The organism is Flavobacterium ajazii (genome assembly GCF_010614725.1).
GTDB classification, from domain to species: domain Bacteria; phylum Bacteroidota; class Bacteroidia; order Flavobacteriales; family Flavobacteriaceae; genus Flavobacterium; species Flavobacterium ajazii.
In genome coordinates this window covers 57,672-110,666 of record NZ_JAAEHL010000016.1, presented here as the reverse complement: position 1 = coordinate 110,666, position 52,995 = coordinate 57,672, and the positions used below count along the sequence as shown (strand labels likewise).

Annotated in this window: 46 protein-coding genes (1 of these 46 cut by a window edge); 21 read left to right on the top strand and 25 right to left on the bottom strand. The window is 34.2% G+C overall.

Annotated features, from left to right (window positions below; all coding sequences use genetic code 11):
• The 3 genes from GWR14_RS22490 to GWR14_RS22480 all read left to right on the top strand — a co-directional run.
• A partial coding sequence (locus GWR14_RS22490) for a T9SS type B sorting domain-containing protein (protein ID WP_163411387.1) occupies window positions 1-2,340 on the top strand: 2,340 nt, incomplete at its 5' end.
• Window positions 2,341-2,399: 59 nt separating this feature from the next.
• Window positions 2,400-3,308: a PorP/SprF family type IX secretion system membrane protein gene (locus tag GWR14_RS22485; RefSeq protein WP_163411386.1), complete on the top strand. Its 909-nt coding sequence runs from the start codon at window positions 2,400-2,402 to the stop codon at window positions 3,306-3,308.
• A 2-nt stretch (window positions 3,309-3,310) separates the two neighbouring features.
• Window positions 3,311-5,251: an OmpA family protein gene (locus tag GWR14_RS22480; protein WP_163411385.1), complete on the top strand. Its 1,941-nt coding sequence runs from the start codon at window positions 3,311-3,313 to the stop codon at window positions 5,249-5,251.
• A gap of 526 nt (window positions 5,252-5,777) precedes the next feature.
• Here GWR14_RS22480 and GWR14_RS22475 read toward each other — a convergent pair.
• From GWR14_RS22475 to GWR14_RS22445, 7 genes are all read right to left on the bottom strand, one after another.
• Entirely contained in the window at window positions 5,778-6,881 is a 1,104-nt protein-coding gene (locus GWR14_RS22475; RefSeq protein WP_163411384.1) for a Fic family protein, read from the bottom strand.
• A gap of 151 nt (window positions 6,882-7,032) precedes the next feature.
• Complete coding sequence (locus tag GWR14_RS22470) at window positions 7,033-7,611, bottom strand: DUF4833 domain-containing protein (protein ID WP_163411383.1); 579 nt, start codon at window positions 7,609-7,611, stop codon at window positions 7,033-7,035.
• A gap of 241 nt (window positions 7,612-7,852) precedes the next feature.
• The gene (locus tag GWR14_RS22465) at window positions 7,853-8,284 is read right to left on the bottom strand and encodes a GtrA family protein (protein ID WP_163411382.1); all 432 of its coding nucleotides are present in this window, start codon (window positions 8,282-8,284) and stop codon (window positions 7,853-7,855) included.
• Between the two features lies 1 nt (window position 8,285).
• Window positions 8,286-8,972 carry a CDP-alcohol phosphatidyltransferase family protein gene (locus GWR14_RS22460; RefSeq protein ID WP_163411381.1) on the bottom strand — a complete coding sequence of 229 codons (687 nt, stop codon included), beginning with the start codon at window positions 8,970-8,972 and terminating at the stop codon, window positions 8,286-8,288.
• Window positions 8,973-9,126: 154 nt separating this feature from the next.
• Window positions 9,127-9,933, bottom strand: coding sequence for a phytanoyl-CoA dioxygenase family protein (locus GWR14_RS22455; RefSeq protein ID WP_163411380.1), 807 nt, complete (start codon window positions 9,931-9,933; stop codon window positions 9,127-9,129).
• A gap of 224 nt (window positions 9,934-10,157) precedes the next feature.
• A complete protein-coding gene (locus tag GWR14_RS22450; RefSeq protein WP_163411379.1) occupies window positions 10,158-10,946 on the bottom strand; it encodes an SDR family NAD(P)-dependent oxidoreductase in 789 nt (262 codons plus the stop codon).
• 138 nt (window positions 10,947-11,084) lie between these two features.
• Entirely contained in the window at window positions 11,085-11,831 is a 747-nt protein-coding gene (locus GWR14_RS22445) for a carbonic anhydrase family protein (RefSeq protein WP_163411378.1), read from the bottom strand.
• Between the two features lie 311 nt (window positions 11,832-12,142).
• Here GWR14_RS22445 and GWR14_RS22440 point away from each other — a divergent pair, with 311 nt between their 5' ends.
• Complete coding sequence (locus GWR14_RS22440) at window positions 12,143-14,083, top strand: metallophosphoesterase family protein (protein ID WP_163411377.1); 1,941 nt, start codon at window positions 12,143-12,145, stop codon at window positions 14,081-14,083.
• A gap of 81 nt (window positions 14,084-14,164) precedes the next feature.
• Here the strand turns inward: GWR14_RS22440 and GWR14_RS22435 are convergent, their stop codons facing one another.
• Window positions 14,165-15,220: a phosphatidylinositol-specific phospholipase C1-like protein gene (locus GWR14_RS22435; RefSeq protein ID WP_163411376.1), complete on the bottom strand. Its 1,056-nt coding sequence runs from the start codon at window positions 15,218-15,220 to the stop codon at window positions 14,165-14,167.
• A gap of 517 nt (window positions 15,221-15,737) precedes the next feature.
• On the opposite strand from GWR14_RS22435, the gene GWR14_RS22430 reads away from it, so the two are divergent.
• The 4 genes from GWR14_RS22430 to GWR14_RS22415 all read left to right on the top strand — a co-directional run bounded on the left by GWR14_RS22430 (window position 15,738) and on the right by GWR14_RS22415 (window position 22,393).
• Window positions 15,738-16,268: an RNA polymerase sigma-70 factor gene (locus GWR14_RS22430; protein WP_163411375.1), complete on the top strand. Its 531-nt coding sequence runs from the start codon at window positions 15,738-15,740 to the stop codon at window positions 16,266-16,268.
• Window positions 16,269-16,346: 78 nt separating this feature from the next.
• Entirely contained in the window at window positions 16,347-17,270 is a 924-nt protein-coding gene (locus tag GWR14_RS22425; RefSeq protein ID WP_163411374.1) for a FecR family protein, read from the top strand.
• A gap of 72 nt (window positions 17,271-17,342) precedes the next feature.
• Window positions 17,343-20,624: a SusC/RagA family TonB-linked outer membrane protein gene (locus GWR14_RS22420; RefSeq protein WP_163411373.1), complete on the top strand. Its 3,282-nt coding sequence runs from the start codon at window positions 17,343-17,345 to the stop codon at window positions 20,622-20,624.
• 5 nt (window positions 20,625-20,629) lie between these two features.
• Window positions 20,630-22,393 carry a RagB/SusD family nutrient uptake outer membrane protein gene (locus GWR14_RS22415; protein WP_163411372.1) on the top strand — a complete coding sequence of 588 codons (1,764 nt, stop codon included), beginning with the start codon at window positions 20,630-20,632 and terminating at the stop codon, window positions 22,391-22,393.
• A gap of 26 nt (window positions 22,394-22,419) precedes the next feature.
• Here the strand turns inward: GWR14_RS22415 and GWR14_RS22410 are convergent, their stop codons facing one another.
• Window positions 22,420-22,584, bottom strand: a complete 165-nt coding sequence (locus tag GWR14_RS22410; protein ID WP_163411371.1) for a hypothetical protein — start codon at window positions 22,582-22,584, stop codon at window positions 22,420-22,422.
• A 144-nt stretch (window positions 22,585-22,728) separates the two neighbouring features.
• On the opposite strand from GWR14_RS22410, the gene GWR14_RS22405 reads away from it, so the two are divergent.
• Window positions 22,729-24,066: a tetratricopeptide repeat protein gene (locus tag GWR14_RS22405; protein WP_163411370.1), complete on the top strand. Its 1,338-nt coding sequence runs from the start codon at window positions 22,729-22,731 to the stop codon at window positions 24,064-24,066.
• 422 nt (window positions 24,067-24,488) lie between these two features.
• The gene (locus GWR14_RS22400) at window positions 24,489-25,346 is read left to right on the top strand and encodes a phospholipase D-like domain-containing protein (protein WP_163411369.1); all 858 of its coding nucleotides are present in this window, start codon (window positions 24,489-24,491) and stop codon (window positions 25,344-25,346) included.
• 296 nt (window positions 25,347-25,642) lie between these two features.
• On the opposite strand, the gene GWR14_RS22395 is transcribed toward GWR14_RS22400, so the two are convergent.
• Window positions 25,643-26,101 (bottom strand): RNA methyltransferase, encoded by a 459-nt coding sequence (locus GWR14_RS22395; RefSeq protein WP_163411368.1) that lies wholly within the window; start codon window positions 26,099-26,101, stop codon window positions 25,643-25,645.
• A gap of 138 nt (window positions 26,102-26,239) precedes the next feature.
• Between GWR14_RS22395 and GWR14_RS22390 the strand changes: the two genes are divergently transcribed.
• From GWR14_RS22390 to GWR14_RS22380, 3 genes are all read left to right on the top strand, one after another.
• The gene (locus GWR14_RS22390; protein WP_163411367.1) at window positions 26,240-27,892 is read left to right on the top strand and encodes a sensor histidine kinase; all 1,653 of its coding nucleotides are present in this window, start codon (window positions 26,240-26,242) and stop codon (window positions 27,890-27,892) included.
• On the top strand, window positions 27,889-28,521 hold the full coding sequence (locus GWR14_RS22385) for a response regulator (RefSeq protein WP_163411366.1): 633 nt from the start codon (window positions 27,889-27,891) through the stop codon (window positions 28,519-28,521). Before GWR14_RS22390 ends, GWR14_RS22385 begins: the two co-directional genes overlap by 4 nt.
• A gap of 116 nt (window positions 28,522-28,637) precedes the next feature.
• Entirely contained in the window at window positions 28,638-28,961 is a 324-nt protein-coding gene (locus GWR14_RS22380) for a hypothetical protein (protein WP_163411365.1), read from the top strand.
• Between the two features lie 160 nt (window positions 28,962-29,121).
• Here GWR14_RS22380 and GWR14_RS22375 read toward each other — a convergent pair whose 3' ends face one another.
• Complete coding sequence (locus tag GWR14_RS22375) at window positions 29,122-29,607, bottom strand: MarR family winged helix-turn-helix transcriptional regulator (RefSeq protein ID WP_163411364.1); 486 nt, start codon at window positions 29,605-29,607, stop codon at window positions 29,122-29,124.
• A gap of 2 nt (window positions 29,608-29,609) precedes the next feature.
• Window positions 29,610-30,101 (bottom strand): GNAT family N-acetyltransferase, encoded by a 492-nt coding sequence (locus GWR14_RS22370; protein ID WP_163411363.1) that lies wholly within the window; start codon window positions 30,099-30,101, stop codon window positions 29,610-29,612.
• Window positions 30,102-30,453: 352 nt separating this feature from the next.
• Here GWR14_RS22370 and GWR14_RS22365 point away from each other — a divergent pair, with 352 nt between their 5' ends.
• Entirely contained in the window at window positions 30,454-31,041 is a 588-nt protein-coding gene (locus tag GWR14_RS22365; RefSeq protein ID WP_163411362.1) for a TetR/AcrR family transcriptional regulator, read from the top strand.
• Window positions 31,042-31,122: 81 nt separating this feature from the next.
• Window positions 31,123-31,935, top strand: a complete 813-nt coding sequence (locus GWR14_RS22360; protein WP_163411361.1) for an SDR family NAD(P)-dependent oxidoreductase — start codon at window positions 31,123-31,125, stop codon at window positions 31,933-31,935.
• A 106-nt stretch (window positions 31,936-32,041) separates the two neighbouring features.
• Here the strand turns inward: GWR14_RS22360 and GWR14_RS22355 are convergent, their stop codons facing one another.
• Window positions 32,042-33,523, bottom strand: coding sequence for a DUF1254 domain-containing protein (locus GWR14_RS22355; RefSeq protein WP_163411360.1), 1,482 nt, complete (start codon window positions 33,521-33,523; stop codon window positions 32,042-32,044).
• Between the two features lie 244 nt (window positions 33,524-33,767).
• Between GWR14_RS22355 and GWR14_RS22350 the strand changes: the two genes are divergently transcribed.
• On the top strand, window positions 33,768-34,577 hold the full coding sequence (locus GWR14_RS22350) for a hypothetical protein (protein WP_163411359.1): 810 nt from the start codon (window positions 33,768-33,770) through the stop codon (window positions 34,575-34,577).
• A 127-nt stretch (window positions 34,578-34,704) separates the two neighbouring features.
• Here GWR14_RS22350 and GWR14_RS22345 read toward each other — a convergent pair whose 3' ends face one another.
• The 3 genes from GWR14_RS22345 to GWR14_RS22335 form a co-directional block, all read right to left on the bottom strand.
• Window positions 34,705-34,875 carry a hypothetical protein gene (locus tag GWR14_RS22345; protein ID WP_163411358.1) on the bottom strand — a complete coding sequence of 57 codons (171 nt, stop codon included), beginning with the start codon at window positions 34,873-34,875 and terminating at the stop codon, window positions 34,705-34,707.
• A 54-nt stretch (window positions 34,876-34,929) separates the two neighbouring features.
• Window positions 34,930-35,472 carry a DUF6934 family protein gene (locus tag GWR14_RS22340; protein ID WP_246236371.1) on the bottom strand — a complete coding sequence of 181 codons (543 nt, stop codon included), beginning with the start codon at window positions 35,470-35,472 and terminating at the stop codon, window positions 34,930-34,932.
• Between the two features lie 99 nt (window positions 35,473-35,571).
• Window positions 35,572-35,937 carry a helix-turn-helix transcriptional regulator gene (locus tag GWR14_RS22335; RefSeq protein ID WP_163411357.1) on the bottom strand — a complete coding sequence of 122 codons (366 nt, stop codon included), beginning with the start codon at window positions 35,935-35,937 and terminating at the stop codon, window positions 35,572-35,574.
• 154 nt (window positions 35,938-36,091) lie between these two features.
• Between GWR14_RS22335 and GWR14_RS22330 the strand changes: the two genes are divergently transcribed.
• The 5 genes from GWR14_RS22330 to GWR14_RS22310 all read left to right on the top strand — a co-directional run bounded on the left by GWR14_RS22330 (window position 36,092) and on the right by GWR14_RS22310 (window position 39,599).
• On the top strand, window positions 36,092-36,331 hold the full coding sequence (locus GWR14_RS22330) for a hypothetical protein (protein WP_163411356.1): 240 nt from the start codon (window positions 36,092-36,094) through the stop codon (window positions 36,329-36,331).
• A 103-nt stretch (window positions 36,332-36,434) separates the two neighbouring features.
• Complete coding sequence (locus GWR14_RS22325; protein WP_163411355.1) at window positions 36,435-36,773, top strand: hypothetical protein; 339 nt, start codon at window positions 36,435-36,437, stop codon at window positions 36,771-36,773.
• A 400-nt stretch (window positions 36,774-37,173) separates the two neighbouring features.
• Complete coding sequence (locus GWR14_RS22320; protein ID WP_163411354.1) at window positions 37,174-37,824, top strand: outer membrane beta-barrel protein; 651 nt, start codon at window positions 37,174-37,176, stop codon at window positions 37,822-37,824.
• Between the two features lie 24 nt (window positions 37,825-37,848).
• On the top strand, window positions 37,849-38,352 hold the full coding sequence (locus GWR14_RS22315) for a hypothetical protein (RefSeq protein WP_163411353.1): 504 nt from the start codon (window positions 37,849-37,851) through the stop codon (window positions 38,350-38,352).
• Between the two features lie 221 nt (window positions 38,353-38,573).
• On the top strand, window positions 38,574-39,599 hold the full coding sequence (locus tag GWR14_RS22310) for a PAS domain S-box protein (protein WP_163411352.1): 1,026 nt from the start codon (window positions 38,574-38,576) through the stop codon (window positions 39,597-39,599).
• Window positions 39,600-39,669: 70 nt separating this feature from the next.
• Here GWR14_RS22310 and GWR14_RS22305 read toward each other — a convergent pair whose 3' ends face one another.
• From GWR14_RS22305 to GWR14_RS22265, 9 genes are all read right to left on the bottom strand, one after another.
• Window positions 39,670-41,712 (bottom strand): protein-disulfide reductase DsbD family protein, encoded by a 2,043-nt coding sequence (locus GWR14_RS22305; RefSeq protein ID WP_163411351.1) that lies wholly within the window; start codon window positions 41,710-41,712, stop codon window positions 39,670-39,672.
• A gap of 133 nt (window positions 41,713-41,845) precedes the next feature.
• Entirely contained in the window at window positions 41,846-44,665 is a 2,820-nt protein-coding gene (locus GWR14_RS22300) for a M16 family metallopeptidase (RefSeq protein ID WP_163411350.1), read from the bottom strand.
• Window positions 44,666-44,856: 191 nt separating this feature from the next.
• Entirely contained in the window at window positions 44,857-46,239 is a 1,383-nt protein-coding gene (locus GWR14_RS23955; protein WP_163411349.1) for a TlpA family protein disulfide reductase, read from the bottom strand.
• A 27-nt stretch (window positions 46,240-46,266) separates the two neighbouring features.
• Window positions 46,267-47,739, bottom strand: coding sequence for a retropepsin-like aspartic protease (locus tag GWR14_RS22290; RefSeq protein ID WP_163411348.1), 1,473 nt, complete (start codon window positions 47,737-47,739; stop codon window positions 46,267-46,269).
• Between the two features lie 6 nt (window positions 47,740-47,745).
• Window positions 47,746-48,621: a thioredoxin family protein gene (locus GWR14_RS22285; protein WP_163411347.1), complete on the bottom strand. Its 876-nt coding sequence runs from the start codon at window positions 48,619-48,621 to the stop codon at window positions 47,746-47,748.
• A gap of 74 nt (window positions 48,622-48,695) precedes the next feature.
• Window positions 48,696-50,186, bottom strand: a complete 1,491-nt coding sequence (locus GWR14_RS22280) for a PKD-like family lipoprotein (protein WP_163411346.1) — start codon at window positions 50,184-50,186, stop codon at window positions 48,696-48,698.
• Between the two features lie 31 nt (window positions 50,187-50,217).
• Window positions 50,218-50,985 carry a DUF4843 domain-containing protein gene (locus GWR14_RS22275; protein WP_163411345.1) on the bottom strand — a complete coding sequence of 256 codons (768 nt, stop codon included), beginning with the start codon at window positions 50,983-50,985 and terminating at the stop codon, window positions 50,218-50,220.
• Window positions 50,986-50,995: 10 nt separating this feature from the next.
• The gene (locus tag GWR14_RS22270; protein WP_163411344.1) at window positions 50,996-52,444 is read right to left on the bottom strand and encodes a RagB/SusD family nutrient uptake outer membrane protein; all 1,449 of its coding nucleotides are present in this window, start codon (window positions 52,442-52,444) and stop codon (window positions 50,996-50,998) included.
• A 10-nt stretch (window positions 52,445-52,454) separates the two neighbouring features.
• Window positions 52,455-52,995, bottom strand: partial view of a SusC/RagA family TonB-linked outer membrane protein gene (locus GWR14_RS22265; RefSeq protein ID WP_163411343.1) — the 3' end only. 2,789 nt of this gene lie beyond the right edge of the window; the window shows 541 of its 3,330 coding nt (coding positions 2,790-3,330); its start codon lies off the right edge, out of view; it ends in the stop codon at window positions 52,455-52,457.

Here is a 52,995-nt window from a genome sequence, read left to right as displayed (position 1 = left end):
GACGGAACCGCTACAGCTACAGCCAACGAACTGATTACCGTTACGGCAGTCAATGATGCTCCGGTTGCAGTAAACGATACTAATGATATTATCCCATCAACAGCTGGAGCAACGAAAATCAATGCTTTAACAGGAACAGACGTTGATGGAACAATTGCCAGTTATACAGTTTTAACGTTACCATCTCAAGGAGTTTTAGCTTTATCAGGATTTGCTGTAACAGTAAATCAGATTTTAACACCAGCTGAAGCAGCAATGCTTACTTATGATCCAAGTGGAACATTTACAGGTAGTGACAGCTTTAGATTTACAGTAACTGATGATCTCGGAGCTGTAGCTTTATCAGATGCAGTTATAATAATTCCAGTTGCGAATAATGCGCCGATAGCTAATGATTATACTAATACAAGTATTCCTTCAAGAGCAGGAGCAACACCAATTAATTCTTTAATTGCAACAGATACTGACGGAACAATTGTGAGTTATACTATTTTAAGTTTACCAGTTAATGGAATCTTAGCATTATCAGGAATACCAATAGTTGTAAATCAGGTATTGACTCCTTTAGAAGCAGGCATGCTTACATATGATCCTAGTGGAGCATTTTCAGGTGAGGATGTATTTACTTTTACAGCTACAGATAACAATGCTGCAATTGATACTACACCTGCAACAATAAAAATGGTAATAGAGAAAACGCAAATAAATGCAGTTGCAGATCCAATAAACGATGTTGTTGGGATTGATAAGGTTGTAAAAGTCCTAAATGTACTCGATAATGATACTTTAAATAATAGTACGACATTGATAACAGATGTTAATTTAAAAGTAGTGACACCAGATCCAAGCGGAGTATTAACATTAAAATCGGATGGTTTGATAGAATTGATTCCAGATGCACCGGCAGGAACATATTATTTGACATACGAAATTTGTGAAAAAGCAAATCCTGTAAATTGTAGCTCTGCTATTGTTTCGGTTACAGTCGTTGCACCAACTATGACAATAACAGCCAATAGTTATTGCAATAATAATGCACCTTATGTCTCTTATAATGTGACAGCAGATAATTTTACCCCAACAGGATTATTAACAATTAACTGGATAGACAGTGCTAATAATGTTGTAGCAACTCAAAACAATATGCCATTAAGCGGTAATGTATTATGGCCAGGAGCAATTGTTGATAGTAATGATAAGCCAACAGACTGGCCAGGATGGATTTTAATTAATGATCAATGGATAGAAGGGAACGATGGTTTTGAATTAACAAGACCGGCAGTTACAATGCAATTTACATTAAACCCTACTAAATCTTTAGTTGTTAACTACCCTGCAGCAACATCTGTATGTAGCGCTAAACCAACATTTGGGATTCAGGCAGAGAATGAGGATGATATAACACTCGCGGACGGACTTAATGGGGGATTAGAAGTAATCAATGTTCTGGATAATGATAAATTAAATGGAGTTCCTGTTAAGGCTTCGGATGTTATTGTAACAGGGTTAAATCTTCCAGCAGGTATTACGCTGAATGCTGATGGAACGATTGATGTAGCGCCAGGTACAAAAGGAGGGAATCATATTTTAACGTATCAAATATGTGAAAAAGCTAATTCAACTAATTGTAGTACAGCAACAGTTAAGATTTTTGTTGAAGTCCCTGCAATTGCTATTGTGAAAACAGTTGTACTAAATGATACAAATAAAAATGGGTATGCTGAGGCAGGAGAGACTTTAACGTATAGTTTTTCGATAACAAATAGCGGTAATGTAGATCTTGAAAACATACTGGTTTCTGATCCCTTACCAGGAATTGTTATGAGTGGAAATCCAATTAGTTTGGGAGTTGGTCAAAATGATAGTTATTCAATTACCGGAACTTATACTTTAACTCAAACAGATGTAAATGCCGGAAGTATAAGTAATCAGGCTACAGTAACAGGGATAACCAAAAGCGGAATCATTGTTTTAGACAAATCAGATTATAGTGATCTTGATGGAGAGAAACCAACTGTATTGGAATTAAGTGGTTGTGTAATAGAAATCTTTAATGCCGTTTCTGTAAATGGGGATAACAAGAATGAGAGATTCTATGTACAAGGCATAGAATGTTATCCGGATAATACCGTACAGATTTACAATCGTTGGGGAGTTTTAGTTTACGAGAGACAGCATTACAATAATAATGACATCGCTTTTAGAGGTGTTTCAGAGGGACGTGTTACTATTAAAGACTCAAACGGACTACCTGAAGGTACTTATTATTATATCATTAAGTATAAAGACATGCAGTCTAATCCACATCAGAAAGCAGGGTATTTATATCTAACCAAATAATATTTTGTACAATTTAAATGGCTTAGTTAAGGCTAAGCCATTATTTAAAAATGAAATAAATGAAAAAAATATTTTTAGTTTTATTGTTTTGTTCGGTTGCAGGTTATGCTCAGCAGGATGCACAGTTTACACAATACATGTATAATACCATTAATATAAATCCAGCGTATGCCGGATCAAGGGGGAGCTTGAGTGTTTTTGGATTGTACCGTACGCAATGGGTTGGTTTAGATGGAGCACCAGAAACCAGTAGCTTTTCAGTAAATACTCCATTGGGTAATAATGTAGGGCTAGGAGTTTCGTTAGTAAATGATAAAATAGGTCCAACAAATGAGAATAACATATCAGCAGATTTTTCATACTCTATACCTACATCGGCAACTACGAGACTCTCTTTTGGTATAAAAGGATCTGCAAATTTATTCAACCTTGATCCTAGTAAACTGAAGCCTGAAAATCAGGGAGATTCACAGTTTCAGAACTTCAAAAATAAATTTTCGCCAAATATTGGAGCTGGCATTTATTGGCATACAGATAAAGCTTATATAGGTTTATCAGTACCTAATTTCATTCAGACCAATCGTTATGACGACAACGAAGTTGCAATCTTCAAAGATCAGATAAACTATTACCTGATTGCGGGTTATGTATTTGATTTAGACCATTATGAAACCATAAAATTCAAACCTGCTTTGTTAACTAAAATGGTTGAGGGCTCACCATTGCAGGTTGATGCCTCTGCAAATTTTATGTTTAACGACAAATTCGTAATTGGTGTTGCTTACAGATGGAGCGCCTCTGTAAGTGCATTGGCTGGATTTCAGATTACTGACAGTTTGTATTTAGGTTATGCTTACGATCGTGAAACAACAAAATTGGTCAATTATAATTCAGGATCACACGAGATATTTTTGCGCTTTGAATTCTTAAACAAATATGGACGAATAACTTCACCAAGATTCTTTTAATTATGAAAATTAAAAAAATAATTTACACTGTATTTTTACCTTTTATCTGTTTTAACGGAATGGCTCAAAAAACAGTTTTGAACAGAGCAGAGAAAAACTACAATCAATATGCCTATGTAGATGCAATTTCTATCTATGAGAAAGTAGCCGAAAGCGGGTATAAGGATGAAAAAATGTTTCAAAGATTAGGAAATGCTTATTATTTTAATGCAGAACTTACAAAAGCAGTAAAGTGGTATGATGCATTGTTTTCTTTAAACAATGAACAGGAATCAGAATATTATTATAGATATGCACAGTCTCTCAAGTCGATTGGAGATTATGCTAAATCAGACCGAATGCTTGACGTTTTTAATCAAAAAACGAAGACAGATACAAGGGGAGTTTTGTTTGAAAACAATAAAAACTATTTAGAGCAAATAAAATTAAACTCTGGAAGATTCGAAATATCAGATATAGGCATTAATTCTAAACAATCAGATTATGGCAGTACGATTTTTAATAATAAACTAGTATTCGCCTCTGCAAGAGATACCGGAAATGTTGCCCGAAAAACATTTAAATGGACCAATAAGTCTTTTACAAATTTATATGCGGCTGAATTAAAATCAGATGGAAATTTGGAAGATCCGGTTCGATTTGAAAAAAAGATTAATTCAAAACTAAACGAATCAACCCCTATTTTTACCAAAGACGGAAAAACGATGTATTTTACAAGAAATAACTTTTTGAGTGGAAAAAAAGGAAAAGATAGTAAAAGAATTACTTTATTAAAATTGTATAAAGCAGATTTTGTAAATGATAAATGGACAAATGTTGTAGAATTACCTTTTAATAGTGATCAGTTTAGTGTAGCTCATCCGGCTTTGAGTACAGACGAAAAGAAGTTATATTTTGCATCAGATATGCCAGGAAGTTTAGGGCAGTCTGATCTGTATAGTGTTGTAATTAATTCGGATGGTACGTTTGGGAAACCCGAAAATTTGGGAACAGGAATTAATACAGAAGGAAGAGAGACATTTCCTTTTATATCGGGAGATAACGAGCTTTACTTTGCCAGTGACGGACGTCCGGGATTGGGAGGTTTGGATATATTCGTTGCAAAGATTAAAGCGGACTCTGGCTTTTATGAGGTTCAAAATATCGGAGAACCGGTTAATACTAAATTTGATGATTTTGCTTTTATAATTGAAAGCAGTACAGGAAAAGGTTTTTTCTCATCTAATAAAGAAGGAGGAAAAGGAAATGATGATATTTATAAATTTACAGAAACAAGAAAACTGGATTGCGAAAAGAAATTAATAGGAACCGTAATAGATTCTAATACCAATGAAATTTTAAGTGAGGCAAAAATAATTTTGCTTGACGATAAGTTTCAACAAATTGCAGAAGTGATTTCAGGGATAGATGGTACTTACAATTTTGATGTTAAGTGTAATAAAACGTATCATGTAAGAGTTGCAAAGAAAGATTACGAAACCAATGAAAGTATTATCACCATTCAGCCCTCAATTGATAAATCAGAATTAGATGTTAAATTAGAAAAACAAGTTAAGGAAATAGGTGTTGGAACAGATTTAGCCAAGACCTTAAATATTCCGATTATTTATTTTGATTTAGATCAATCATTTATTCGTACAGATGCTGCTTTTGAATTAGAGAAAATTATAGCTGTTATGAAGCAGTATCCAAGTATGAAAATAGATGTTCGTTCTCATACAGATAGTAGACAAACCAAAAAATACAATATGCTATTATCCAACAGAAGGGCCAAAGCAACTATTGAATGGTTTGTAAAAAGAGGAGTTGCAGTAAACAGATTAACGGGTAAAGGATATGGTGAAAGCAAATTGATTAATAAATGCTTAGATGATATAAATTGTACAGAGGAGGAGCACCAATTAAATAGAAGAAGTGAGTTTGTAATTATTTCAATGGAGTAGTTTTTCTAATCTGATTTTGTTTTTGAAATGTTTATTAAAAAGGATGTAAGTTTGAAGTAATATTTTATTGTCTTGAAGCTTACATCCTTATTTTTATAATAAAAAATATTTCGTTAGTATTTTTTAGTCTTTATGATAGTGCAGACGAAAATTCAAAGTTTTTCATGTAATGTGAATTTGAAGAAATTTTTTAGAATACTAATGTTACATAATTAGAAATAAAAATGATAAGAATGTATCATGAATTTAGGTTTTTAAAGAACAATACATGCTGTGACACTCGATGGGTTTATTATAAAGCTTACACTGTTTGTATTCGGACTACAAAATTAAATAACAATAAAATCATAATTTCAAGCTATCAAGAAACGTTAAAACGGGAATAAGGTGTTCGATTGTAGCCCCATCCACTCCACAAAAAAAGCCTGTAAACTTACTATTTACAGGCTTTTATTTTTGGTTGACAATGTAGTTAATATTTAGCTTTCCTGATAATCATAATTTGTAATCCATAGTTTAAATGTTGCTATAGAAAATTCTCTTTTAAGATATAATAGGTACTTCTGCCTCCTGAATTGGCTTTAATCAAGATATCTTTATTTATTAAATCGGTTATATCTCTAAGCGCTGTATCCGGTGATGTTTTAGTTATTTTTGCCCATTTACTTGTATTTAAGTTGCCTTCAAAATTATCCATCAGTTTATCTAGCATCTTCTTCTGACGTTCATTACTGATTAAGCCTGTATTTTTAACCCAAAAATGGTGCTTTTTTACCACCTTATCAACGATTGTACTTGAGTTAAGAATACTATTTTTTAGACACTCCAGAAACCAAACAATCCATTCTGTAATATCTAAATCATCTTTTTGAGTTTTCTCTAAAATAGTATAATAACTTTTCTTTTGTTTATTTACCTCAGTTGACATACTGTAAAACCTTTGATTGACTCCATCTGATTTTGAAAGTTGCATATCTGTAATAGCCCTGGCAATTCTTCCATTCCCATCATCAAATGGGTGTATGGTTATAAACCATAGATGAGCTACGGCTGCTTTTAATAATGATTCCAGATTTTGTTCGTTGTTGTACCAGTCTATAAATTGTTCCATTTCTGAAATTAACTTTTCGGCTTCGGGAGCTTCATAATGAACAATTTCTCTGCCCATTCCACCTGAAACTACCTGCATAGCACCGGAACGCCAATTAGCTACTTCGATTTTATGCATTCCGCTTCTTCCTGTCGGAAATAATGCGGCATGCCAACCAAACAATCGTTCTTCTGTCAAAACTTTGTTATCGTTTTGAGTGGCGTCAAGCATTAATTCTACAATTCCATCAACATGTCTGTCAGAATGTTCTAATCCTGAATATTCTAGTCCAAGTCTTGTTGCAATAGAAGAGCGAACAAGTTCGGGATTTAAAATTTCTCCTTCTATTTCAGAAGTTTGCAGTACATCCTGAATCAGAGTTTCTAAATTGGCTTCTCCTTTTAATTCGAAACCCAGCAATTCCACTTTACCCATAAGTTTTCCTTGCAAGTTCCTTACTTCGCTTAACAATGAAATAAATTCTTGCTCATTCCAATACAAATGAGGCCAATTTTTAAGTTGATGAATATAAATTGCCATTGATTTTTAGTTTATGCGGTAAATATAGTAATTATTCTCCGCAAAAGATGCGGTAATTAATTGATTGTCCTCCGCATTTTTTCGATATTCCAGATTATTTCGTTGGCGAAACCATCCAAATTGGATTTGAAATAGTTGCTTAACCAACGGGTTATTTCAACAGCATTCTTTCAGTAATTGTTTTATTTGAAGTAGCATCAATTCCGGTAACTTCGGCGTACTTTACATTTGGTAACCAAAAAGAACCGCCTTCAATACGTACAAATATTTTTTCTACCTGTATTTTTTTCTGATTTACATTTACAAAAACATGATATTTTTGATCTGAATCTGTCTTTTTCAAGGTTAAGGGTAACTTTTTATATGATACAAACTGAAGTTCAAACTCTTCATTATTCAAGGTTTTACTTTCTATTCCATATGCAAATTTGCGTTGTATATAACTAAAATCTTTTTTTTCTCCTTTCTCAGCATATCGAATCCAATACGCTTTTATAGGGTTGCTTTTGTCTATTTTTCCATTTTCCTGATAGTTTATGGTATAAATAGCAGTGTTTATATTTGGATCCCGCTGAACATAAAATAGCATATTGTCTATATTCTTAGGAGTCGGAAAATGTAATGGCGATGGATTTTTGGATTGTGCCAATAGATTTCCGGAAATTATATTTACTAAAAACGTTATAACGATTAGTGATTCTGTAAAATATTTAAATGATAATTTTTTCATAATAAAATGTTTTGTAATCCGTTGAGTGCAATTTTTAACACATAGAAGCATAGATTTAGAAAGCTTAAAAAAGGCGCTTCACTTGTTTAAATAAACATAGTTGGCTATGTGTTAGAAACTAATTTCTTTTTGTTTTCTTTTTTGCATATGGAATCTATGTTTCTATGTGTTGAATAGAAAAAATACGAGCCCCGGCGAAGCGAATAGGCGGAGTAATTGTACCCAGCTGATTATTTATATACTAATTAGATTCAATTACATCCGGTTTTTCGTTTACCCTAAAAACCCAATATTTAATCAGTGGATAATTAAAACCATAAGAAACAAAAAGATCTGTGATTAATCTTCCTATTCTGTAATCGATTAGAAATACTTTTTGAAAAATAAGCGTACCTAATGATTTTAAGGAAATGCTTCCCAATACAACCATGGCAAATTTTAAAAGCTGACTATTGATGTGGCTGCTATAACCACATTGATTTTTAAATACCCAAAATCTATTGATGCTGAAATTGATAATGGCACCAACGGTTCCGGAGATTAGAATCGAAAAGGTAAAATGCAATTTAAATACTTCTGTTAATACAATCATTAATCCATAATCGGTAATGCCACCTATAAATGCTGCAACTTGTGCTTTTAGAAAAGTAAAAATGGATTTTTTCCTGAACATATCAGCCTTGGTTTTTATCTCTTAAATCGCCCAATTTCAAAAGTTTAAAGCTGTCTATGGTGTTAATTACAAATAATATGATAGTGATTAAGCCAGCTAAATATGTGATTGATCCGTGAAATAAAACTTCTGCAATTAAAATTAAAGCAATAATAAATCGAAGTTCTGTTGGTCCAACAAAGCCCGAATCTATACTGTATTCATTTGTAATTTTGTAGCGTAGCTGGCTGATGATAATCGACCAGCCATACAATGCGACAAAAGCAAAGGCTACTATTTGTGTGCCATTTTCAGCATAAATGTAGTAGCCAAAGCCTACAAGTACAATACCAATCCAGTCGGCAATAATATCAAGTGCAAAGCCATACCAACGACGTGGAATATTTCTGTAATAAGCCAGTCTTCCGTCTAAAGAATCACCTAACCAATTTATAGCCAGTCCGATAATCCCCAAAAGCAAATACCAGTTTTTTAAATAAGTACCTAAAACAAAAGCCAAAAAAACTATTCCCGAACCAAGCGTGCCAAGTAAAGTCAGTAAGTTTGGCGAAATGATTTTAGGCACCTTTGGAAGTAAAAATGCAATCGTTAGCTGTTCTGCTCTTTTTAAAATATTAGTTCGCTTGCGATCTGAAAATGTTCTTTGTGCAATTGCTTTATAATCCTCAATCTGTGTTTCTGTTCCCATTAATAGCGCAATATTTGTAAGCCAGACAGTATAGCCAATTCCAGTTTTGCAATTTTAAATTTTACTTTTCTTTGCGTATTTTTAAGAAAATCTGTGGTACTTTTTAGCTTACCTGATCTAACCAGATAACTAAATGCGATAATAAAAAGCATAATTATTTAACAATTCCCGCAAAACGTTGGTAGAAAGCCGTTGGACTATTCTCATCTTTTGGAGCATATTTCCCTGCTATAATAGGAATATAAATAACTCTTCTTCTGCTTTCTTCACCACGAACAGATGATTCTGCAACTCTGTGCCACAAACGGCCATCATGAATGGTTAAATCCCCGGCTTCCGGAATAATGGAGACTTCCTCCGGATCGGCTTTGTGATCTAAAAAGTATTTTTTACGGAAAAGCATTTGATAAACACTTTGCTTGTGAGTCCCCGGAATGATTTTAAGACCGCCGTTTTCGGGTTTTAAAGTGCTTAAGTGGATACCCACATTTAACATTGGGTTTAATTTTGTACCATAAAAAATATCTCTCAAACCATCTGTATGCCAGCCCATTTTAGCAAATTTACTTTCCGGTCCATTGATATAATGATTAAAAACCATTCCGTCTTTTTCCTCAGTACCTAATCTTGCGCCTTCGCCTGCCAATGGTAATAAACCATTAAATCTTGGATCAAGTAAAAGCCCACTTAAGGTTTGATGATGCTGATTGATAAAGGCAAAACGCTGTACAATTGGAGATCCATCTAAATCTTTTCCGTATTTGATTGGAACACCATTTACTTTTTCAAGGTTGTTGTCAATCCATTTTTGCTGCACTTCTTTAGAGGCATCAATGATGGATGAAACCGTTTCCGGATTTATAAAATTTTTGAAGTGGATAAAACCATGTTCGTTAAAAAAGTTGATCTGCTCAGCAGTTAATTGATTAGCAAGGGTAAATGTTTTATAAGAAGATACCATGATATATATATTTAATAAATGAAATAATAAGTTTGAAATTTTTCTAAAAGTTTAGCAACAGCAACAACAACAGCAACACATTCGCATCATTGCGTGCATTCGGCTTTTAGGCAAATTAAAAGTATTTCTTTTACTATACATATTCTATCGAATTAGTAGACATTGCAAATGTAATATAATTTTTCATTTGCAAAGAATATTTTTTTATTTTTTTGAAAAAAAAATTAAATTTTATAGATTCCGGCTGCCGTTTTTTCGATAAAAGCCTTTGGTAGTATGCGGTTAGCATAAACCGAAATGATATTGGTAAATCCCGGAATAACTTCTGATTTTTTGCTGAACATAGCTTTTACTGCCATTTTTGCTACTTCATCAGGCTGCATATTAAACTTTTCAGCCATTTTGTTAAGAGCGCTTAAACCAGCTCTTTCAGCAAAACCAGTATCAACCGGACCCGGACTAAAACAAGTTACTGAAATTGAAGTTTTGGCCAGTTCAAAACGCAGGGCACGCGTAAACGATAAAACAAAAGCTTTTGTAGCCGAATAAACGGCCAGAGTAGGCACAGCCTGATATGCAGCAGTACTCGATATATTTAAAATGTAGGCTTGTTTTTCCTGCGAAAGTATAGGTACTAATAAATGTGAAAGTTCTACCACCACATTCATGTTAAGCTGCATCATGCCAAGCTGATCAGTTAGAGTAGACTTACTAAAATCGCCCCACACACCATAACCGGCATTGTTAACTAAAATGCCAACCGTATAGTTATTCGTTTTTATCCAGTCGGTTACTTTTTGTGATGCGTCATTTGTCGAAAGATCAATCGATAAAAAAGGAGCATTGATGCCGTATTTAACCTTAATATCATCAGATAGTGCTTTTAATTCCTCCTCACTTCTTGCAACAAGCAATAGTGGATGACCCTGTTTAGCCAATTCATAAGCAATAGATTTTCCAATGCCTTTGCTGGCACCGGTAATTAAGGCATATGGTTTCGTTTTTTCGCTCATTTTAGTATTTTAATCATCAAATATAAAGATTAATTCATAAAAATGCTTTGAGGTTTTCGACAGTTGAACACCTCAAAGCATTTTTTAATGGAACAATTTGTATTTTGATAAATAACAAATCTGTTGGTTTTCTGATGATTACAAAAATGTCACCGTTCCGTCTTTTATATTATAGTAAGCTCCTACTATTTTAATTTCGCCTCTGTCTTCCATTCCTTTTAATTCCGAGCTTTTTTCCCGAATTGTTTTTATAGTATTAATTACATTATTTTTTGCAACATAGGCCACATATTCTTTGTTTTTAGAAGTTTTTTCTCCATCAAAATTTTGTGAAGCAGTTACTGCAGGTTTTATATTTTCTATCATTGCAGTTATATTATCGGTGAAATGTTCGTTGTTAATAGTAGCAGTAATGGCACCACAGGACTCATGTCCCAGAACAACAATTAATTTTGCACCCATAAGTTTGCATCCAAATTCCATACTTCCCAATAAATCGGTGTTGACAAAATTTCCGGCTACGCGTCCTACAAAAAGATCACCGATACCTCTGTCAAAAACGTCTTCGACCGGAATTCTACTGTCGAGACAGGAAAGAATTACTGCTTTAGGGAATTGACCAGGAGCTGCATTACGTACCATTGCAGAATGATCCCTTGCTGTAATATTATTGGTTGAAAATCGTTTGTTGCCTTCTTTCAGGCTTTTGATAACTGCATCAGGTGTTAGAGCAGCTTGCTCTTTTGCAGTTAAAACCCGTTCTCTTAAAGGTGTTGGAACAGGAGTAATTTGTGGACAGTCTTTTTCTTTTCCTGAGCTATTGCAGGAAAAAAGTACTAGTGTTGCCGCAATGGCTACATAAATTGTGTAAATTTTTCTTTTCATTTTGGTGAGATTAAGAGTTGAATTTAATGTAAGAATAATCATGTTACTTAATTAGCAAATATATGATGTTTGTGTTGTATTTTAGAACAAATGTTAATTTAAAATCATAATTTATTAAAAATAACTGTTTTAATATCAGTGTTTTATGTTTTTAATTGGTTGGGAATTCAATAAAAACAGGATCTAGCAAGTTATCTATGTCAAAAATATAATAAGCCATAAAAATTATCATTCGGTAACAATAGGGTAAACGAATTTTGGATTTTAATCAATAGAATTGCAGACTTTTAAATTCCATTCAAGCTTAACTTATGATTCTCAAAATTACTTTTTCACATAAAGGCTGTTTGTCTGTTTTATTTTTCGTTTTTTTCAACTTTACAATTTCAGCACAAAAAGAAAATTCTCTTAACGGAGTTCAGGTTGCTTTTTTGTCAGATGTACACTTGCAGGATTTATTCGGAAAGTTTTCGGATAATGAATATCGGGGCGTTTTGAATCCCAAATCCGGTAAATATACTTTGGCAAGAACTATGGCTTCTCAGCTGCATTCGACCCGCATTTTTAATGAAAACTATTTTGCTTTCATCGCTGCTTTAGAAGATATTGCAAAGCGAAATATAAAATACGTAGCACTTCCGGGAGATTATACAGATGACGGCCAGCCGATACATGTGCGCGGACTGGAAAAAATCCTTGACCAGTATCGAAAAAAATACAATATTGAATTCTTTATCACTACCGGAAATCATGATCCTGTCGGTCCTTTTGCTCAGGAATCCGGTAAAGAAGATTTTTTAGGAAAAGAGGGTAAAAGTCAGCCCATTTATAGCAAAGACGGATTGTATAAGCCGAATTTAATTATGGAACAGCCTGTAGTGGTTACTGCCGATATTGCTAAAATGGGTTATTTAGGAATTACAGAGGGATTGAAACATTTTAGTTTTTACCCCGATAAAAAATACAAATTCTGGTCAACGCCTTTTGCGGGTTATACCAGTCAAAATTACAATTACAAAAAGGCTGAAGAAGCGGCTGAATTATCAAAAAGGGTTTATAGTGTGGCACCGGGTTACGAAGTTCCGGATGTGAGCTATGTGGTTGAACCTCTAGAAGGGCTTTGGCTAATGGCTATTGACGGAAATGTGTATATTCCAAAGAAAAATGGTTCAGATCCAAAGGATTCCGGAAGTTATTCGGAAGCGAGTACGGGGTATAATAACGTGCTTTCAAATAAAAAACACCTTATAAAATGGGTCGAAGATATTTCGGCGCAAGCCAAAGAGCAGGGTAAAATACTGATTGCTTTTAGTCATTTTCCGATGATTGATTTTAACGATGATGCCTCGGCAGAAATAAAAGAACTTTTAGGGCCAAATAAATGGCAATTGAACCGTGTTCCGGTTGAAGAAGTGGCGCAGGTTTTTGCCGATGCTGGTTTGAAGATTCATTTTGGCGGACACATGCACATCAACGATACAGGTATCCGAACCACGGCAAAAGGAAACACTTTGGTTAATATCCAGACACCTTCATTGGCAGCCTATATTCCGGCGTATAAATTACTGACGATAAAAAAAGATAATCTGGTTGATATTCAGACTATCACAATAGATAATGTTCCCGGTTATGATGAACTTTTCGATTTGTATAAAATGGAATATCAGTTTTTGGAAAGTCAGAATACCAAAGACATTTGGAATATCGATATTCTGAAAACCAAAAGTTATCATGATTTTACCGATTTTCATTTAAAGGAATTAGTGCGTCTCCGATTTCTAAAAGATGACTGGCCTTCTGCGTTTAAAGATTTTTTTCTAAATGTTTCAGGGGAAGAACTGCTGATTTTGGCAAATATAAATTCAGATCAGGATTTTGATGTGATCTTGAAAAATAAAGAGTATTTTAAAAAAGAATGGACAGAAGCGCAAATCAAAACCGATAAATTCTTAATTGAAAATCAAGTAAAAAGAGCAGATTTCAACTGGAACGGCTACGATTTTTTAGTTGATTTTTATCGTTTCAGAAGCGCTGACGAACTGGCTTTGGCAGATGTTGGAGAGGCGAGAGCCAGACAATACAAATTATTATCTCAATTGTATTTCGAAAATTATAAAGACAATAATTCAAAAGAAAAACCTTTACAAAAACAATTACGTTTGTTTTTAATCATCTTCAATAAATTCATGCGTGAAATTCCGGCAGATCATTTTACAGTGAATTTGAAGAGTGGGGTTATTAACCGCAAGTAACGCTAAGTTTGTTTTGTTTCAGGTTTCAAGTTTCAAGCCTAACAAAGAACCTGAAACTTGAAACAATAAAACCTGAAACAACTATTTATTCGCCGGATTAGTTCTCACATAACTCCCGTCATCATATTTAATTTGATAAGAAGAATCAAAAAAAGTACTTGGCAGATAATAATCAGTTGTTATAATCTGAGCACCGGATTTTTTGGCTGCTTCAAAGTGCGAATAATCATTAGCTCTTGCTTCTTTGGTATCGGCATCGGCTCTGGTTCTGATCAAATAGCCTTTTTTTACCAAATCAGTGATTTGTGCATCTTCAGGATTGTTTCTGAATAAAGTTGCAGCTTCTGGTTTTCCAGGTTCAGCGTTGATAAAAGCCGCACGGCCTTTTAATGACGGGTGATTCAAAGCATATAAATCTCTTTTTGCTCCGCTATTATCCAGCATAAATAAAAACTTGCCTTTTGCTTTTTTGAGTGTAGGCCAGTTGTTGTTTAAAACAGCTTCTTCCAGCGTTTTGTATTTTCCGCGAACCATGTCCGGAGTGATTAATTTATTCCCTAAACCTTTGCGAAGTTCTTTATCTAAAGCGTCGAACAATTCGGTCGTAAATTTCTCTGCTTTTGTACCTAAGAAACTGTCATCGTCTTTTGGTTCCAGCGTAATGAAAACAGGAACATGATCCGGATTGGTGTCAGACCACTTTTTTAATTCTGCAAGACAGTTTTGCAAAGTGTAACATGAAGTTCTAAAATCAATATCGATCATATGAAAAACTTTAAAACCCGGTTTTTTCATTTCTCCGTTTGGGTCATAAGCTTCCTGAGATTTTGCAAGATCCAAACCTTTTGGGTGTGCATATTTTCCTCCTTTAACATCGGCCTGAACATCGATTTCCAGATTTCGTAAACCTTTATTCAGTTGTTCGGTAATACTTATATGGGTGTATTGCAATCCTTTTAAAGAACGCGTAGTGTCTTTTGCCTGAATAAGATTGTATAAATCGGTTTCAATGGCATGACGATAGCTATTGTGCGAACCAATAACCTGAAGCTGATTTATTTTCAGGTCGTTACTTTGGGCGGATAAAGAGCCATTAACGGCAGCAGTCATGAGAAATGTAAACAGAATTTGTTTCATAATTTGAAAATAATAGGTTTAATAAAGATAAGGGAATAAGATAAATGATTTAAAATGTTGTAACGTAATTATTTTAAACACATAGAGGCATAGTTTATGAATGCTAAAAGGCGTTTCACTTGTATCAAATCATATAGTATAAAATGTGTGAAGCAAGTTTTTATTCTAAAAAATGATTCATGCTATATTTTTTGAATCCATATAAATTCTATGTGTGGAAGCGAGCTTCTTTTGTAACCTTAAAGAAAAGCAGAAAAAATCTATGTTTCTATGTGTTAAATTATTTTTTGAGTAACGTTTTTACTTTCGTTTTAAAGCTGACTAAATTAAAGCCTGAATTCTATTTTCGTGTTAGATAAAAAAAAAGAAATCAGCAATCGATTGTCATTTTTGGCTTAAAATAGTAGTATTTCTTCATCAAAAGGGGTTATTATTTAATTAAAAGTTAACCTTGAGACAAAAAACCTTGGTCTTACATTTCCTTATTTTACATTCTTAAATACCACTAAAATAAGCCATGATAAGTCCCGAAATTTTTGAAAAGACGTATACCCAATACTGGAAAAAGTTAACTGCTTTTTCGTATACAATGACAAAGGATAATGATCTGGCGCAGAATATAGTTCAGGATGTTTTTGTTGATCTATGGGAAAGAAAAACCGAGACAGAAATAAACGTTATTGGTCCTTATCTGTTCAGGGCAGTAAAAAATCAGGTTTTTAAACATTACCAAAATAACAGGTTTGACAAGACCATTCTCGAAGATAAATTCGAAGATTACGTAATCGATCATTTTTCGACAATCGATTCAGAGGTCATGGATTTGATTTATTCTTTATTAGACCAGCTTCCTGAAAAACGAAAAGAAGTGCTGCTGATGTACAAAATGCAGGATATGACAATTGATCAGATTGCAGATGAACTCGAAATTTCGAAGCAAACCGTTAAAAATCAAATTTCATCAGGGCTAAAACAACTGCGTGAAGGTCTGAAAGACCTGGTCTGGCTGGCTCCTTATGTTATTTTGCATCAAAATTTTTTAAAATAACTTTCGGGTAACGGTTTCATAATATTTCCGGATAGTACGATTTCCTGATTCGGGTACTTACTGGTAACAAGAAGTATTATGATAAAAAGAATCAAACATAGTTTAGAACATCTTATTGATAAAAGTGTTCAGCATAAAACATCCGAAGCAGAGGAAAAACTATTAGAAGATTTCGCTTTAAGCGAATATCAAAAAGCAAATTGGGATGACGATTCTATGGGAAACCCGGATGAAGCGTCTCAAAATATATATGAAAATATTCAGTTTAGGATTGGTCCTCAAAAGAGAGCATTTCCTTATTTAAAATATATGGCAGCTGCCAGTATTCTTTTTCTTGTTGGTTTAGGATTTTTCTATAAACCTGAAATTGCTATAGAAAAGCAATTGACATTTAAAACATCAGATATCCCCAAGTCTATCAAGTTAAGTGATGGCTCGAAAATTTATCTGGCAGCAAACTCATTATTTCAGTATCCTGAAAAATTTCTGGGCGAAGAGCGAAAAGTTTCTCTTTTAAAAGGAAATGCATTTTTTGAAGTCGCCAAAGACAAAAAACACCCTTTCATTATTCAGTCAGGAGAAATCAAAACGAAGGTATTGGGAACTTCATTTCACATTCAGCTGTCAAAATTAAAATGCGAAGTTATTGTCGTAACCGGAAAAGTAAATGTTACGGCAAAAGGACAGAGTATCGATCTGGTTCCGAATGAAAAAGCCTTGTTTGAGGGAGATAAATTAACCCGCCTTCAGGTCGATAAATCATTGCTGGTGAACTGGTATGCTTCGGATATTGCTTTAAACGAAGCTACACTTCAGCAGGTCATTACCATTTTACAATACAAATACGGCGTAACATTTCAGTTCGAAAACAAATCGGTTTTAAGTACTCCGGTAACGGTATTTATCGAAAAGAATGCGTCACTCGAAAGTGTTTTAAAACAAATAAATTATATCACAAACCTAAACTTTAATGTATATGACAAGACAGTAAAAGTGAACTAAAATCAAAAAAAAAGCAGTTGCTGAGAACAACTGCGATTAATAATTAAGTATCGAAAACCAATAACTTAAATCATGTATTTTAAACGAATCAATTTAAATCTTCTAAAAGGACTTTTCTTTTTAGTCCTGACGCTGCTGTCTGTTCAGAACGGTTACAGTAAAGTCGATTACAAAAAATCAAATGTAGATAATAAAATAGAAAAAGCAACACTAGTTTCTATTTTTTCAAAATTAAGTCAGAAAACAGATTATAAATTTAGTTACGGACAAGCAATTATTGCAGATAATAAAGTCTATACTGTAAATTATACAAATGAATCTGTAGCTGTTATTTTAAATGACCTTTCTAAAAAAGCAAATTTCAATTACAACATCAACGGAAAATTAGTTCTGATTCAGAAAACTGCTGCCGTAAAAAAGAACGAAGATGCAGATAAGATTAAAGTAAAAGGAAAAATTGTTGACGAAAATGGTGTTCCAATGCCAGGAGTAAGTATTGTAGAAGCTACTACTAAAAATGCTTCGGTAAGTAATTTTGACGGAGAATTCGAAATTACGGTTGAAGAAGGCAGAAATCTTGAGGTTTCGTATTTAGGTTATAAAATGAAAACCGTTGTGGCTCAAAAGAGTTTTATGACGATTCAGTTAGAACCAAATACATCAGAACTGAGCGAAGTATTAGTCGTTGGTTACGGAAAACAGTCTAAAAAAGATGTAACCGGAGCCGTAACACAATTAGAAGCAGCAAATTTTAAACAAGGGGTTAATGTTTCTGTAGATAATTTAATTCAGGGAAAAGTTGCGGGTGTACGTGTAGTGAATTCAAGCGGTGAACCGGGAGCAGGAGTAAACGTAACGATTAGAGGAGTCGGGTCTATCAGAAGCGGTAGTACACCTTTGTTCGTAGTAGACGGTTTGCCTTTGTCAAATGACGATGTGAGTCCGACTGGGACGAATGTTGGTTTTGGATCATCTTCAGCAAAAAATCCATTAAACTTTTTGAATACAAGTGATATTGAATCGATTACGGTTTTAAAAGATGCTTCTGCAGCTGCTATTTACGGTGCGAGAGGTTCTAACGGAGTTATTCTTGTAACCACTAAAAAAGGAGCAAAAGGCGAAGGAACTATGACTTTTGATTCGTACGTAGGAGTTGCAACTGTAGCCAATAAACTGGACGTTTTAAGTGCAGATGAATATAGAAAAGCGATTAAAGACCCGGCTTTTGATCATGGCGGAAACACAGACTGGCAGGATGTAATTTACAGAACTGCGATTACGACAAACAACGCTCTTTCTTTTGCTAAGCAAACTGATTCTGGAAATTATTATGCTTCGATAGCGCACATGGATCAGGAAGGGGTTATCCGTAACAGTAATTTCAAACGTCTTTCGGGCAGAATTAATGCTGCGGAATCATTTTTAGACAATAAACGTTTAAAATTAAAAATGAACCTTACAGCAAGTGAAACCAAAGATAACGGTGTTCCAACCAGTGATGACGGAGGATCCAATGGGCAGTTGATTGTACATACTTTGATGGCAAATCCAACAAGATCTGTTTATGATGCTGATGGAAAGTACACCAACTTTAATATGAATGCGCACTACAATCCGGCTTATTTGTTAAGCATTTACGAAGATGAAACACGCACTTTGAGAGTTTTAGGAAACTTAGAAACTTCTTTTAGAATTATCGACGGATTAGAATATAAATTAAACGTAGGTATTGACCGTTCTACATCTGAAAGAAATACCACAATTTATCCAAACACTACAGATTTAAATCCAACAGGAAGGTACGCTCAGAGCAATCTGGATTCTAAAAACTCTCTGATCGAGCATTATCTAACTTACAATTTAAATTTAGACAAGCATAAAATCGAGGCTTTGGGAGGTTTTTCTTATCAGAAATTTGAAAGATCAGGAACCAATTTTACTATTGAAAACATTACGGATAAAGGTGTTGGTGTAAAACCATCAATCAATCCGGGTTATGAAGGAGAAAAACCGGTAATTACAGGTTATGCACAGGAAAACGAATTACAGTCATACTTCGGAAGGGTAAATTATACTTTTAATGATAAATACCTGTTAACAGCTTCGATGAGAGCAGACGGTTCGACTCGTTTTGGAGAAAACAACAAATATGGTTACTTCCCTTCATTTGCTTTGGGATGGAATCTTTTCAAAGAAAGTTTCCTTGAAGAAGCTACAGCGATTAACAACTTAAAACTTAGAGCGAGCTGGGGACAAACCGGAAACCAGGAAGTGGAGAACAAATTGACAAAAGCAAGTTATTCTTTGTCAGGAGCAGACGGATATTATTTGTATGATGATTTGAATCTGGTAAACGGAATTTCGGTAGTAAGAACAGCCAATCCTGATTTGAAATGGGAGGTAGTTACTCAGTTTAACGTAGGAGCAGATTTTAGTTTATGGAATGATAAACTATACGGAACTGTTGACTATTTTACCAAAACAACTACAGACGCAATCTTAAACGTACCGGCACCGGTATTAAGTCCGACAACAACAATCTGGACGAATATCAAAGATGGTAAAATCATCAACAAAGGTATCGAGATCATGTTAGGTTCAAAAATAATCGATACGAAGGATTTTACATGGAATGTAGATGTAAACGGTGCAACATTAAGAAATAAAATAGAAGATTTACCGGTTTCAGAAATCTTAACCGGAACCGTTTCAGGACCGGGACAATCTGGTGTAAATGCGAATATCTATAAAAACGGATATGCAGCAGGATCATTTTATATGAGAAAACATATTGGTTTTGATGCTAACGGAAATGATATTTTTGAAGACCAAAACGGTGACGGAAAAATTGACAACAGTGACCGTGTTATTTTTGAAGGGGCTCTGCCAACTTTTTACTACGGACTTAACAGTGATATGAAATACAAAAACTTCAGTTTTTCATTCTCTATCATTGGTCAGACAGGAGGTTATTTGTTGAACAATACAGGTTTGAATGCTTTAAATATCAACAACCTGGCTTCAGACAGAAACGTAGCTTCACAATATTATGACTCTGGCGCAAATTCTACCAACTCTCCGGTTTTATCATCGCTTTTCCTTGAAAAATCTGATTTTATCAGGCTAAACACAGCTCGTTTAGGATATGATTTCAACCTGAAAAACGTAACCTGGTTAAACGGATTAACGCTTTATGTAACAGGTCAGAACCTGTTTACGATTACAAATTATTCAGGATATGATCCTTTAGTCAATACACCAAAATCAAACGGTGGAAACCAGTCTATCGGTATCGATTACGCCAGTTACCCAACTTCCAGAACCTTCAGTTTTGGTGCAACTTTAAAACTATAATGATTATGAAGACAAAAACGATATTTAGTTTAAAAATTATCACAATATTCTCTTTTATTTTTCTCTTTAACAGCTGTACAGATCTGGATGAGGTTGTACTGGACGAAGTATTAGGTAGTGAAGCTTCAGACCCGGCCGGTGCGCTGGCAGCGGCTTATGACCGATTAGGAGACAGAACATTTGTAGATCACGGAGGTGTTTTTTCATTACAGGAATACACAACAGACGAAGCTATTTTACCAACTCGAGGAAGTGACTGGGGAGATGGTGGAAAATGGAGAGATATGCACGAATTTACATGGACTTCTAATAACGCTATTGTGGTGGACAACTGGAATTTGCTGACCAACGGAATTACACGTTCCCTGACTGCAATTAAGGTTATTGAAGAAAGTACAATTGCAGACAAAGCAATGTTTCTGGCTGAAGCCAAAGCACTTTTAGCATTTTATACCTACCATACTTTAGACTTGTACGGACAGGCTCCATACAAAGATCCGATGATTCTGAATGCACCTTTACAGGTTTTTAAAGCAGACACCCAAATAGATGTATTAATTACTCAAGTTGAAGCTTTAATCCCTGATTTGGCTGATATCGGCACAAAAAGCACGCATCACGGGAGATTTACAAAACAGGCTGCTTACGCATTTTTGAGTACTATGTATTTAAACCGTGCTGTTTTTAAAGACCGCTACAATGCCACTTCAAACTTCAATTTTAATGAAGCAGCTGTATCAGGAACAGGAACCGATATGGATCGTGTTATTTATTATACTTCATTGCTAATTGATTCAGGGAAATACTCTTTAGAAAGTGATTATTTCAAAAATTTTGCAAGGGACAATGATAACGGTAAAGAGCTGATTTTTGCTATTTCACAAAAAATCGATTACATCCGCAACGGGTCAAACAGTTTTGCGTATGTATGTGTAGAGCGTAACCAAAGAGCTTCTGCTCTAAACAGAGGAACAAACGCTGCTTGTACAACTCCGGAATTCTATGCAACCTGGGATGGGAATCATGATGATCCAAGATTTCATCAGCATTACCAATATGCGGATGGTACATGGTTTATGAATGATGGTACAGACGTAAGCGTTCCTGCAACAGATTTGGTACCTAACAGCACTCAGCCTTGGTTTCATTTCAACAGAGGGATTCAGGTTGGTCTTCAATATGGACCTAAATTATTGACATCAGCATCTCTTGAAATGGTTGGAAACCGTATCAAAGTTTCTCCTTTGTACATGGAAAAAAGCACCACTACTAGAATGGATTTTACACCTACATTAACGTTTGCAAAACCACTGGAATCTGTTTTTGCCCAAAACGAAATCAATCAGGGAGCCCGTATTTTTAAATATGAATTTGATCCCGAAGGAGGAAACGGAAACAGTAATGTAGATATTTCGTTGTTCCGTTTAGGAGGAATGTACGCTATGAGAGCCGAAGCTTATTTCAGAAAAGGAAATACAGGTTTAGCAATGAGCGATTTAAATACATTGCGTACCAGCAGACACAGAGAATCCTTATTTGCAAATGCTCCCGGAAAAGTGCTTACCTCTTTAGACGCGTTACAATTGTATAAAGAATTAGGTTTCGAATTGTACTGGGAACTGCAGAGAAGACCTCAGAGTCTCCGTTTCGGAAAATTTGATTTAGCAGGAACTGCAAAACCGGCTACAGAACCTTTCAGAAGATTTTTCCCGATTCCTCAAACCGTTATAGATGCAAAAGATCTGGACCAAAACGAAGGATATAAGTAATATTAAGTTGTGTTAGTTTATTTTTTTTATGACAAAACGCCTGTTTCGAAAGAGACAGGCTTTTGTTTTTTAATAAGGAGCTGTTTCCAGCTGTCCGCTATATTCCCGCTAACAAAAACTACGGCAAAAAAGCCTTGTTTTTCTAAAGCGGGAGATGCCGCTTCCATCTGGGCTAGGGAATAGGTTTTCATAAGAGCAATAGTGCAGAATTTCACATTCAACAAATAAACAATCCTTTTGATCATTGTAAGAAAAAATAAATATATTTGAAACTTACTAACACTGATGTTTGTCAGACATACATACGAAGTTAGCAGAAATTTTAAACCAACTATATGGGAATATTTGACTTTTTTAAGAAAAAACGAAATGGAATAGAAGATTCTAAATTTAATTCAACACAATTTCAAAATGAAATTTGTGCATTAGCATTATGGAAACTAGAAGAAAATGACTTAAATCCTAATATTGCAATTTATGAACTAAAAAAAGTTGGATTGAACACAGAACAAATAAATTCCGTTCTTGAAAAAACAAAAACATTTTTGAATAAAGATTTAAATATTTCTCATTCCCAAAATTTAGGAATTGAGGAAATCAAATTCAATAGTGAAGATTATCAAAAAGAAATCTTAGACTATGCTCAAAAATTGTATTTCCAAAATAATCATCGCTACGAAATTGTTAAACACGAATTGTTTAAAGATGGCTTAAGTAATGAACAAGCAGATGAAGTCGTTGAAAAACTTCAAAGAAAAAATTCAGAAATGGTAAATGATTTTCAAAAAGATTTGGATTCTGGTTTAATTTCTGAAATTAAGATTCAACCAAATCCAGAACACAAAAAAGAGAATGTAGGTAAAGAGGAAATTGATAAATATATAGGATATGGTGCTTATCAAATGGAAAGAGGAGATTTAGAAAATGCATTAGAATTATTTGATAAAGCTATTGAATTAGATGAAAATGCAGCATTAGCTTATGCAAATAAAGGAAAACTATTTTCATTAAAAAATGATAACCAAAAAGCATTATTTTTCATTAATAAAGCCCTTGAAATAGAACCAAATCATTCAGAGATATTAGATAATAAAGTAGGAACTTTATTTGATTTATTAATTGAAGGAAAGATTAGCGAAGATGAATTTATTGAAAATATTAATGAAATTTTGGAGAGGGATTCTGAAAATCCAAATGCTATATTTTATATTATTCAACATTTATTAAGACAAAATCAAGTTGATAATGCTCTTCAAAATTTAATAAAATTGTTTAAAATTAATTTTAGAGATAAGGATACACTTAAATTAATGTTAAATATTTTTGGACATTTATCTGAAGAAAGGGCTTTAGAACAATTTAATGTGTTTGAAAACGAAGTTAATGAAGAAGCAAAATACCAACTAAAATATGTTAAAGGATTATACTTAAAAAGAATTGGAAAATTTGATGATGCAATAAAACTATATGCCGAATTGAACAAAATTCAAGAATTTTCCTGGAACTTTTACCAAATAGCGATAATGAAAAATTTACAGGGTAAAACAGAAGAAAGTCTAATTTTTTTAAAAACTACTTTCAATTTAGAGCCTGAACTAAAAGAAGACGCAAAGAACTTTCCTGAGCTTCAAAACATTTGGACAAACCCAGAATTTATACAAATAACAAAATAAAAACTTCTGCTAACTGCCGTTTGGCTCAATTGCTGGTTTTTACAAAATTGAAATGATTAAATCACCTAGAAAGTTTTATCTTAACAGAAAATAATCAGTCTCTCTGGTGCTCGTTTGCAACGAGTACCTACATAAATTAAAAGATAAATTGTAGCGTTTGTAACGCGGTTATTAAAACAAAAGTTTCTTTAAAAAGTTAATGTAGATGGTTCATCTAAAAAGCAGAGTTGCAAACGCTTTTAACTAGTTTTCACAAGTAACAGATACTCGTTGAAAACGAGCACCCGATTGAGTAAAATTAGGTTACGGTTAGTAGTATTTAGGAAGAATTTGATAAGGTAGCTGAGCAAGAGCTATTTATGGAGAATAAATAAGTAACTTTGATTTACTAAACAGAACAGTATATAATAAAACCCAGTTTTATGATTTTTATTCCTCCAATGGAAATTGCTACGAGAATTATGACATTGATAGACAATGCTAAAACCAACTTGGTTTTGGTATCGCCTTATATTAGTATTGATGGTTGGGATAAGTTCAAAAGGTGTTTACAAAGAGCGGTAGATCGAGGAATAATAATAACCATTTATGCCAGAGAAAATGCTAATCAAAATTTAGATAGTATAATATCATTCAATGTTAATTTGGTACTAGTAAAAGATTTGCATGCCAAAATTTACCTGAATGAGAGTTATGCCATTGCATCCTCTCAAAATTTAGTTCAATATTCGGATTCAAATTCAATTGATTTTGGCTATTGTACTGAAACAGAAGAAGAGCGTAGTCAATTATTAAACCTGATTAATCAGTATTTAGTCGCAACAAAACCAGCCAAACTCAATATTACAGAGAAAACAATCAGAACAGTAAAAAAAGAAACAGTTCAGGAAACGGAATGTAAAACGTTTAAAAATTTTGAAATAAAACAAATTTTTGAAGCCTTCCAAAAAGAATATAAGATAGGCAGATTGAGTAGTGAATCACAATATATTTATTGCAGTAATATATTCAGTTTTGGAGATCTTATGATTAGAGAAGGATTTGAAATTCGCTTTAATTATCAAATTAAAGATCATAGTTCTATTATAAAAATTCTCGAAAATATTGACTTAAATGGTAATCATTATAAATACAACAAAGAGTTAGTTATGAATAAAAATCACCCTAATTCTTTTATTTTTATACCTCAAGCTGTTATTGATATTCAAAATCTAATCCACGATTATGTTTTAATGACCAGTAAAATTTTAGATGAAACGGGAGGGAACGACCTTCGATAAAATAAATTTAAATTCCTCAGGTTCCTCTCAATGGAGGTAAATTAATCTTATCGAGATATTTTTAATCTTAATTTAATATCTGTGGAATAATTTACACCCGCTCCCGCACGAATCCTTTCGTGTGGGCTTTTGAAACTAGAGTTTTATACTTATCCCCACTATGCAAAGTCTTTTTTCAGACTTTGCGTAATTTTAAAATCATGTTGCAATCCGTAAAAGTCTCAAAAGTCTCCTGACTTTTAACGAAAATATCTTGATAAGGTATGTGTTTAAATAGTTGTAAAAAAACTAAGGTCTTAAGATCTCGGCTTAGCCAGATTCCTGTCGTACATGACAATAGTTCCTGCCACAGCGACATTTAAGCTTTTTTCAGATTTGAATTTAACCAAATGGTGGCATTTTTCCATTGCTTTTTTAGGCAGGCCATGATCTTCTGCTCCTAACAAATAAACACAGCGTCTTGGATGTTCAAAGGTTTCTAAATCGGAGGCCTTTTCATTTAATTCAACGCCAACCAATCGCGCTCCTTTAGGCAAATTTTCGAAAAAAGCTTCAAAAGTATCATAGTGAAAATACGGAATTGCCTTCACTGCATTATGAGTGTCACAGGCTTGTTTGGCATATCGGTTGCCTATGGTAAAGATATAAGTAGCGCCTAAGTTTTGAGCCGATCGCCACAAAACGCCTAAATTTTCAGGTGTTTTACCATTATAGATGCCTATACCAAAATATTCATTTACAAAATTGTCATTCATAAAGGCAAAAGTACAACTGTAAAGTAGATAAATCAAAATTAGTATTTAGAGATTTAGCAGAACTATTGCTTCAAAGTTTCTTTTAAAACACTAAACGAAGTATATTTACAGATACGAAACCGACAATAGAATTTTTTAATGAACATCAAAACATTAATACTCATTATAATTAACAGTTTAATTGCGTTGGTAATTGCTTTGCTGTCTTTTTCTTCATACAAGCAGTTTTCAAACGTTTTAAACGATCGTATTTTACTGCAGTTAAATTCTATTAAAACGCTCAAGCAAAACCAGATTGAACATTTATTAAAATCAGAATGGGAGCGGTTTGAAGCTTCCGAATTGTACAGCGAAAACATTGATACTTCCGTATTAAAAATTCCCGATAGTATTCTAAACAGGAACGGAATTTACGATTTTACAGCATATCATACTACTAAAAAAACAACCATAGGTTTTATCTCCAATTCAGAAAGAGGTAGAATGATTAAAGTTTTTGATTACAACAAGATTAAACAAATACTCCTTGAACGTACCGGAATGGGGGACAGTGGCGAGTCCTATCTTGTGGGTAACGATTTCCGAATGCGTTCTCAGTCCCGTTTTTATCCCAATAAAACTCCTTATACTATATCTGTTAAAACAAAAGGGGTAATTAATGCTTTTAAAGGAATAAATGGAAGAGGTGTTTTTGAGGATTACAGAGGGATTGAGGTATATAGTGTGTATAGTCTCATTGCGGTAGGAAACTTAAAAATGGTTATTCTGTCTGAAATAGATGTTGATGAGGTTACGCTTCCCTTAAAAGAACTGAAGCAACGACTTTTAGGTATAACTCTTGGTATTTTTTTACTGGGTGTTATGCTGTCTCTTTTTTTGACCAGAATTATTACCAACCCAATTAAAAACATGCAGAAAAGTCTCCGTATTATGGCTCAAGGAGACTATAACCAGACCAATGAATTTATAAAAAATTCTAAAGAAATAAAGGAAATGTTTGATGCTCTGGCAAATTTGAAAGCTTCTTTGCAGGGTGCCGTAAAATTCTCTGATGATATTGGTAAAATGAATTTACATACTGATTTTAAACCTAAAAGTTCTAATGACCTGCTGGGAAAAAGCCTTTTAGCAATGAGGGATAAGCTTATAGAGTTTAGAAATAAGGAGGAAAACACCAGAATACTTTCAAAACGAATGCTCGTAAACGGTATGGAAGATGAAAGGCGCAGACTTTCGCGCGAACTCCATGATGGTGTAGGGCCGTATTTAACATCTTTGAAACACTATATTGAAAACAGGGTTAAAAACGAAGAGAAGAAAGCAGAAATGAAAAAAATAGTGGATGAAACCATTTCTGAAATCAGATTGATGTCAAATGCTTTAATGCCTGCTTCGATAGATGATTTTGGAATTGGCGTTACCTTAACCAACTTTATTGAAAGGCTGAAAAAATCGACAACTGTAACTATTGAATATGAAGATTTAACTCTGGAAAATTCTAATATTACAAACCATCAGGCGATTAATCTTTTTAGAATAACGCAGGAACTCATTAATAATTCATTAAAACATGCTGATGCCAAAAACATCCGGATTACACTTTCGGAATTTGATGAATTTGTTTCTCTTTTTTATTTTGATGATGGAATTGGGTTTGATATCACCACTGTTAAATTAGGTTTAGGAATTATTAACATCAAAGAACGTGTAGAAATTTGCAATGGTACCATTACAATCAATGCAACTCCCGGAAATACCACCTTTGAAATCGAATTACCCATAGAATTATGAACGAAATCAAATTAATAATAGCGGATGATCATGAACTTTTTCGAAATGGCCTTGCTGAGCTGCTGAGAAAACATGACGATATAAAAATAGTTAAAACGGTTGGGGATGGTTTAGAGTTTATGGAACTTATAAACAGCCGGTTTGAAGCAGATATTGTATTGCTGGATATTACGATGCCCAATATGGATGGTTTTCAGGTTTTAAAAGAATTAAAAAACTTATCCTCTGATATAAAACCTATTGTAATTTCGATGCACAATGATGGTAATTACATCGCAAAATGCGCTAAAATGGGGGCTTACGGATACTTATTAAAAAATACAGATGAATCTGAATTAATTCTTGCCATAAGAACGGTGAGCAATGGAAAAAAATACTTCAGTGCTGAGATTTCTGAAAAAATGATCAATTTTATGTCAACACAAAGCATCAGTGAAGATGTTTTATCTAATAAAGAAACCGAAGTTTTAGGGTTAATTGCTAAGGGGTTAACCACTAAAGAAATTGCGGCTAAACTATTTGTAAGTTCACGTACCATAGAAACACATCGTGCCAATATTTTAAAAAAGTTAGAAGTAAAAAATACCGCTGAACTTATTAAAAAAGCGGCAAAAATGAATTTGATTTAACGAAAATTAAGAACACCGGTATCCGTATAAATACGGATGTAAATAGAGTAGATTCACATAATCCTGGAAGCCTGTTACTGATTGTAAATTTGAAAAAACAATAAAAAGTAATAGTCATGAAAAATTTAGGATTGATTTTAGGAGTTTTATTAATCTCTTTTAGTGCATTTGCACAAGAAGAACCTACTAATTTGAAACAGAGTGATTTGAAAGGTCCGGATTTTAAAAATTATAAAGTTTGGATGCATGAAACTGCACCAGTTAAAATATATTCTGAAGAGAATAAAACAGCATTACAGGGACCAGCATATAAAAACGAGCAACCGGTGAAAGAGATTTCCAAAAAAGATCTGGTTGAAGTGAAAATAGGTGGTTCAGAAAAACAAAAATTAACAGGACCGGCATACAAAAACTATGGTCCATGGAGTAAAAATTGGTAATGTCTCACTAACAGAATCAGATATCCAGATGTTTGCCACTGTCTAAATCTGATTCAACAGCCATTATAAGCTAAAGAGGCTGCTCGAAAAGTAATTTTCGGGCAGCCTTTGTTTTTTCTCCTGATGATAATCTTATCGTGTGAACAACAATTCTATTAAATTACTTTTCAGAGGTACTCTTCAACTGTAAAGCCCTTTGCAAAAAGCTCTGGTGCAGGATTTTGTTTTCGGCCTCTTCAATAGCTTTCAGTAAATTGTTTTGATTTTCGGTGATTTCAGTCAGTGCATTTTTCATGACTTCCCAAACAGGTTTCATTTGTTCAATTAATTCCCTGCCTTTTGGCGTAAGCTGAATGAGTCTTTTACGTTCGTCTATTTTGTCCTTTTTAGAGCGAATCAGTTTTTGTTTTTCGAGTTCTTTAAGCAGACTGATAGTTGACGGATGGGTATAACCTATTTCGTTGGCAATTTCAACCACGCTTAAAGTTTCTTTGTAAAAAAGTGTATAAATTACCGGAAACCATTTGGGTTCAAAATCAATTCCGTATGACTTATAAACTAATGCGCCGTCTTTCCGCAGCTGCTCGCTTAGACGCTGCAACCGCGTTGAGATGGCCAATATTCCTGATTCGTCTATAATATTCATGTTTACTTCTTTAAGTTTAAATGGCAGAAAACATTATCAGGTGCCATTAATGGAAAATCTTTTGGCAATAATTCTTTGTTAATTCGGACAAAATCATTCTTTTCATAAAATCGCAAGGCGGCTTCTAAGATCGAAACGGTTCCCAAATATAAATCATCGATTCCGTTTTTACGGCAATATTCGATTAAAGTGGTCAATAATTGTTGTGCAATTGAAAACTCTTTTCCACGAAATTCTTTTTTTACAAACATTTTTCGGATTGCCGCTTTGCTGTCAGTAAATTTTACTAAGGCAATGGTGCCTACCAGTTCATCATTAATAAAAGCACCCCAAAAGCCACCACCTCCGTTATAATAAAAGTTTTGAATATTAAACAAATCAGGCTGGTCTTCAATGGTAATAGGTACATTAAATTCTTTTTGCTGAATATTGATTATTAAATCGGCAATTACATTCTCGTATTGGTTTTCTATTGGAATAATTACAGGTTTCATTCGTATTTAATTTTTTTTACAAAACTACGTAGTTGAATACATAGATAAAAATGTTTTAGACATTTTATGATTTATTTTGCTTTTTGGAAGAAGAGTAGTGAGGTTAAAAAATCGAATTTGGAAGAAATAATTAGATGAAAGTAAAAATTGTGAAAAGAGCAACTTTTATGATTTAAAAAACGATGTCATACTGAGCGGAGTCGGAGACTTTTTAATATTAAATAATTTTGATTCGTTTAGTTAGACCGCTAACAAACACTGGTTGTTAGACTTTTACAGTAAAAATAATTTCAAATAAATTTGTATATATGACCAATCGGTCATATATTTGTCCTGTAAAAATGAAATAATCATGACAAAAGGAGAAGAAACCAGACAATTCATTATAGAAAAAGCAGCACCTATTTTTAATACAAAAGGAATTGCCGCAACTTCTATGAGTGATATTATGGAGGCTACGAAGTTGTCTAAAGGAAGTATGTATGTTCATTTTGAAAACAAGGAAGTTCTGGCTTGTGCAGCGGTTGATCATAATATGAAAATATTGACAGATAAACTGCTGTTGGAAATCAGTAAAAGCAAAACGGCAAAAGAGGAGCTATTTACGTTCATAGAATTTTTCAGTAATCCTGTTACGCCGCCTGTTACCGGAGGCTGTCCTTTACTGAATTTCGGAACTGAGGCTGATGATACGAATCCTGTTGTAAAAGAAAAGGTAAATAGCGCCATTAAATTTAGCCAGCAGGTCATACAAAATATAATCAGCAAAGGAATCGAAAACAAAGAATTTAATCCGGAGTGGAATTACACTGAGTTTGCAACAGTGATGTTTGCGATGATGGAAGGAGGGCATTTAATTTCAAGAATGTCAGGTAATAACGATAAAATGAAAGTTATCATTAAAACACTAAAAAAAATAATAGAGGAAAACACCCTCTAATTTTTTTTGTTTAAAACATGACCTTTCGGTCATTTTTGTGAAAAATTAAATAACAATAAATAATAGTAATAATCAGAAAACATGTCAAAAACAATTTTAATTTCAGGAGCATCAAAAGGATTCGGAAGAGCCTGGGCAGAAGCATTTTTAGCAAAAGGATATCAGGTAGCAGCAACAGCCAGAAATATTGATACACTAGCCGATTTAAAAGCACAATACGGAGACGCTATTTTACCTCTAAAACTGGATGTAACCAGCCGTGAAGATTCGTTTGCAGTGGTTGAAAAAGTGCAAAAACATTTCGGGAATATTGATATACTGATCAACAATGCGGGTTATGCTTTGCATGGAGCCGTAGAAGAAGCCAGCGAACAGGAAGCAAGAGCACAATTTGAAACGAATTTCTTTGGAACGCTTTGGTTAACACAGGCCGTTTTACCCATTATGAGAAATCAGAAAAGCGGTCATATCATTCAGGTTTCTTCTATTTTAGGAATTGCAACTTTACCAATTGTAGGATTGTATAACGCTTCAAAATTTGCTGTAGAAGGTCTTACGGAAACTTTGGCTTCAGAAGTAAAACAATTCGGAATCAATGTAACTTTGGTGGAACCAAACGGTTATATCACAGATATTTGGGGTAATGATTTCAAGAGTAAAAGCATTGATGCTTATGATGGTATCAAAAAAGCAATTGCAGAAGCAGACAATTCTGATTCTTTCGGAAAAGTAAGTGCTACTGTTCCGGCAATCATTAAATTAGTTGAAGCCGAAAATCCTCCTTTGCGTCTGTTTTTAGGAAAAGTAGCATTACCATTTGCCAAACAGGTTTACGGGCAAAAACTGGCCACATGGGAAGAGTGGGCAGACGTTTCTGTTGCAGCTCACGGATAATTATTATTTTTTAAAAGAGTTTTCTTTCGTTATAATTCAAAAAACAACTTAAAAAAGGAAAAAGAACAGTTCAATCTTTTTCCTTTTTTAAGTTGTTTTTATTTTATTACTTCACTTTGATCACAGCAGGTGGATTCCAGCTGTCATTTAATACTTTTTCTTCAGGCCAGTAACATCTTACATATAAAGAGAAAACTTCTTTTGGTGCGGGTAACCAATTACTCATTTTATCAGCAGTTGGTGGTGTGCTTTGTACATATATGGTGAGTGATCCATCTGTATTGTATTGCAGGTTCTTGTTTTTAGTACCCAGTGAATAACGCTTCAAATCATTCGGTGAAAAGAAATGGTGCTCGTTGTATAAGGTAAGTGACCAGAAACCTTTTACGGGAGGAGTTTCTCCTTTGGCAAAAGTCACGGTGTACTTATTGTTACCGTTTAATCTTGCGCCGTCAGCATCCAGATCTTGGTAGAAATACCTGGTTTCATTGGGTTTGTTCACAAAAATATTGGCTTTGGCACAAGAAAGCCTAGTAAGATAGTCATAGCCAAATTGGGCCCCATTTCGTTGCGTGTTCCAATTGTATTTTACCGGATAACCTACATTTTGAAATTGAAATAATGGTTTTACATAATTTTCCTCAGCGTCAATTGCTGCTTTTTTAGCTATTTCTTTCAGTTTTGGATTTTTTGCCAATGCATCTAACAGGGCTTGTATTTGTGCATAGAAAGCTTCCTCACCTGGCATTGGTGGCACTTCTTTTAAAATATCGGCTAACTGGTCAAAAAATATTTCCGGTTTTACCCATTTGGTTTCGCCTTTAGCTCCATTTGGATCTGGTGGTGTTACTTTCGTTTTTTTCCAGTCTGTAATTTTCATTTTTCCATCAAAATCTTCTAAAGGATATAGTCCAATTTGATTTACTAATGGCTGAACTGCTTTTTTATCAGCAGGATCATCTGTTTGAAACACACGTGGAATAACAATACCACGTAATGTAGAAGATCTGTAAACTGCCGTAATTCCATCGGGTACTTTGCCATTCCAGTCTTTGTGAGCAAGAACATAAAAACCGGGTTTTGTGCCATACATTTTACCAAAGCTTGCAAAGCCGTCGGTACGCTGATCACAAACCTGATAGACCCAAAAGCTATCACCAAAATCTGGTACTTGTACCACTACAGGGCCTTTGGAAAGATCTAAAGGTGATAAACCGTATACAACATCCTGATTGGGGCACGCTACCGCTCTTTCTGCGGGTTCTACATAATCATTTAGCATACACAAATGATTAGGAGGTGCTAACGGCAGCACTCCTCCTGCATAAATTGGACCTGGTAATGCTTTAAACGTTTCTACCCGATCATGAATATTTACCATTGGCCATGCCCATCCGTAAATAGAAGTGGTAAGGTTTTTTACAAAAGCCTCTGTCATGATAGTGTTAGGAACCGGAGGGGCAGGTAATTTTTGTTCAGTTGTACTGGCAGTAGAATCTGAAGAGTCAGAATTTGGTGTTTCATCTTGTTTTTTGCAGGATGCCAAAATTGAAACGACTATAAATAATATAAAAAGATTTTTTTTCATCATACAAAGTATTTAAATTATAAGTTTTGATTTTTTGATATTTAAGGCTATGTAATTTAAGAATGGAAAGATTTTTAGCGAATTAATGCTCTGATATTAATCCAGATAGTTTTTATATTAAAATTAACAATATTGCCTTTTGAAAGGATTTTAAAGATGTTGCAAATTATAACTTGAAACATCTTTATAAATATTTTTTTACGGTTTAATGGTAATTTAGATAAGCCAAAAAAAAATATTTTTTATGAATTTGAAACGTTGGATGACAGTTGCTTTTTTGTCTTTTTATTGTTCGGCAGTTTTAGCTCAGTCTGATACAGAGCAAAAAACTTCGATAGAAGAAATGAGTAAAAAAAGGCAGGATCCTGTAAGTGGTCTGCGTAGTGTTTTTTTACAGGAAGTATTGCTTCCGGTAGGAGAAGGAACAGCTAGTTCTTTTTCTGTACAGCCCGTTTATCCATTTAAATTGGGAGAGAATCTAAAGCTTATAACCTATACGATTATTCCTTTTCAGAGCCTGCCTCCCATTACTGCAGATGCTACCTGTGAAGCTGGAATGGGTAATATTTTGTTCAACGGTTATTTTTCGAGTATTGTAAAGAAGGGAAAAATCAGCTGGGGATTAGGTTCCGCTATGCAGATTCCTACCAGAACCAATGCAGCTTTAGGAAGCAACCGGCTTAGTCTTGGACCAACTGCCTTGTTGTATTATGCAGGTGATAAAATTTCCGGAGGAGTGGTTGCTCAAAATTACTGGTCGCTTGGCGGTAATGATGATAATAAAGTAAATGCAGGAAGTGTGCAGTATATAGCTTACTATAATTTTGCTAAAGGATGGTTTGTAGAAAGTAATGCCACAGTCTCGGTTAACTGGCTGGCATCATCAGAAAATCGTTGGTTAGTGCCTATTGGAGGCGGTCCGGGAAAAACATTTCAGATAGGTACAAAAAGTAAATTGTTTTATTCTGCCGCAGCACAAGCTTTTTATAATGTAGAACGCCCGGAATATATAGGAAACTGGCAGGCTATTTTTCAATTTCAGGTAATATTTTAGAAATCATCTGCTTTTCTGATAGAACGAGATGGTCTCTTTTTGAAGAGATTGTCTCGTTTTTTGTGATGAAGGAAAATAAAAAAGCGACCCTTAAAGATCGCTTTCTGTTTATATGTTAAGTTGAAATTTAAATCGGTAATGATTTTAAATTCTGTAAAGTTTTTTTGGCCAGTTCTATTTTGTCTGTAAACAAGTTTTTACCATTTATTTCATCGGTAACTTCGGCTATTTTTTGCTTAGTTGCTTTAGACATCGAAATGATGTTTGCTTTTTTTACCGTTTTTTTATCTTGTCCCATAATCCTCAGATTTAATTGATTAGTGTACAAACGTCAATTATTATACAAAATTATCTATTTTTTCTTATATACCAATACCGCAATGTATTTATTTTTAGGAACATATTGAACAAATGTTCTGGCCTCTTCATCAAAACCGAAAAAAATATATTCTTTTGAGAGCTCTTTAAAATTCTTATCGACAAAATAAGTATAGGCTCTTATTCTTCTGTTTCTGTTTTTGCAGGCTGTATCGGTATCGCATCTTTTTGAACATGAATTCCTGCAGTGTTCTTCAAATTCCTCTTCACTGTCGCTGCCCTGAACATAAATTGGAAAACCGGGATTATCTTTGAAAAATTTAGGAACAGTGCTCAAAACTGTATTGAATACGTTTCTCATGTCACCATTATTGCTATTGGCCCTATCAGAAACACTTTTGGTTTCAGAATCGTAGTCCCCAAAACCTAAATTGTAGATTTTTTGCCCCTGTTTGGTTTCAAAACCTGAATATTGTACGGCTTTAATAAGTTTTCTTTCTCCCGTACTTTCAAAAAGATATTGTACAATAGAGTTTTCTATTGATAAACTGGTTTCGTAAATAGCAATTTCGGTCAAGTTTTTTTTCTTACAATAATACTAAATATTGCTAATATTTAGATTGTTATTTTGTAGGAACAGATAATCTTTCAGAGTTAAAAATGCTGCTTTTGAAGTCTATTCCTTCTTTTCTTCCAGTTTCTTTTCTATTATGGCAAGAATTTTATCTGTAGTAGTCTCTTTTTCAAAGTATTTAAGGAAAGCTTCGTATCCGGGATCTGAATTTTGATAAACTGAATTTGGTTCACGTAAAGAATCGTTGTTTTCAATATCCATTTCACCTGCCCCGGTTAAAACCCAGTTAATGTTCAGATTAGGGTAAACCTGCATGATTTTTTTCAGGATATTCATCCCTAATGCTCTTGAATTTGTTAAAATTGGGTGTAAAGAAGTATATAGTATATCATTTTCTATGCAAAATTGCCTAAGGTTAACTTCTTTGTTTTCAATGTAATAACGTAATCTTTCTCCTTCGGTTCGCATTTTGTATTAAAATTTATATTAAAAATGATTTAATATATTGATAAATGATATATATTTGTCGTAGTCACTTCGTAGCTATGGCGTAGTAAAAATACAATATTTAAATGATTTTAAATAACACTTCCCTATGATAACACCCGGACAGAGAAATAAAATGAAGAAAGTCTTTAAAACAGGATACTCAAAAGAGGTTCAAAAGCTTCTGGAAGAGAAAGAAATTTGGAATAAAAAAGGGCTTCCGTTTAGCAAATCCTACATTACTCATGTTTTTAACGGGAGAAATAGCAATAACGATATTGAAGAAACAATAATAGAATTGTATCAAAAAAGATTATACGAAAATACTGAAATCGCATTGCGGAGAAAAGAAATTTTTAGTAAAAAATACGGATAAAGAATTTCAGGTTTAATTAAATATATATTTAAAAAGTTACGAAGTTTTTACAACAAACCAGAATTAATAACCAAAGTTAAAACCAAAAAATCATCCAGTAATTATGGCAATAATAAAAAATGAAAATTTAGGAAATATGGGATACTTCTCAGAAGGACAAGGTGTATTAACGAATTTTGTCTTCGAAATTTTATCGGTGGAATATCGTGATAATTTATATGGATATTTCAGAATAAAAATAACAAATGATAATTCTAAGTTTGTTATTATCAATAATCTCAGTATTTGCGGTCCGTCTTCTGATGCTTTTCCTGAGATTGTTTTAAAAGAGGGTTTTTACATCTGCTATCCTGCTTTAAATCATAGAATTATACTTGATATTTTTAGTTTTGAATTTGATTTGTTTAGGCTAAAATCAACCTTTCAAAATAGAGAAAACTAAAAAATATGTTTCAAGTTATAAAATGAAACCTGTTTTTGAACTGATAATATTGAGCAAAACAGAGTCTGAAAGAGACTAAAATGTTCCGTAATCAATGTTACTTTTTATCATTGCCTAACGATTAAACTTTAAGGTGTAATGCCCTTTAAATAAAGAATATTGGAGTACTTGAACAGCTTGAAGACGGTATTAAAATTATTCGATTTGACTTAAGTTAAAAGAAGAATTTTAGTTTTTAATTCGCATGTTTATAGTGTATTACGGTAAGTGAAATGACTGAACGACAATGGTTTGTAGTGATAAACTGTTAAAAAATATGTTAATTTTAATGTGAACAATTCAAAGCAGATACGTAAAAACGTATTCTAAAATTATTTGTAATCATTAAAAATCAGAAATCATGAAAAAGTACCATTTATTATTCGCTGTTTTTTTCTTTTCACTGGCAATGTCGGCTCAAAGTGCACAATCGTTTTTACTTAATGTATATGGAGGTTATACCTTTGCAGACAAAGTGGATTTTGATAATTCATACGCACGTGTGGAAGATGGTTTCGAGTGGGGTGTAGGACTGGAGTATTTCTTTATCGAAAACCAGTCAGTCGAATTAAAATATAACAGACTTGATACAAAGATGCCTTTATATACAAAGATTATTACTCCTATTGGAGGTGTTCCTCCAGGAACTCAGCTTAACGCCGGAGATGACAAAGGGGCTTTAAACTACATATTAGTAGATTATACGTATTATTTCGGGTCCAGTTCTTCGAAAGCATTACCCTTTTTTGGAGCTGGTGCAGGGATTTCGATTCTTGAATCACCAAGAAACGGAAACGGGACTTATTTTGCATGGGAAATTAAAGCGGGTGTAAAAGTAAAAACCAGTTCACCATTATCAATTAATCTTCATGCTTATTTGCAATCTATGTCTGCAGCTGTTGGATATGACTATTATTGGGACTACTATTGGGGGACTGTGGCTTACCCTGATTATGTATCAACATTCCAGTTTGGGCTAGGAGCTTCATTGAGTTATGATTTCAGTAAATAAGTATTTTAATAAAACTAATAAGTTATGAAGAAGATATTGTTTATACTTATGTTCGGAGTTACGGCTGGCTTATCGGCTCAGGATTCTGCTAAAGATGATCTGGCTTTGATTCAGGATATTTACGGCAAATCAAAAAAGCAGGTGGTAACCGAATATCTTAAACTTTCTGAACCTCAGGCTACAGCTTTTCAGGAGATTTATGATGCTTATGAAACCGGGAGAAAAGAACTGAGCCAGAAAAAAATTCAGATCATTGAAGATTACGCAGCCAATTATCAATCGCTTACCGATGAAAAAGCGGCTGAGTTAACAGAAGCCAATCTGAAAAACGGACAGGAACTGGATAAACTGCTTACAAAAACGTTCAGCAAAGCAAAAAAAGCAATCGGTGGTAAAAATGCAGCAAAATTTGTTCAGCTTGAGCAGTATCTGCAGACTACTATTCGCAGCGAAATTCAAAACAGTATCCCTTTTATAGATGAACTGGAAAAAACTAAAACGACTACAGCTGTTTTACAGAAAGGATAATTTTCTAAAGTTCAAAAAAAACAAATGACCTGATGAAATTCAGGTTTTTTTGTGCCTTATTTTAGGAATTTGTTTTAAAGTTGTTGATTGTTAGTTAGTTATATTTTAAAGGTAAATGTTTTAAAATAGTATAAAAAAAACTTTTTTGTGAGAGATTTTATCGATTAAAGAAAAACAAGTCTTTTTTTCTTTAAATTTATAAGGACAAATCCTAAGAATGTATGCAGAAAAATTCTTTTCCATATCGTATTCTTATAATTGATGACAATCCTCAGAGAATTAAACTTGTAAATGAATGGATTCATGACTGGTTTTACTCTCCTGAAATATCGACTGCAAATTTTAAAAACGTTATCGAAATAATAACTGTTGGAAAATCTGATATTATTTTAATAGCAGCTGAGCGCAAAAGTCAAATAGATACAATAAGAACGATTGAAAAAAGCATTAACGGAACAGTTATAATTGTCATATCCGATAGTATCACAATCTCAGACAGTGCAGATCTGCAAATCACTCCGGGAAGTAACAATATGCTGGATTTCCTTCCTAAAAAGGAATTAACCTCTTTACTCTTATACAAAAGCATTTTATATACGACTGAAAAAAATAAGATCGATATCAGGTATACGAGTTTAAAGCGCAAATACAATAATTTATTTGAAATGAACCCGGTTCCAATGTGGATTTACAATCTGGAATCCCTTAAATTTTGGCGTGTCAATGAAGCTGCAGTCCGCAAATACGGGTACACAAAGGAAGAGTTCCTGAAAATGAGCATAAAAGATATAAGACCTGAAGAAGATTTAGCAAAACTGGAAAAAACGATCAACCTGATCCGGAAGCATAATAAACTCTTTTCGAACGGAATTTACAGACACATTAAGAAGGACGGAACAATATTGTATGTTGAAATTGTAAGCAATATAATTTACATAGATAAGGTAAAATACAGCCTTGTACTGGCCAATGATATTACAGAAACGTTAAATTATATTCAGGCAATAGAAAGCCAAAACGCAAAATTGCAGGAAATAGCCTTTAGTCATTCACATGTCATCAGGGCTCCGCTTACCAATATAATGGGCATCCTGAATCTGATCAGGGAAATGGATCTGAGTAGTCCGGAAAGTGCTGAATTGCTGGAATATCTTTCTACCTCATGTGACCTGCTTGATGAGAAAATTTCGGAAGTTGTAAAAATGAGTACAGCATATCCGCTTCCTGAGAGTAAAAGTAAGGTATAAGTTTAGAAAAGAAAAGCCGAAAATCCTTTTGAAAAGAGGGGAGTGCCGGCTTTTATGAAATAAGAACGTTTTAAAGTTTCTGATAATTCGAAACTCCAGTTTTGAGCCAGTTCAGATATGCATCCACATCCGGATTATAAGCTGAGGGTTCATTTAATAATTCTTCTTTGGTATTAATCAGTACATAAAAAGGCTGTGCATTGGTTTTGTAAGTCAGGGTTTGAAACTCACTCCATTTTTGTCCGATGTATTTAATTTTTCTGCCTGTCAGTTCTGAAACCGTCTGTTCATTTTCAGGTAATTCTCTTTTATCATCCACATATAACGAAATCAAAACCAAATCGTTTTTCAGAACCGAAAGTACGTTTTGGTCAGACCAGACATTGTCTTCCATTTTTCGGCAGTTTATGCAGGCGTGACCCGTAAAGTCAATCATGACTGGTTTTCCTTCCTTTTTAGCATAAGCCATCCCGAGGGCATAATCGGTAAAAGCAATGATTTTATGAGGACCAAATTCGGCTCCTTTGGGAAGATTTTCCGCAGTTTTATTTGAACCGGAGCCTCCTAATCCATTCGGGATCTCACTGTAATGCAAAGGCGGTGGAAAGCCGCTGATTAATTTTAAAGGTGCTCCCCAAAGTCCGGGAATCAGATAAATGGTGAAAGACAAAACGATGATTCCTAAGCCCAGTCTTCCCACACTGATGCTGGATAAAGAGCTGTCGTGTGGCAATTGTATTTTTCCGAATAAATAAAATGCCAGCGTTCCAAAAATAGCAATCCAGATCGCCAGGAAAGTTTCTCTTTCAAACCAGTGCAGTTGCAAAACGAGATCAGCATTCGATAAAAATTTGAAAGCCAATGCCAGTTCTAAAAAACCTAAAAAAACTTTTACGGAGTTCAGCCATCCACCGGATTTTGGAAGCGAATTCATCCAGCCGGGAAAAGCGGCAAATAGTGTAAAAGGTAAAGCCAAAGCCGAAGAAAAGCCTAACATTCCGATAAAAGGGGAGAGCCCTCCGCGTGAAGCGGCTTCAACCAGTAATGTTCCGACGATAGGTCCTGTGCATGAAAACGAAACGACTGCCAAAGCCAAAGCCATAAATAAGATTCCGATAATTCCTCCCTTATCAGCCTGATGATCTACTTTATTGGCTAAGGAATTTGGCAGTATAATTTCGAAAGCACCCAAAAAGGAAAGTGCAAAAAATAGTAACAGGATAAAAAACACCAGATTAAACCAGACATTGGTAGAAAGTGCATTGAGCGAATCGGCACCAAAAGCCCAGGTTACAACAGCTCCAAGAAAAATATAAATCGTGATAATAAAAATGCCGTAAAAAATAGCTTTTCTAATTCCCTCTGATTTGGTTTTGCTTTGTTTGGTAAAAAAACTAACCGTCATCGGAATCATCGGAAAAACGCAGGGTGTCAGTAAAGCAGCAAAACCGGAGAAAAAAGACAAGATAAAAATCGTCCACAGACTTTTTGTTTCTTTTTTGTTTTCAGTTTTTTGTGTAAGCTGTTTTACAGGTTTTGTTTCTTCCTTTTTAATCAATTGAGCAGCATTTTCAGGCTCTTCCGTAATCATTGAATCTGGGTGTATTTCACCTGGATGCTTTTCTTCAATAGCAGCATCCGTTTTTGTTTTTGAGGCAATCGGATTTACTTTAAATTCAAATTCATCAAAACCGGGCGGAAGGCAGTTTTCGTCATTACAGACCATAAATTCTACCTCGGCTTTTATTTGAAAGGGTTTTGCAGCCATAACTTTGATGCGCTGTTTAAAAGTAGTTTCTTTTTCAAAAAAACGAATCTGCATTTTAAAAACAGGATCATTAATTGTTTTACCTTTTTCTTCTTTTACCTCTCCAATCAATTCAAAATTAGCATCTTTTGAAAACGTAAAGTGTGTTGGAATTGGTCCTCCATCGGCCACATTCTGACTATATAAATGCCAGCCTTCTTCAATTACTGCTTTGGCCTGCAATTCATATTCTGTGTCTGAAATTTTCTGAACGTTGGTTCTCCATTTAATTGGATTATAGATCTGAGCCTGTGCTATTACAGAACACAATAGCAGAAGACTCCCTAAAAAAATGCTCTTTTTCATGGGTGATATTTTAAAAATGGAGGGTTGAATAGTACAAAAACAACCCTCCGTCCGCTATAAAAATTACAATGCTTACTAATTCAAAATAATAATCGATAGGGAAGTAAATTAAAGACGCTAAAAAATCTTCGGGCTATTTTAAGGGTTTGAAAACAACCTCTACAGTATCAGCTTTGTTTAAAAGTGAGTTTGCAAATTCCTGAATGTCTTTGGCAGTAACACTGTTTACAATATTGACGTAATTTTTGGGATCATTCATATCATAACCATTTTCAAAATAATTATAAATCAGGTTCATGCTGTAACTATTGAAGTTTTTGCTGTCTTCTCTTGATTTTAAATAATTGGTTCTCGTCTTTTCGATATCTTCAGCTCCAATTTCACCTTTTTTGATTTTATCGATTTCCTGATATACAATTGGCAGTAAATGTTCAACTTTGTCGGCATCACAATCAAAGGTTACCTGAACACTGGCTTTTGAAACCGGCAGTTTATCCAGGCTTGCCCTAACATTTGCGCCATAGGTTCCGCCTTCTTTTTCGCGAAGACTTTCGGTATAACGCAGCGTCAGGATATCTCCTAAAAAGGAAGCCAGGATTCTGTTTTTTTGATTATAAGCATAATCTTTCTGGAACAGAATACGAACCGAACTTTTTGGCGTTTCCATTTTAATGAAAACATCACGGTCAATTTTATTTGAAGTCCATTTCGGAATATCGGTTTTAAATTTCTCCTTGCGTTTGATTCCGTTTATACTGGCGATATATTTTTCAATCAAAGGCTTTAAAACTTCCGGCGTAACATCACCAACGATGTAAAACTCAAAATTGGAGACATCCGAAAAACGGTCCAGATAGAAAGATTTCATTTTCTCAAAAGACAAATCATCGATATATTTTTGGTCTAACGGACGAATTCTAGGATTATTTTTTCCGTAAACGATATCCGATAAACTGTCTTCCATTTTTGCATTAATATCGTTGGCTCTGTTTTTTAAAGAATTTTGCATTCTTTGTTTCATAAGGGCGTACATTTCGGTATCAAATCTTGGCTGTACAAAACGCAAATGCACCAATTGCATCATGGTTTCGATATCTTTTACATTGGCGGATCCTGAAACCGTTTCTTTTAATGAACTGATGCCTACAGATGAATTTGCAATTTTTCCTTTTAAAACTTTATCCAGATCAACGTTGGAAAGTTCACCAACACCGGACATCATCGCCAGACTAGTCGCGCGGGAAGCAGATGGTAAATCCAGAGGTTCATATAAAGATGTTCCACCAAAGCTTTCTGCTTTTAGTTCAACCTCTTTTTTATTTTTATCAGCAAATTTATAATGCACTTTTACGCCGTTGCTCAATACAAAAGTGGTAGCATCAATCGTAGTTTCTTTTTTCTCGGAAATAATTTTTCCTGGTACCACTTTCAGGTTTCCTAAAAGTGTTTTTCCTTCAAAAGTATCTACGTAAGGCTGTAATGAAGTGTCATTTTCTGCTTTCTGAATAATGTCAAATGCCTTTTCCTGAGTCAGGTTTTCTTCGCCTTCCACACCGGTTACCGTAATAACCCGATTTTGCTTTGTGTATAATTTGCTTATCTGTTCCTGAAGAATTTGGGTATCAATGTTTTTTAAAATGCTTTTTGTCATTTCAAATTCGGTCACAGGATCAGCAATTACTTCATGGTTCAGATAATCATCTTTAACCATTCCGATTACCTGTTTGTGCGAAATCTCATTTAGTTTTTCCAAATAATTTTCGTAGCCCGAAATGGTTTCGGTAACTGCTCTTTCAATTTCGCCTTTTGAGAAACCAAATTTGTAAGCGCGAACCCATTCGTTCATTACCATTGCAAATGCTTCGGCTTGTTTATCCGGTTTTGGAGAAATTCCTAAATACCAGATATCATTTAAACGCGTATAGTTTTGGTAGGAAATCTGCGCACTTTTAAAAGGGCATTCCTGTTTTTGTGCCATTTCTGCCAAACGGTTATTAAGGATTGAAAAGGCAAGGTTTCGCTGAGTTGATTTTTCTAAATCGGCGTAAGTAGTGGTTGGTTTTTCAGCTGTATGACGAATCATAAAACTAATACTTGTTGCTGAAATTTCTTTGTCTAAGGCCAGTTTAAATGAAGGTTCTTCTTTTTCAGGAATTGCAATTTCAAAACGTTTTTTAGGATTTTGAGGCGTTGGAATATCTGCAAAAAGTTTTTTAATCTTTGCTTCAATTTCATCTGAATTAATATCTCCGACAATAGCGATAGCCTGCAGATCCGGGCGATACCAGTCTTTGTAGAAATCTTTTAAAACCTGATATTTGAAGTTTTTCACGATATCCATATCACCAATCGGCATACGGTCTGCATACAGTGAATTGTTGTAATAATAAGATGCCAGCTGATTGTAGATTCTTGCTCTCGCATTTTGTCTCGTACGCCATTCTTCGGTGATTACACCTCTCTCAGCATCGATTTCTGAATCTGTCAAAGAAAGAAAATTTGACCAGTCGTGCAGAACCAGTAAACAGGTATCGACTACAGAACCATCCTTTGACGGAATATTGTCCAGATTATAAACCGTTTCATCTGTGCTTGTATAGGCATTGATGTTTTTACCGAAAACAGCTCCCTGTTTCTGAAGTGTATTCAGGATACCTTTTCCTTCAAAATGTTTGGTTCCGTTAAACGCCATGTGTTCCAAAAAGTGTGCAAGACCTTTTTGCTGATCGTTTTCTAAAATAGAACCTACATTCTGAATGATGTAATAACTTGCTGTGTTTTTATTGACTTCTGTCGGATAAATGTAATAGGTCATGCCATTTGGCAAAACGCCCTTTTTAATTTTTTGATTAACGGCGATTGGATCATTTGCTTTGAAATTTTGAGCATTAGAAAACCAAAGATTTCCAATTACTAGTAAAAAAGCAAGAGCAGATTTGTGTTTATAAAACATATTATTTTTTTTTTGTTAGGTAAAATTATTTAAACACATAGAGACATAGTTTCTTAAAATGAAATAAAGACGTTTCACTTTTATAAAAAACACAATAGCTATGTGTGAAAATCATGATTTTTTTGAATATCTGAAATTTTATATTTTTTAATCTATGTTTCTATGTGTTAGTTTTTACCACCAATAAATTATTAACCTTTCAATAATTTATCCAGTTGTACTCTCAACTCAGGATTTGACGGACGCAGCGCATCAGCATTGATAATATTTCCTTTCGTATCAAATAATAAGAATCTCGGAATGGAATGTACATCATAATTTTTAGCCACATCAGAACCAAAATCTTTATCAGCCATTAGCTGAATTCCTTTTAACTGTTCTTTTGTAACAAAGTCTTTCCATTTTTGAGCGTCTTTAGCTTTATCAAGAGAAAGACTCACAAATACGATGTTTTTTCCGTGATAATCTTCCTCGATTTTTTTCATGTGCGGAATTTCAGCTTTGCAAGGTCCGCACCAGGTTGCCCATAAATCGATGTAGACAAATTTACCTTTAAAATCAGAAAAAGAAACAGGTTTGTCGTTAATATCTTTATAAGTAAAATCAAGTCCTTTTTGACCTACATTTTTATGAAGTACTTTTTCGTATTCCAGTATAAAAGCTTTGCTCGCTTCAGAAACCATAAAAGGTTTTATAACCGGGGCTATTTTTTCATACTCTTCAATTTTCATTCTCGAATTGGCAACGGCATCACGAAGAAAAGCATCTTTTAAAGCAGGGTCTGTAATATGTGTGATGGCTTCGGTTAAATCTAAACGTTTTGGAGTAGCAGCACCATTTACACTTACATAAAAGAAATAATTAGACATTAATGAAACGCCGTTTGCTACTTTTAATAAATCAGGATCCGTAAATTTTTTATCAGTTTCCCAGGTTTTAATAATTTCCGGACGAACGTCTTTTTCAGGATGTACCGTTCTTGGCAATCTGAAAAAAGTATACGTCAATTCTTCAACATCGGTTGCTACGGCTAATTTTAATAATTTATTGAATGCAGCATCTTTTGTTTTGATGGTTTTTGAAAACTCATTGGCTTTGGCTACACCTTTATCAAGCCATGGATAAAAATCAACATAAGTCTGATCTCCTCCGAGTCTGGCGAAAGGGGCAAATTCATTGTAAATTTCGTTTGCTTTCTGAACTAAAGCATTCTGTCCGGTATTTTTACCGCTAAGTACATAATTGTCTTTATTAATCAAAAGTGTAATGTCTAGTTTTGGTTCTAAATACAAGCGGATCAGCTGACCTCTGCCTTTTTGCTGTCCATAATCAACATAATAAAAACCGGCAGCCGCAACAGGCATCATAAAGCCAAATTCTCCCAGAGAATTTATCTTTGCTGTTGCAGCAACAGCCGGTTTACCTTCTTCTGCATTATAAAGTGTAACTTCTTTTGCTTTTGATTCGGGAATTGAAATAGTTCCTTTAATTACCGCATATTCTGAAATGTCTGCAGCAAAACTAATCTGAGCCGTAATAAAGCTCAGAATGAAATAAAAAATGTGTTTTTTCATGATAGTTATTTGTTTTTTGTTGATAATTTAAATTGAGATCTGCATCGACTGATCACCCTGTTCGATGATAAAATCTTTGGCTTCCTTATGCTCTTTTAGTTTTTTAAGATTTTCTGGTTTTAGTAAATCCAGGGCTTCAAAATCATTAATCTGAATAACTTTGGCACCTGTTTTCACTCTTTTCAAATCTTCATTATTCGAATTCACAATCTTTTTTATGATTAGATTGTTCTGATCATCAAAATCTAATTCGATTCCCGACAGGTAAAAAGAAGAAGGTTTTCTGAAACTTTTATTTGGTTCTAAATACACCGTTTTGTGAAGAAGGTCAATCGTAAAATTGAACCTTTTGATTAACTCAATTCCGAGTGAACCATCTGCGGAAGCCCAGTTTTTATTATTTTCCTGATATTCCTGCAAAGCAATGGTAACATTGGGGAAATTATTGCCGTTGATTTCTGTATTCGGAATCGCACCGCCTACAATTTGGGTAATGCTTCCTAAACTTTGATTTACAGAAGTATAATCGGTTTTTAAACTGTTTTGTAAAGTATGTTTATGGTTAAAAGGTCCGTAAGCGATGAGATTATAACCGGCTCCGGTATCGAAAGTGAAATTGCCTTTGACAGTTTTTTTATCTTCAAAAGTCAGATTCATTTTCACTACCGGCAAGCCCGTTTTATAATCAAAAACAAGAGGTTTAGCTTTTCCGTCATAGACATAATTTCCAAAATTGTACAAATCGATTGTTTTAGTATCAAAATTGACTCTCGTTATAAAATTGCGAAGTAAATTGGCCCCGAATAAACCATCAAAAGCACCACTTTTCGGGAAAATTACCAATCCCTGATTTTTTAAAACCTGATCACCAATATAAATCGTATTATCAGCAGAGTACTGAACCTGATGGCTTCCGCCAACAACCGATGCCGATTTGGTTTTGGTAACCACAACCCCGGCTTTGTAAGCGCTGTCTGGGTTTAAAGCCATTCCGTCTGCACCTGTATCAAATTGCATGATGAATTCACGGTCTGATTTGTTCAGTTTTATTTTGATGGCAATTCCGCCCTCTAAAATTTCAAAAGGGATACTGGCTACTTTTTTGACTTCTGCATTTCGGGCAACACCGTATAATTTATCAAAATAGGTTACGTACAGTATTTTATTTGCTTCAGTGAAAACTATTTCGGATGCTTTTTTATCTTTTCCTTTAAAGAAAAAATGAACTGCAACACTGGTTTCATTTTTAGAAGCAACCGATTTTCCGATTTGCAAAGAATCCAGAGCAGGAAGAGCATTAAAAATTCCGTTCAGGTAAAATTCATTGGAAGATGAATCTCCGACACCTACTGTAAATTGTGGTGCCAGGAGTTCTTTCATGCTATTGTAATCTTTATTCTGAAAAGCTTTTTCGAAAGTTTCAAGCGATTTTTGAATATTGTCCTGAGCGCAAACCGCAAGACCAGAAAGTAATATCGCAGACAATAAAAACTTTTTCATTTTGGGTTATTTTTGTAAAGTGTATGGGTTCTTTGTAACGACTTTTTCTACACCAAAATCTTTCAGTAAAATGCCTTCATATTTTGTCCATTCTTCAGTCGTGTACAATTCTTTTGCTTCAGCAAGTAATTCTTTGAAGCCTTTCAAATCATTTGTTTTTTCAAACTCTTTTTTCTTGCGCTGTAAAATGGTGAAGACATGACCTGAAACGCTGGAACTTCCGTAATCCTTAGACAATTGACTTGCATTTTTCAGAAAAAAATCATCGTATTGTTTTCCAATCCTTAATCCGGTAATGATTACAAAAGGAACTTCTGCCAACAAAGAAGGCTGTGCTTTTAAGTAGGTATCAGCAACGTCAAAAGGAACATTTCGTTTGTTAGCCAAATAAGCCTGTACATAAAAATCCGGGTAATCGTTTTCCTGAATTTTTGTACTATATTTTTTGAAGTTCCCTTTTTGAGCAGCTTCTTTTACGTTTTGAAGCAAAGCTGTAAACTGATCTACAGACTGAAATCCGCCTGCATTATCAATGATTTTACCATCAGCATTTAAAAACAGAAAAGTTGGAAAACCGGTCACACCATATTTCATGCTTAGTTTTTTGCCAATTTCTTCTTTTAAAATATCCGATTTGAAAGTGACAAAATCAGCTTCTAAAACAGCTTTGACTTTTGGATCAGGAAAGACTTCCTTGTCCATTTGAGCACAAGGCATACAGCCTGTGAAATACAAATCGACAAAGATTAGTTTTTTCTCTGTCTGTGCTTGTTTTTTAGCTGATTCCCAGCTTTCATCTGTTGATGTTGTCTGTGCATTTAAGGCAATAGAAGACCAGGCAAGCAGCAAAAATGCACTTGCGATTTTAAATAAACGTTTCATAAAATGTGGTTTTTAGAAACCGAATGAAGAATAAATTTCATTCTTCATTCGGTACTTTAGTTTTTAAGTTTTAATTATCTAACCCGATAAGAAACATCGACAATTTTGCATAAGCCAGGATAACTGCTTTCCAAAACTAAATCTCCGTTTACAGGTGGAACTGTGTATAATTCTAATTTTCCAGTTGTGCTGTAAGTACCTAAAATTAATTTGCTGATTACTTTTGAGCCTCTTTTACTGAACCCCAGATAGGTAATTTCTTCATTTCCTTTATCTAGCATCAATTTTGCAGATTGAGTTCCACTATCATACTCATACACTTTGTTTCCAACAGTATAAAATAAATATCCAGCATCCGGACTTACGGCAAATTTTGTTGCTTTGTCTAAATCCGGAGCATTCAGCATTTCTTTGTAGTATGTCTGTACAGCAGTTGTATTAAAACGCAGCAGATAGAATTTTCCTGTAGAAATGTTCTTTAATACTGCAAAGCTTTCGTTCAGATTAAAATTAGAAGTGGTCATATAAACCAGTTCGCAATTAGGATTATTCCAGTCTAATACTGTTGGAGAAGCAGTAACCGGAGGCATGGCTGAACAATTTCCTTTTGAATTACTGTAACGCAGAAAACGATGTTTTTCAACATCAAAAAAGACAGGAGTTCCTGTTGCTGAACTTTCTGCAATAAAAGGTGCAGCATAGAAAGTTTTAGTTTCCAGATCTACTTTATTTTGAGGCAATCCATATCTGGTTTGCAGTGCTCTATTAAAATAATAGATATTGCCATCTTTATACAGGTAATTTTCTGATCCGGCTCCAGGACATTTCATAAAATCTACTGCAAAATTTGTTGGAAAACTCCCTCCAATGGTTTCATAAGCTATATTCATGGTCTGATTCCATGCAAAAGAATCGGGCTCCAGTCTTGCTGTTCCGGATTCTGATGCCGTTACATAGACTCCATAAATAACACTTCCTGCTAAAGGTCCGCTAAAGCACTCCACATCTACTGCTTTTCCGCTTAATTTGAGTGCAGATCCAGCAGCATCTAAGACATCGTTTATAATACGAGGCTGTGGAATACCGGGAATTATAGAAACCATATCAAGTCTGGCTTTACCGTCAACATCCCCAACAACCAGCCATCCTTCATAAATAGAGGATACGACATTTAATGTTATAATGGGCTGCTGCCAGTTTATTCCTGTTACTTTATCTTTGATGAAATAATATAGATTGTATTTCGCTGGAGGCAATTTTAAAATACCTTCAAGATTTTTAGTGGTGGCAATAGTCGTTCTGGCTTCAATGGCTAATTTTGCCGGATTTAAGGCAACCCATTTGTATTCATAACGATCAGGATCTGTTCCGTCATCTAAAGTTGGTTTTATGTTGGGGGTTATATTAAAATCATCCCCTGTATAAACAGTATATTCTTCTTGTATTCCGGTTACTTCCAGTTCATTTATTTTCTCATAATTGTAATTTCCTTCATCGCTTACACATCCGTATGTCAAAAAGAGAAGCGTTATTATGGCTGTCTGTATTTTTATATTTTTAAACATCACATTATATTTTTAAATTAAAGAATGGTTGTTAAGGAAATAGCATTTCTTTTCCGTCTTCCTCATAAATAGTATTGCCACTAGCTTTCTGATCGGCCAGATAACGTTTCATAAAACTTGCATAATACAATACTTCAGGTATTGAAAGCCCTGGTGAACCCTGCGTCTGATTAAACATTTCCGGTTCTAAATTCATCAGATCGCACATTAAAAAGAATTTTTTAGCCGTAAACACACCAAATGAGCCAGACTGCCATCCAATTGGCTGAATTAGCTTGTCTGTGAATGTTAATTTAAAACGAGTGTAATGAAGTTTTTTCTGTGTCAAAACATTTGTTACTCTGTCCTTCATATTTACAGTAAAAAATTCGTTTTCTTCCAGATTTAAAACTAATGTTACAGATTTGTCTTTTAAATCTAAAGCTCTGTGAACAGTTACTGGAATAGAGTCTATTTCTTTGCCGGCATGCAGAACAATATTTTCAGGCAAAGAAAAATGTGTACCTAAAATTGCTGTACTTGAAGGATCTACCGAAACTTTTATCTTTCGATCAACATCGCTTACAGTTCCCTGAACTCGTACAGGAATATTATAAATTCTTCCAGTAATAGAAGCTTCATCAAAACTAAAACTGAATCCGGTACTGTCTATAAGTGGTCCGTTGTTATATGCAGGGAATACTGCAAGCGGAAAATAAATGTTATTGGTGTCTTTATAAACTTCAATTTCTTCTTTATCACATGATGTCAGTCCTAACAGAGACAAAAGAGTGATACCTAAAATCAATATTTTTTTCATGATTACTTTTTTAATTTTGAAAATTAACTTCCGACTCTGGTAATGGTACTACATATTTAACTGCATTCATTGTAACATTTCCAGATGATGCGGAACCATTTGGAATTGCAGTCGAATTGATTCTTTTGTAGTAAAAAAACAATTGTCCTTCGCCAATAAATTCTTTTCTGTACTCTTTTGTAATTTCAGTAGCTAATACTGCAGTGGCAGCTAAATTGGTCAGACCTCTATTGAATCGAAGTGTGTTTAAAAAAGTAATACCATCAGCTGTTGCAGGTGCAGTTTCTGCAGCAATAAGATACAGTTCTGAAAGTTTAAACATCGGGATCTGTAAACGGAAAAATTTAGTTTTGTCTGTCACGTCTTCATATTTGAAAAATGTCTTCTGGGTTTTTCCTCCAGTAATTGGAATTTTCCAGCTTGGCAGGCTTCTGTAATCGTTATCATTAGACTCAAAAACAGCATTTATTCTGCTCAGCATAGGAGCATAAATATTAAAATCGTCTAAACTGGAATCAAAAAGTGCTTTTTGCTTGGTATATAAAGTATAATCGCTAAGAGCAAAGAAATTCTCAGCAGAAAAAATACGATCCGGATTAGAGGTGTTTGTAGCATCTAAGAATGGAGTCCAGGTAATAACAGGTTGTGTTTTTACAAAATTTATAACTTCATTTGCCACAGCAAAAGCTCCTGTTTTATCTCCAGCGTATAAAAGCACTCTGGCTTTCAAACATTTTGCAGCCAGTATATTCATTCTTTGTCCACGGTTCAAAGAATAATAGGGATTAGAATCAAACGCTGTAGAAGCATTATATTTTCCTGTAGTAAGAATAGGATCGTTTGCCAAAAGAGCTATTGCTGTGTCTAAATCGGTTGTGATTTTTGCAATAACATCTTTAGCCGGTAAAATCGGATTATTTGAGGTCACCGGAGCATCATAATAAGGTATTGAAGGATCTTCCGGAGCTACTTTATAAATTGGTCCGTACAATCTTAACATATCAAAATGCAGCATGGCCCGGATAGCAATAGCTTCTCCTTTTAAAAGAGCTGCTTTTTCAGCCGATATAATCCCGGAATGTTCGTCTATACTTTCTAAAAATTTATTTGCAGATAAAACTGTTGTAAAAGCACTTTCCCAAATTGCGGAAAAAGTATTTTTGAGAAGTGTTTCATCATACGAATACGTTGCTATTTTATTTTTAACATGTGATCCGGACATATTATACTGCTGTCCCAAAATTTCTACAGCATCCATAGTCAGTTGTCTGCCGTAAAGATTGTTTACAGCCATTTGAAGATAAAGTCCATTATGTACATTCTGTACACCGGCTTCTGAGCTGTATGCCTGATCCTCTAAAATTTTGTCTTGTGGCACAACATCCAAAAAATCACTACAGCTTACTATAGTTAGAGATGCAAGTAAAAGGAATGTAATTTTATATAAATACTTATTCATAATTTCTTTATTAAAATGATAAATTAAGACTCAGAGAATATATTCTTGAGAAAGGATACTCAATACCTCGTTCTGCTTTAATAGTTGAAACACGGAAGAATTCGTTTGCCAAAGCATTAAAACCTAATGCTGTTAAACCTGCTCTTTTTAACCAGACCCTGTCTGTAACACGGTAACCTAAACGAATAGATTCTCCTGAGATGTAATCATCTTTTTGGATAAAACGTGATGAGATTGGTGTATTATTGGTTAATCCTATCGCTTTAAATTGTGCCATCTGACCTGGAGTTGTCCAGCGGTCTGTAAAAGCTCTGGCATCCTGATTATCAAAAATATTGTCTCTCGAAATATTTTCTACCTTATTATACAAGGCAGAATTAAATCTTTCTGCACCAAAACTGTAACGCACAAACAATCCGAAACTAAATCCCTTGTAGTTTAAGTTTGTAGAAACCACTCCTGTAGCAGTTTCTCTGGAATTTCCCATTACTACTTCATCTTTTTTATCCAGAATAAAAGTCGTTTGGCCGTTTTTCTTTAAGAAAACTTCT

Coding starts and splice junctions, on each gene's coding strand:
- GWR14_RS22485 (WP_163411386.1), top strand. CDS start 2,400: ATGAAAAAAATATTTTTAGTTTTATTGTTTTGTTCGGTTGCAGGTTAT.
- GWR14_RS22480 (WP_163411385.1), top strand. CDS start 3,311: ATGAAAATTAAAAAAATAATTTACACTGTATTTTTACCTTTTATCTGT.
- GWR14_RS22475 (WP_163411384.1), bottom strand. CDS start 6,881: ATGGCAATTTATATTCATCAACTTAAAAATTGGCCTCATTTGTATTGG.
- GWR14_RS22470 (WP_163411383.1), bottom strand. CDS start 7,611: ATGAAAAAATTATCATTTAAATATTTTACAGAATCACTAATCGTTATA.
- GWR14_RS22465 (WP_163411382.1), bottom strand. CDS start 8,284: ATGTTCAGGAAAAAATCCATTTTTACTTTTCTAAAAGCACAAGTTGCA.
- GWR14_RS22460 (WP_163411381.1), bottom strand. CDS start 8,972: ATGGGAACAGAAACACAGATTGAGGATTATAAAGCAATTGCACAAAGA.
- GWR14_RS22455 (WP_163411380.1), bottom strand. CDS start 9,933: ATGGTATCTTCTTATAAAACATTTACCCTTGCTAATCAATTAACTGCT.
- GWR14_RS22450 (WP_163411379.1), bottom strand. CDS start 10,946: ATGAGCGAAAAAACGAAACCATATGCCTTAATTACCGGTGCCAGCAAA.
- GWR14_RS22445 (WP_163411378.1), bottom strand. CDS start 11,831: ATGAAAAGAAAAATTTACACAATTTATGTAGCCATTGCGGCAACACTA.
- GWR14_RS22440 (WP_163411377.1), top strand. CDS start 12,143: ATGATTCTCAAAATTACTTTTTCACATAAAGGCTGTTTGTCTGTTTTA.
- GWR14_RS22435 (WP_163411376.1), bottom strand. CDS start 15,220: ATGAAACAAATTCTGTTTACATTTCTCATGACTGCTGCCGTTAATGGC.
- GWR14_RS22430 (WP_163411375.1), top strand. CDS start 15,738: ATGATAAGTCCCGAAATTTTTGAAAAGACGTATACCCAATACTGGAAA.
- GWR14_RS22425 (WP_163411374.1), top strand. CDS start 16,347: ATGATAAAAAGAATCAAACATAGTTTAGAACATCTTATTGATAAAAGT.
- GWR14_RS22420 (WP_163411373.1), top strand. CDS start 17,343: ATGTATTTTAAACGAATCAATTTAAATCTTCTAAAAGGACTTTTCTTT.
- GWR14_RS22415 (WP_163411372.1), top strand. CDS start 20,630: ATGAAGACAAAAACGATATTTAGTTTAAAAATTATCACAATATTCTCT.
- GWR14_RS22410 (WP_163411371.1), bottom strand. CDS start 22,584: ATGAAAACCTATTCCCTAGCCCAGATGGAAGCGGCATCTCCCGCTTTA.
- GWR14_RS22405 (WP_163411370.1), top strand. CDS start 22,729: ATGGGAATATTTGACTTTTTTAAGAAAAAACGAAATGGAATAGAAGAT.
- GWR14_RS22400 (WP_163411369.1), top strand. CDS start 24,489: ATGATTTTTATTCCTCCAATGGAAATTGCTACGAGAATTATGACATTG.
- GWR14_RS22395 (WP_163411368.1), bottom strand. CDS start 26,101: ATGAATGACAATTTTGTAAATGAATATTTTGGTATAGGCATCTATAAT.
- GWR14_RS22390 (WP_163411367.1), top strand. CDS start 26,240: ATGAACATCAAAACATTAATACTCATTATAATTAACAGTTTAATTGCG.
- GWR14_RS22385 (WP_163411366.1), top strand. CDS start 27,889: ATGAACGAAATCAAATTAATAATAGCGGATGATCATGAACTTTTTCGA.
- GWR14_RS22380 (WP_163411365.1), top strand. CDS start 28,638: ATGAAAAATTTAGGATTGATTTTAGGAGTTTTATTAATCTCTTTTAGT.
- GWR14_RS22375 (WP_163411364.1), bottom strand. CDS start 29,607: ATGAATATTATAGACGAATCAGGAATATTGGCCATCTCAACGCGGTTG.
- GWR14_RS22370 (WP_163411363.1), bottom strand. CDS start 30,101: ATGAAACCTGTAATTATTCCAATAGAAAACCAATACGAGAATGTAATT.
- GWR14_RS22365 (WP_163411362.1), top strand. CDS start 30,454: ATGACAAAAGGAGAAGAAACCAGACAATTCATTATAGAAAAAGCAGCA.
- GWR14_RS22360 (WP_163411361.1), top strand. CDS start 31,123: ATGTCAAAAACAATTTTAATTTCAGGAGCATCAAAAGGATTCGGAAGA.
- GWR14_RS22355 (WP_163411360.1), bottom strand. CDS start 33,523: ATGAAAAAAAATCTTTTTATATTATTTATAGTCGTTTCAATTTTGGCA.
- GWR14_RS22350 (WP_163411359.1), top strand. CDS start 33,768: ATGAATTTGAAACGTTGGATGACAGTTGCTTTTTTGTCTTTTTATTGT.
- GWR14_RS22345 (WP_163411358.1), bottom strand. CDS start 34,875: ATGGGACAAGATAAAAAAACGGTAAAAAAAGCAAACATCATTTCGATG.
- GWR14_RS22335 (WP_163411357.1), bottom strand. CDS start 35,937: ATGCGAACCGAAGGAGAAAGATTACGTTATTACATTGAAAACAAAGAA.
- GWR14_RS22330 (WP_163411356.1), top strand. CDS start 36,092: ATGAAGAAAGTCTTTAAAACAGGATACTCAAAAGAGGTTCAAAAGCTT.
- GWR14_RS22325 (WP_163411355.1), top strand. CDS start 36,435: ATGGCAATAATAAAAAATGAAAATTTAGGAAATATGGGATACTTCTCA.
- GWR14_RS22320 (WP_163411354.1), top strand. CDS start 37,174: ATGAAAAAGTACCATTTATTATTCGCTGTTTTTTTCTTTTCACTGGCA.
- GWR14_RS22315 (WP_163411353.1), top strand. CDS start 37,849: ATGAAGAAGATATTGTTTATACTTATGTTCGGAGTTACGGCTGGCTTA.
- GWR14_RS22310 (WP_163411352.1), top strand. CDS start 38,574: ATGCAGAAAAATTCTTTTCCATATCGTATTCTTATAATTGATGACAAT.
- GWR14_RS22305 (WP_163411351.1), bottom strand. CDS start 41,712: ATGAAAAAGAGCATTTTTTTAGGGAGTCTTCTGCTATTGTGTTCTGTA.
- GWR14_RS22300 (WP_163411350.1), bottom strand. CDS start 44,665: ATGTTTTATAAACACAAATCTGCTCTTGCTTTTTTACTAGTAATTGGA.
- GWR14_RS23955 (WP_163411349.1), bottom strand. CDS start 46,239: ATGAAAAAACACATTTTTTATTTCATTCTGAGCTTTATTACGGCTCAG.
- GWR14_RS22290 (WP_163411348.1), bottom strand. CDS start 47,739: ATGAAAAAGTTTTTATTGTCTGCGATATTACTTTCTGGTCTTGCGGTT.
- GWR14_RS22285 (WP_163411347.1), bottom strand. CDS start 48,621: ATGAAACGTTTATTTAAAATCGCAAGTGCATTTTTGCTGCTTGCCTGG.
- GWR14_RS22280 (WP_163411346.1), bottom strand. CDS start 50,186: ATGTTTAAAAATATAAAAATACAGACAGCCATAATAACGCTTCTCTTT.
- GWR14_RS22275 (WP_163411345.1), bottom strand. CDS start 50,985: ATGAAAAAAATATTGATTTTAGGTATCACTCTTTTGTCTCTGTTAGGA.
- GWR14_RS22270 (WP_163411344.1), bottom strand. CDS start 52,444: ATGAATAAGTATTTATATAAAATTACATTCCTTTTACTTGCATCTCTA.